Below are 56,487 nucleotides of genomic sequence, written 5' to 3'. Positions count from 1 at the left end.
CCCGGCTCACGCTCTCGATCGTCGCGAAGACGATGTTCGGCGTCGACGACGTCGAGGAGACGGGGGTGATCGCCGGCGCCGCGACGGCCATCGCGCGGCGGTTCGAGCCCTCGAGCGTGCCGATGGAGCTCCCGCTGTGGGTGCCGACGCCGGCAAACCGGCGGTACCGGCGCGCGATCGGCGAACTCGACGACGTCGTCGGGGCGATCCTCCGCCGGCGACGGTCCGGAGACGCGAGCGACGGCGATCGACCCGACCTGTGTTCGGCGCTGCTGTCGGCCGGGGAGGCCGGATCAATCACCGATCGCGAGGTCCGCGATCACCTCGTGACCATGCTGCTGGCCGGCCACGAGACGACCGCGATCGCCCTGACGTACACGCTTGGACTCCTCGCGACCCACCCCGACGAACTGGATCGGGTAGTGGCGGAGGTTCGCGAGCCGGCCGAGCTCACGCCGGGGACGGCCCTGCCACACACCGACCGCGCGATCAGCGAGGCGCTCCGGCTCTACCCGCCGGCGTACATGCTCCACCGGCGAACGGTCGAGCCCGATACGGTCGCCGGCTACGAGGTGCCCGCGGACACCCGCGTCGTCCTCCCCCAGTGGTCGATCCACCGCAGCGACCGCTACTACGACGACCCGCTCGCGTTCCGACCCGAGCGGTTCGAACCCGAGCGACGCGAGGACCGACCGGCGTTCGCCTACTTCCCGTTCGGCGGCGGGGAGCGCCAGTGTATCGGCCGCCGGTTCGCGCTGCTCGAGCTTCGACTCGCCGTCGCGACGATCCTTCGGTCGGTCCGACTCGAGGCGACGCCCGAGACGGAGTTGACGCCGACGCCCGCGCTCACGTGTCGTCCCGACGGCCCCGTGTGGCTACGCGTTGGTCGGTGATCGAGAGGCACGTTGATCCGAATCTTGATTATCCAGTCAGTAGAACCGACAGTCGCACACGACGAAGTGTGCACACGGAGGAACCGTCCCGTCCAAAGCACAGTTCCTCCGTGATAACTCCCCGAGTGGGGGCAGGGGAACGTTCGCCCAGGGTGTACGTGAAGTACCACGGGTCGGGTGACCCGTGGCGTCCGTGTCTACCCTGTAGTCGGGGCAACGGTCTTTAATTCCTCTCGCGCTTGACTCTGCGAGTCTCGCGCCGACTTTCCGTGTCGGTAAACACCCGAAGCGAAAACTGCTCCGTGAGAGTCGGCCTCTTCACACAGGCCCGATGCCGTCCGTCTCACCTTCCGAACACTTGGAAGGGTTTCGAGAGACGGCACATTCTCATTCTGCTCGTGGAACCATTCTTGCGCCACACAAACCGCTGCTTTCCGGTCAGCGTGGTCTTGGAAGTCGCACTCCATACATTTGAACCGCTTCCAACGCCGATTCGCTCGCTCGGTGTGCAAGCATTCCGTTCGCGGACAGCGTTGACTCGTGTACGCCGGGTCAACATCGTCTGAGGGGATTCCACCCCAAGCGGCTTTGTACGTCACCATATCTCGGAGTGCGGCGAACGGCAAGGAGTGCAAGCGCCGGTTCATTCGCGTGCCGTAATCGATTGAGTCTCGCATGTCTTTGAGGTCTTCAAAGACGATTACCGGTTCGTTGAATTGCGAAACCCATCGTGTTACGTCGCGCGATACTTTATGGAGTTGGTCGTGAACGAAGTCTTGTTCTTCGGTTTGGACCACGTTCTCGAACGCGGATTGTCCGACTTTCTGCATCCGCTTCCGTTTGGTGAAAAACTCGTGGCGAACTCGTTTGATGTCGGGGTACTCGATGACGACTGAATCGAGTACGTCACCAGTAGCTCTATTCAGCGCGGTGAGTGCCACGCAGTCCTCGTTAATGTCCACACCAACTACTGTCTCTGCGTAGTCTGGAGACGCTACGGTGCGTGTCTTGTGGGTGACTGTGACGTGTACTCGCCATTCGTCGTGTTTATACACGAGTTCAGCTACGCCCACTCTCCACGAGTCAGAGTTAAGAGCGTTCTTGACTCGTTCGAGGTGGTTGGGACTACCGCGAAGTACGCCTTTGACGTGGTTGTACGGTTTGTAACTGACTCTGAAGCGAACATCTCCCGAATCATCTACAGTGAGGGCGTATCCTTCGTTGTGATTCATCCGCATTGGATACGTCTCGTCAATGTAGGGAAACGGTCGGCCCCACTCGTTGTCTTTGTGGTCGTGGTACGTCTCTATCTCACCCAGTGCTTTCTGGACGAGGAGTTGAGTCGTGTTTTTCACGAGGTTGGCGTTATCCACTACGGTGTCGTGGATGTCGTCCCAGTCCCATCCCTCACGGTCGAGGCGGTTGACTTCGTTGCGAACTCGTCGGGCTTCGAGACACCCTTCGTACAAGTTGTCAGGACTACCCGTTTGGATGGTTAATCCAAAAGAAAGCGTCTGGGTCAGTCCTGCATCTTGCATCGTCAATAAATTGTCGTGAATCGTTGTAAGTGTAGTGATTTGTCGGCATTCACCCACGGGTCAGGTGACCCGTGGTACTCTGCCTTGACCGCTGATAGACTTTGAGTATCCCACGACGTTCCCTCGCCACGCCGGGGGGTGGCAAGTCAGAGAAACACATGTGTCTGGAAATCCGACTCGAGTGTGACTGTGGAGAACGACTATCGCACAGCGACGCCGAGAACGAGTCGAACGGCCACGTCGTCTGTCCGAGCTGTGAATCGGTGTACGCTGTGACCGTTACGCAACTGTTCTAACGGGGCCGAGACCGGTCCGCGGCGACGACGTTCGCGTCGGCCGCCGCCTCGAAGACGGCCTCGACGTCCACGATCCGCGGCCCTTCGTCGCGGACCTCGAACGTGACCGTCGCGTTCGAGACCTCCCGTTCGCGCTCGCCGTCGGCGGTGATGACGCCCCGCTCGACCTCGAACGGGAAGGAGTCGCCGGCCTCGAGCCGTCGCCCCTCGTCGACCCCGAGTTCGGAGACGACGCCAGGGACCGTTATCGCCCGGACCCGACGGTCGCACTCGCCCGGGGGCCGAACCGGAGGCCGACGCCGCCGGGGTCGTCCGGCCGGGTCGGGAGGAGGCCGCCGGCGACGCCCGAGAGACTGCTCTCTGCCGGGAACGCCCGCGAGACGGCGGCGCCGACGAACTCGCTCGCGTCGAGGATCGCCCGGGTGCCGATGAACGGCCGGTCGAGGATCCCCATCGTCGCCAGTCCGGTCATCGTCTCCGTTTATGCACCCGACCCGATCGTCGCCCGGACCGTCCCGTGGCGGACGGTCGTCTCGGTCGGATCGACCGCCCCCGTGGCGAGCAGCGCCGCCGCGGCCCCGGCGACCGTGTCGTCGGCCGTTCCCGTCACCGGCTGCTCAAGCACGCCCACAGGACGCTCGGGCTCGTCCTCGAGCGCCGACGCGAGCCGCTGGCCGATCGAGGCCCGGTCGGGCATCACGAGCGCCTCGACGGGATCGGCGGCGAGTTCGGGGCCCGCGAGGACGCACTCGCCGGTCCGGCGCTTCGCGTAGTTGTCGCTGACGCTCGCGCCGCCGTCCGGGTTGACGACGAGTCCGACGGTCGGGCCGTCGGTTCCCGTTCCCATCAACCGACGTCGCGTCGATGGGAACGGGAGTGCGGTGGCGGACCGACTCGAGTACGGACCGGTGTCCTTTTGCTCGCCCCGACTGGTCGTTCAGACATGACCGAGAACGCGGAGGAGGCGACCGACGAGTCGGAGGGACTCACCTACGCCGAGACGGGCGTGGACATCGAGGCCAGCGAGGACGCCACAGCAGCACTGCTCGAGGCGTTCGGCAGCGGCCTCACGACGGAGTACGCCGGGCTGCTCGACATCGGCGATCGCTACCTCGCATTGGCGACCGACGGCGTCGGGACCAAACTCCTCGTCGCCGAGGCGATTTCGGACTTCTCGACGATCGGCATCGACTGCATCGCGATGAACGTCAACGACCTCGTCGCCGCCGGCGTCACTCCGGTCGCGTTCGTCGACTACCTCGCGATCGACGAACCCGACGACGACCTCACTGCCGAGATCGGCGAGGGGCTGGCCGTGGGACTCGAGCAGGCCGACCTCACGCTCCTCGGCGGAGAGACGGCGGTCATGCCCGAGGTCATCAACGGCTTCGACCTGGCGGGGACCTGTGCGGGACTCGCCGAGAAAGACGAGTTGATCGACGGCGAGGCCGAAGTCGGCGACGCCCTCGTCGGCGTCCCCTCGAACGGCATCCACTCGAACGGACTGACGCTGGCCCGCGAGGCCGCGACGCAAAATCACGAGTACACCGATCCGTTCCCGCTCAACCCCGAGCGCACGATCGGCGAGGAACTGCTCGCGCCGACGCGGATCTACACGGCCCTGCTCGAGCCGATGCGCGACCACGGCGTTCACGCCGCGGCCCACGTCACGGGCGGCGGCTTCACGAACCTGCTCCGGATGGGCGAGCGCCACTACGTGATCGACGATCCGCTGCCAGCCCACCCGATCTTCGAGTTTATCCAGGAGGAGGGGAACGTCTCCGACGAGGAGATGCACCGGACGTTCAACATGGGCACCGGCTTCGTGGTCGCCCTCCCCGCCGACCGGGCCGAGGCGTTCGCCACCGACGTCGACGGGCAGGTGATCGGCCGCGTCGAGGAGGGTGACTCGGTCGAGATTCGCGGGCTCTCGCTGTCCTGACGGTGCCCGCCTACCGGTCCGGCATCGTCGAGTAGCCGGTCCGGCGTCGCATGTCCGCCCGCTCCGACGGCGGCGGCGCCATCGTCGAGTACATCGTCGGCGGCCCCGAGGCGGTGTCGCCGGAGTCGAACGCGTCCAACATCGATTCGTCGTCTTCGTCCGCCGATTCGTCGGTCTCGTCTCCCGCGTCCTCGTCTTCGCCGGCCGTCTCCTCTTCCTCCCCGACCGCCCCCTCGTCTTCACCTTCGCCCTCGTCGGCCGTCGCCGCCTCGAGCCGATCTCGGACGTCCCGGACGTCGTCCCCGAACCCCTCGAGCGCGTCACCGACCGTCGAGCGGAGCTCCGACTCGAGACCGTCGTCGTCGGATTCGTCCGCCGATTCGTCTTCCGACTCGACGTCCGTCTCGGCATCGGTCTCGTCTCCCGCCGCTTCGTCTTCCGCCCGCTCGTCGGCGTCCTCGGCCGTTTCCGCGTCGGCCCCGGTTCGGTCGCCGTCACCTCGATCCGCCGCCTCGTCGCGGGACTCGACGACGTCCCGGAGCGACTCGAGCGCCGCCTCGAGGTCCTGGCCGTCGTGGTCGGCCTCGGCCACACGGGCGAGTTTCAGGAGGACCCGGAGGTCGGCGACGTGCTCCGGATCGCCGCCCGCGATCGCTTCGGGGATCGTCCCCGACTCGCTCCCGTCCGGCAGCTCTGCGAGGCCGAGCGCCTCGAGCAGCTCACGAGAATCCGTCGTCGAGAGCAGTGCCCTGGCGTCTTCGGCCGCCTCCGGAATGCCGTCCGCCGCTTCCAGTGCGTCGTAGCCGTCTCCTTCGGACGTCTCCTCGAGCGGCGGCAGCGAGTCGACGCCACGGTCGGCTGCCTCGAGCAGTTCGGTCACGCGGTCGTGGAGTTTCTCGGTCATGGTCACCTCGAGCTCACGTCGCCTCGCCCGTCGACACCTGCTCGACGATTCGATCGGTCATCTCCTCGCGGCTGAGATTCGCCTTCACGCCCACGTCCTTGGCCACCGACTGCAGGTCGCGGTAGGACATCAGTTCGAGGAAGTCCTCGAGTGTCTCCCGGCGGAGTTCCTCGAGTTCTTCGACTTCCACGTCACCGGCTCCGTTCCCGGCGTCGACCGCCTCGACGTCCGGTTCTTCGTCGGCTTCGGCTTCCGGTTCCTCGTCCTCCTCGGGTGCAGCCTCGTCTTCCTCGGCTTCCACCGCATCCTCGTCCTCGTCCTCGCCTTCGGACACCTCCGCGCCCTCCTCGTCCTCGAGCGGTTCGGACGGAATCGCGTCGGCCAGCCGGTCGCCGACTCCGCCCTCGTCCCCGACCGACCGGAGCAGGGAGACGAGCGAATCGCGACCGTCGAGGTCGGCGAGTCCGGTCACCACCGCGCCGGCCGTCGCCGTCTTCACGTCGTCGCCGATCTCGCGAAGGTCCTTCCCCCGTTCGATCCCCTCTGAGACGGTCTCGTGGACTTCCCGACCGATCGTCTCTCCCAGCTGTCGGCCGACGGAGGCGCCGAACTCGCGACCGACGGCCGCCCCGATCGCCTGCGCGTCGAGCTGGTCCTCGAGACTGCCGTCTCCGAGCAACTCCTCGACGTCGAGCTGGTCGTTCACCGCCTCGACGACGGTCCCGGACAGACCGGCGTCGTCGCTCACGCGCCCCACCTCGAGCCGTCGAGCCGATCGGCGTTCGGGAGTCCGACCATCGTGTCACCCCGAACCGTCGGCTTCGTCGTCGGCCGTCTCTTCGCTCTCGCCGTTCCCCCCGTCGCTCGATTCAGTCTCCTCCTCCTCGCTCGAGTCGCCGTCGTCGGTTTCCTCGGCCGCCGCGTCCTCGGCTTCCTCCTCGTCGGCTTCGTCGCCTTCGTCCTCGTCCGTTTCGGCCTCCTCCGCGTCGGCCTCGTCTTCGGCGTCCTCCTCCGCTTCTTCCTCCGCTTCCTCCTCGTCGGCTTCGTCGCCGAAGAGCTCCTCGATCAGCAGATCGCCGACCGTCTGCCCGATTGCCTCGCCGATCGCCCGACCGACGACCTCGCCGACGATGCCGCCGATCGTCGCCCCGAGGTGGCCGTCGTCCTCGAACTTGCCTTCCCACTGGGTGCCCTCGAGTAGCTCGTCGACGTCGACGTTGTCGGCGATCTCCTCGTAGTCGATCCGCTGGACGAGCGACTCCTCGCTCATGACTGGGCCTCCGCTTGCGCGCCGGCTTCCTCGGGCAGGGCCTCGTCCACGCCCGGGACGTCCTCCGGCTCCTTCTCGGTTCGCTCGAGTAACACCTCGAGCGTCGTTCGCACGATCTGCGCGATCACCTGCTCGAGCGGGAGGGCCGCGAGCAGGCGCGTCACCCCGCTGCGGATCCAGCCGCCGATCGAGGGGAGGTACCCCCCACTGTCGTCGTCGGCGTCTGCGTCCGCGTCATCCTCGGCGTCTGCACCGCCGCCGACGAACGGCACGACGGTCGTCAGCGCCGTCTTGACGCTCCCCAGGACGCGATTGAGGGTGCCGCTGATGCCGCTCCCGAGACTACTCAGAAGCGACCCGGGCCCGCTGTCGAGCAGGCCGGACACCGCCGACAGCAGGTTGCCGAGGAGCCGATTCGATCCCGGACGCGCCGACACGTCTAGGACGACCTCGTTCAGGTCAACCTCAAGCCCCAGAACGTTGAGAAACAGCCCCTCGAGGTCGAGGTGGACAAGTTCGGATTCTTCGGCTTCCGCTTCTTCACCTTCAGCTTCGATCTCCTCCTCACTTTCGTCTGCTTCCTCGGCCTCTTCGCCTTCAGTTTCGACCGCTTCTTCTTCTTTTTCTGCTTCCTCGGCCTCAGCTTCATCTTCTTCTGCTTCCTCGGCCTCAGCTTCATCTTCTTCTGCTTCCTCGGCCTCAGCTTCATCTTCTTCTGCTTCCTCGGCCTCAGCTTCATCTTCTTCTGCTTCCGTTTCGTCACTCGCTGCTTCCTCCGATTCGTTCTCGTTGCCACCTTCGTCGTCCTCGCCGCCGTCGGTAACAAGTTGTTGCGAGGTTGTCGATCCCTCGCCGAACGGGTCGTCACGACGTTCCACTCGGCCGGAATCGACACGTTCGTCGTCGGTGCGATCGTTCGATCTCGATCCCATGTGCTAAAACCACTCGAGCATAGGACGTACGCCTGTGTGGCCGTTGGGCTTGCGTGTGCTACACTCACGGTCGTTCGACTGCCGACCCTCAAGAGCGGCTATTTGACGGGCACGTGCTCGAGTCGGTAGCCGTCCCCAGTTTCGAGGGGGGAGACGGCGTCGACGGCGTAGAGCCGAAGCTGGCGCTCCATCTTCGTCACGACGGGGACGTCGTAGTGTTCGGCCGTATAGCGGAGCTCCTTCCCGCGCTCTCGGCGTCGAGCCACGAATTCCCGATGATCCGTGAGTCTCGTGTCGGCGATCCGGTTCGAGAGCGCCTCGAGTTCCGCGACGCGGTCGTCGAACACCGAAACGAACTCCTCGGTGAGTTCACAGCCCACCGAGTTCCGGCCGGCGCACATCGCCGCGAGCGTGGTCGTCCCGGTCCCCCAGAACGGGTCGAGCACGGTGTCGCCGTACACTGAGTACATGCAGGTGAGCCGGTAGGGAATCTCGAGCGGGTACGCCGCCGAGCGTTCCCGGAGATCGTCTCCCTCGAGCGCCTGGAGTTCGCCCTGCACGTCGGTCCAGACGTCCGTGAACCAGCGGTTGCGCTCCTCCCAGAAGTACGCCGCCTCGTACCGGCAGTCCGCGCCGGCCTCGAACTGCCGAGACGTCCCGCCGTTGCGAAAGACGAGGATGTACTCGTGCTCTAAAGTGACGTAGGCGTTCGGCGGGATCATCCCGCTGCCCATGAACTTCGCGGCGCTGTTGGCGGGTTTGCGCCAGAGGACGTCCGGCAGCGGGTCGAAGCCCCGGCGCTCGAACGCGTCGACGATCCGGGCGTGGTTCGGGTAGACGCGGAAGCTCCCGCCGACGCTCCGTGTCGCGTCGCCCACGTTGATACAGGCGATGCCGCCATCGACGAGGACCCGGGCGACCTCGTCCCAGACGCGATCGAGCTGGGCGTGCATCGCCTCGAACGCCGTCCGTCCGTCGCCGGCCTCGAGCGCGTCGCCGACGGCGGGATCGAGCTCGACGAAGAGGTTGTCCCACAGGTCGATCATCGGGTACGGCGGCGACGTGACGACGAGTTCGACCGAGTCGTCGGCGACCGCCTCAAGCTCCCTCGAGTCGCCGACGATGACGCGGTGGGACGTCTCCATGGCTCCACAGTGTCGGCGTCGGCCCCTTAGCTCCTTCGTCACCGGCTCGCCGCGCTCGCGTCGATCCGGACCCGGACGTGATCACGGGTCGTCCAGGGGGGCCACCAGCCGGTGACGGGACGGCTCGAAGCCGAGTTTGTCGTAGAAGCCGAAGGCACGGTCGTTGTCGGCGTCGACCTCGAGGGTGAGCGCCGCACACCCCAGTTCGCGTGCCCGGTCCCCGGCCCGATCGATCAGCTCGCGGGCGAGACCGGTGGCGCGGTACGGCTCGCGAACGTAGACGTCACCGACGAGCAGTTCGTCGGGGCCGTCGAAGACGGGCGGCGATTCGTCGACCTCGATCGTGACGAAGCCGGCGAATTCGCCGTCGCCGTCGATCGCAATCCAGATCTCGTGACGCTCCGAGTCGAGCTGGTCGAGCCGGAACTCGACCTCCAGTGCGACGAGGTCGACGTCCTCGGCGAGCGAGTGGCGGTCGACGACCGCCTCGAGTTCGCGGTGGTAGGGGAGCCAGAGCGCTTCGACGTAGCGGCGAACGGCGCGCTCCTCGGCAGGGAGCGGACGGATGTCCATAGCTGTCCCCGCTGAGGAGCTACCGGATAATAGATGCCGGTGATCATGACGAAGGCGGATCGAACCGGGATCCGGATCGTCCGTCGCCACGCGGGGTGTGCGGACGACGCGTCACGTCCCGGACGCGATCACTCGCTCAGCCACCAGCCGTAGATCTTCGCGAGTTCCTCGCCGTCGGCCGTCTTCTTGCTCTGACCGTAGGTCTTGCCCTCGAGGACCTGGCGTTCGACCGCGTTCAGCGCGAGCGAGAACGCGTGGCGGTCGCCGTAGCCCTCGCCGGAGGCGACGAACAGCCCCTTGTCCGTGTAGAGCCGAATCCGGGCGAGCACCAGCGCCATCCCGCGCAGGGTCTCGTCGTGTTCGTGGAAGTGGACCTTCGCCTCGAGAACCCGCATGTCGCGGTACTTCCGGGCGGCGTTCTCGATGCGCTGGGCGATCTCCTCGCGGGTCAGCTCCTCCATCAGGTCGACGCCGAACACCTGGACGGGGAGGTGCCCTTCGTCGGTCCAGGTGAGCGACTCGAGCAGGTCGGTCTTGGTGACGATCCCTTCGAGCGCGCCGTCGTCGTCGACGACGACCGCCGAGGAGGCCCCGAACTCGAACATCCCCTCGAGCACGTCGTTGAGGTCGGCGTCGGCGGTCGTCGTCCCGACCGCGTCGACCATCACGTTTCGGACCGGGAGCTCGAGCATGGCCTCGCTCTCGCCCTCCCGGGCGCCGAGGCCGCCGTGGTGGCCGCCCGTGCTCGCGTCCATGTCCTCGCTGGGGTCGCCACCCTGGGAGCGCTGGAGCTCTCGGGTGACGAACTCGAGGACGTCGTAGAGGCTGACGATGCCGACGACGTTCTCGCCGTCCTCGGCGGCGACGACGGGAAGGTGCTCGATGCGTTCGGTGCGGAACGTCGCGAGCGCCTTCCCGAGGCTGGTCTCGGGGTCGACCGAGACGACGTCCGTGCTGGCGACGTCCGCCGCCGAGAGCACCGACAGGTACGACTGGACGTGCTCGAGGAGGTCGTCGGCCCTGACGACGCCGGTCAGGTCGTCGCCCTCGAGGACGGGGAGGATGCGGGTGTCACCGCCGACCATGAGCCGGGCGGCCTCGCGGAGGTCCTCGTGGCGGTCGATCGTCGGAACGGGACGGACGAGCGACTTCGCCTTCCGCTGAGACGGCTGGTGCGAGGAGAGGACGTCACGTCGGGTGACGATCCCGTCGAACTCGCCATCGCTCGTGATCAGCAGCGCTTTTCGGTCGGTGTCCTCGAACGCGCTGCGGAGCTTCGAGACCGGCGTGGCGTCGTCGACCGTCTCGAACCCCTCGTCGATGACCTCGGTGACTTTCATGTGAGATCGTTGGCGGTCGCAGGTTAATTCCCTTTGGGGTCGTTCCCACGTCGTGGGGGAATCGTCGTCGCTTCCCCGGAGACCGCTCGCGGCTTCGATCTCGAGTTCGTAGCCGACGATCGACAGCTGCCGGGCGCCGATCGGCGTCACGTCGGGGGACCACGCGTTCGCCTCGAGCAGTTCGCCGAGGTCCGTCCACCGGTCGGTGGGGAGTTCCTCGAGTTCGCCGAACGCGAGGACGCTTCGCCACCGCGACCGAGACTCGACGTCGTAGACGGCGAGACAGGCCGTCTCCGTCGCCTCGGCGAAGGCGAGCTTTCGACTGTCGGCGCCGAACTGCCAGAACGAGAAGACGGCACGGCCGGTCTCGTAGCCGAACGAAATCGGAACGGCGTAGGCGTGGCCACCGTCGGCGAGCGAGAGCACGCCCGTCCCCTGCTCGGTGAGGAAGGCGTCGATCTCGGCGTCGGTCATCTCGGCACCGCGGAGGTCCTCGAGGTCCGTCGATCCCGTCATGGCGGCCGCTTCGGGGGCCTGGACATAGGACTTTTCGGCTTTCGAACCGGTCGGGTTGGGAGACGACCCCGTTCGAGCCGATCGACGCCCGTCGCCGCGGACGGGAGGCTCGAGGCGTGTTCGGGAACCGTCGCGATCGTTGATAGTATGTGATAAATTCTCACCAGGAGTTTACAACCGAGGGGCGAGACGTAGCTCCTGTGTCGAGGACAGACGCGTCCGCGCGGCCCGACGCCGAGCCGTCGACGACCGATAACTGGCACGCCAGAGAGGTCGAGGACGTCTACGAGGAACTCGACGCCTCGGCGGACGGGCTCGAGACGGACGACGCACGCGCGCGCCTCGAGCGCGACGGCCCGAACGAGATCGAAGCCGAGGAGGGAATTTCGCCGCTTTCGATCTTCATCGACCAGTACAAGCCCGCGCTCATCTGGGTGCTGATCGTGGCCGCGGTGGTGATGGCCGCCGTCGGCCACACGATCGACGCCGGCGTCATCGCGGGCGTGGTCGTGTTCATCACCGTATTCGGCTTTCTCCAGGACTACCGCGCCGAGCAGAGCATTCAGGCGCTCAAAGAGATGTCGACGACCTACGCGCTCGTCAGGCGCGACGGCGAGAAGACGGAGATCGACGCCAGAACGGTCGTTCCCGGCGACGTCATTTTCGTCGAGTCGGGTGACATCGTTCCCGCCGACGCCCGGATCATCGAAGAGTCGAACCTGCGAACCGACGAGGCAGCCCTGACGGGCGAGAGTGTCGGCGTCTCGAAGGACGTCGGCGTCGTCGACGCGGAGACGTCGCTGGCCGAGCGGACGAACATGCTCTACAAGGACACGGTCGTCGAGCGCGGCTCCGGCACCGCGATCGTCGTTGAGACCGGCCCCGAAAGCGAGATCGGCCAGATCGCGACCGCGCTCGAGGAAGCCGAAGAGCGTGACACCCCGTTCCAGGCGGAGATGGACCGCCTCGGCAAGCTCATCGCGCTGGGTGTGATCGGCATCGTCTCGGTGATCGCGCTCACCGAGTACGTCGTCGGCGACACGCCGGCGCTGCAGGTCTTTCTGACGGCGGTCGGCATCGCCGTCTCCGCCGTTCCCGAGGGCCTGCCCGCGGTCGTCACGCTCTCGCTCGCGCTCGGCGCGCGGCGGATGGCCGAGAAGAACGCGCTGGTACGCCGGCTGCCGATCGTCGAGGCGCTGGGCTCGGTTGACGTCATCTGCACCGACAAGACCGGGACGCTCACCGAAGAGGAGATGACCGTCACGCGCGTGTTCGCCAACCGCGAGAGCTACGAGGTGACCGGCACCGGCTACGAAACCGACGGCGAGTTCCTCGCCGACGGCGAGCCGGTCGACGACGATCGCGTGGCCGAACTGCTGCGCTGTGGGATGCTGTGTAACAACGTCGACATCGGGACGCGTGAACGAGACGACGAGGATGAAAGCGGCGAGGCCGAGCGGACCTACCTCGGCGACCCCACCGAGATCGCGCTGTTCGTCGCCGCGCAGAAAGGTGGCTTCGACCACGAGGAACTCGACGAGGCGTACCCCCGGATCGGCGAGGTCGACTTTACCTCCGACCGAAAGCGGATGACGACGCTCCACGAGACGCCCGACGGCGACCGGGTCGCGTACATGAAAGGCGCGCCCGAGGTCGTCGTCGAGCGCTGTGACCGGGAGCTCGTCGACGGCGAGATCAGCGAGCTGACCGACGAACGCCGCGAGGAGATCTACGCCCAGAACGAGTCGTTCGCCGAGAACGCCCTCCGGGTGATGGGCTTCGCCTACCGGCCCGACGCGCCCGACGAAGCGACCGAGGAGCTCGAAGAAGAGATGGTGTTCATCGGCCTTCAGGGGATGCTCGACCCGCCCCGTCCCGAGGTTCCAGGGGCGATCGAGGCCTGCCACCGCGCCGGCATCGACGTCGTCATGATCACCGGCGACAACGCCGTCACCGCCCGGGCGATCGGCCGCGAGGTCGGCATCGACTCGCCGCGGGTGGTGACGGGACCCGAACTCGAGGAGATGAGCGACGAGGAGCTCGCCGACGTCGTCGAGGAGGTGGACGTCTTCGCCCGCACCTCGCCCGAACACAAGACGCGGATCCTCCAGATGCTCCAGGCGAAAGGACACACGGTGGCGATGACCGGCGACGGGGTGAACGACGCGCCCGCCGTAAAGAACGCCGACGTCGGCGTCGCGATGGGGATTCGCGGGACCGACGTCACCGAACAGGCCTCGGACATCGTCTTACTCGACGACAACTTCGCCACGATCCGCGACGCGGTTCACGGCGGCCGGCGGATCTTCGACAACGTCCGCAAGTTCGTCAACTACCTCCTGTCGGGGAACGGTGGCGAGGTGACGATGATCTTCACGGGGACGATGGCCGGCCTCGGGCTCGTCATCACGCCGATTCAGATCCTCTGGATCAACGTCGTCACCGACGGCATCCCCGCGCTCACGATGGGCGTCGATCCCGCAGCCGAGGACGTCATGGACCGCGATCCACGACCACCCGGGGAGGGCGTGATCACGAAACGGATCGTGGCCTCCATCGTCGGCATCGCGATCTTCATGACGATTTGCCTGCTCCCGCTGTTCACCCTCAACTTCTACGGCGAGGTGCTCCCGGGGTACGACGTCACGGGCGCGGTACTCGGCTGGGAACCCGCCTACGAGCCGAGCCGGGAGCTCGCCCAGACGATGGTGTTCACGGGATTCGTCGTCTTCGAGATCGTCCGTATTCAGGCGATCCGGTTCCGATACGGCCTCGGTCTCTTCTCGAATCCGTGGCTCGTGACCGCCGTCGCCGTCGCGGTCACGCTCCAGCTGCTCGTGCTCTACACGCCGACGGGCCAGCTGCTGTTCGACGTCGAACCGCTCGAGGTCGTCCACTGGGCCCAGATCGGCGTCGCCGCGGTCGCGTTCGCCCTGCTGATGGCGATCTTCGTGAAGGTGCAGGATCGGTACTTCGACCGGTACTGATCTATACCGAGAGAACCGGCTGGCTCGCGTACGCGAGGACGTACTCGGCGGCGTGCTCGAGCACGTCCGGCGAGGTGTCGTCCGGCTCTCGCGGGAGCACGATGAAGTCGGCGCCGATGGATTCGGCGGCGTCGAGGACGACGCTTCCGGGGTGGCGGGTCTTGCGCGTCTCCGAGAAGCCCTGGGTCATCGAGGTCGATAGCGGGACGTCCGCCTCGGTCGTGACGGCCTCGACGTCGCCGAGGAACTCCCGGGCGGTTTCGGCGACGTCGTTCTCGTCGACGGTCCCCGCGTTCATTCCTTTGACGACGCCGCGTCCGAGGACGTACAGCGCGTGGACCGACGCGTCGTAGCGCTCGGCGACGGCGACGGCGTACTCGACTGCGGTGGCGGACTCCTCGCTCCCGTCGACCGGCGCGAGAACCATGTCGACCGTAAACGGCTCGCTGACGTCCATGTTCGGTGGTGTGTGCGCAGTCGTCAAAAAAGCACCTCCCGAGACGCGACCGACGGGCCGAACTTTCGGGGGTGTTTATGCCGTCTCGCGCGCAACCTCCGGCCATGTTCGATACGGTCGTCGTCGCAACTGACGGTTCGAAGAGCGTTAGCCGGGCCGTCGACGTCGGCCTCGACCTCGCCTCCCGATTCGACGCCGACGTGCACGCGCTCTCGGTCGTCGACGCCGGCGAAGTCGACGCCTCACCCGAACAGCTCCGCGACGAACTCGAGGTCGCCCTCGAGACCAACGCCGAGAGCGCCCTGGCAACGGTCCGGGAGCGAACCGGCGCGGGGATCACGACCGCGGTGCGTGAGGGGCACCCTGCCCCCGAGATCTGTGCGTACGCCCGCGAGGTCGACGCCGACCTCGTCGTCACCGGCACCCGGGGTCGCCACGGCGAGAACCGGCTCTTACTGGGCAGCGTCGCCGAAAAAGTGGTCCGAACCGCTCCCGTCCCGGTGCTGACCGTCCGGCAACTCGAGATCGGCGAGCAGACGGCCGCCGGCGCGTAGTCACTCGTCGGTGAGTGAAACGGTTCGTTCCGCGTCGCTCGAGCGATAGATCGCGTCGATGATTCGCTGGACGGCCAGCGCGTGCTCGACGCTCTCGCCGACGTCGCGGCCGGCCACGATGGCGTCGAAGAAGGCCCGCTGTTCGTCCGAGTGGGTGTCGTTCTGGCGGGTCGTCACCGTCGTGTCCTCGAGGTGGTCGGATCCACCCGTCCCGGCGGCGTGGATCGTGAGGTCGTTCTCGAGCAGGTCGAAGCGGGCAGCGGCCTCGGTGCCGTGGACGACGAACTCGTGGTTCGATGGGCGGTTAGTCGCCCAGGCGACCTCGAGCGAGATCGACCGGTTGCCGGCACAGCGGACGAACGCGCTCGCGGAGTCGTCGACGTCGAACCCTTCCGGCCCGGCGTCCTCGCCCCACATCTCGAGGTAGGCGTAGTTCTCGCGAGGGCCGAACTCAGAGCGCGTGACGCCGGCGACCTCGAGGACGTCGGGATACTCGAGTAAGTAGAGCGCGAGGTCGATCGCGTGGACGCCCAGGTCGATGAGGGCGCCGCCGCCGGCGATCGCCCGGCGGGTGAACCACGAGCCGCGGCCGGGGACGCCTCGCCGGCGGACGTAGTTGGCCTCGAGGTGCGTTACGCGGCCGAGGTCACCACGCTGGATCCGGTTCCTGACGATTCGGACGGCGTTGGAAAAGCGGTTGTTGAAGCCGACCATGCAGGTGGCGTCCGACGCCGCCGCCGCGGCAGCGATCCGTTCGGCGCTCTCGAGGTCGTGGGCGAGCGGTTTCTCGAGCAGGACGTGGAGGTCGCGGTCGAAGGCGTCGACGGCGTACTCCTCGTGGAACCGGTTCGGCGTCGTGACGATGACGGCGTCGACGTCGTCGTACAGCTCGTCGTGGTCGTCGTAGACGTCGACGCCGTACCGTCTGGCGAAGGAGCGTCGGGCGTCGTCGGCGACGTCCATGCCACCGACCAGCTCCACGCCGAGGTCGAGGAGGCGTTCGGCGTGGTACTGGCCGATATTTCCGAGGCCAACGATGCCGGTTCTGACGTCGGTTCGATCTCTCGTCATCTGGCGTAGCGAGGTGTCGTGGCGGTGGTCTCGAGGCGGTTCGGCGGGGTGACGTGACGGTCGGAGTGAATACGTCGATCCTACGGGCTCGAGGGGCTTCGTTCCATCGGCGAACGCGGCTCGCTGGCGGGGCGAAAACGGGTTCGAACGGCTCGTCTAGCTATCCGCCTCGGTCTGGGTCCGCCCAGTGTCCGGTTCGGTTCGCTCGAGGTCGACGAGTCCGTGGACGAGGGCGTCGCCGGATTCGGTATCGAACAGGTGGACGTTCGACCGGTCGAGCACGACGTCGACGGACTGGTCGGCCTCGAGGTCGGTGTCGGAGGTGACGCTCATCAACAGCTGGTCGGGCGAGGTCGTCACGTCCTCGTCCATCGTCCGCGTCTCGTCCTCGGCGAGCATGAGGTAGACGAAGATCTCGTCGCCCATCGGCTCGATCACGTCGGTCCGGGCGTCGATCAGGTCGGTCGGATCGGCGAGCGTGTCGGCGAACTCCGCCAGGTGAACGTCCTCGGGGCGGACCCCGAGGGTGACCGCGTCACCCACGCTCGCGCCGGGAATCACGTCAGGCTCGAGCGCGACGTCGAAGTTCTTCGTCTCTAAGCCGTCCTCGACGACCTCGCCCTCGACGAAGTTCATCGACGGCGAACCGATGAAGCCCGCGACGAACAGGTTGGTCGGCTCGTTGTAGCACGTAAGCGGCGGGGCGATCTGCTGGAGCTTCCCCTTGTTCAACACCGCGATCCGGTTCGACATCGTCATCGCCTCGGCCTGGTCGTGCGTGACGTAGATGATCGTCGTCCCGAGCTCGCGGTGGAGCCGCTGGAGCTCGGTTCGCATGTGGACGCGCAGCTTCGCGTCCAGATTCGCCAGCGGCTCGTCCATCAGGAAGACGTCCGGGTCGCGGACGATCGCCCTGGCGATCGCCACCCGCTGGCGTTGGCCGCCCGAGAGCTCGTCCGGCATCCGCTCGAGCATTCCCTCGAGCTGGACGATCTCGGCCGCTCGCTCGACGCGACGCCTGACTTCCTCGTCGTCGTACTTGCGCAGCCGGAGGCCGAAGGAGATGTTCTCGTAGACGTCCATGTGCGGGAACAGCGCGATGTTCTGGAAGACCATCGCGACGCCTCTGTCCTTGGGGGCGAGGGTGGTGACGTCGTCGTCGCCGATGTACACCTGCCCATCGCTCGGCTTCGTCAGCCCCGCGACGGTCTCCATCGTGGTCGACTTGCCACACCCCGAGGGACCGACGAAGGTGACGAACTCGCCGTCCTCGACCTCGAGGCTCACGTCGTCGACCGCGGTAATGTCTTCGTAGCGTTTCGTGACGTTCTCGAGTCGTACTCGTGCCATTGGTGAATCACTCCTTGAGTGCGCCGGCAGTGAGGCCGCTGACGATCTTCTCCTGGGCCACGATCACGAGGATCGCGACCGGGATGACGCCGATGATGCTCGCGGCGGCCATGAGGTGGTACAGCACCTCGTACTGGCCCTGGTAGCCCAGGATGCCCTCGAGGATCGGCGCCCAGTTCTCGGGCTGGCCGTCGGTCATCAGGAACGAGAAGAAGAACTCGTTGTAGACGGCGATGAACGTCAACACGCCCGCAGTCGCCACGCCGGGGGCCGACAGCGGGATGATGACGCGAAACAGCGCACCGAGTCGGGTCGTCCCCTCGACGCGGGCGGCGTCCTCTAAGCCGTCGGGGATCTGTGAGTAGAAGGTCGTGAGGATGAAGATGGCCAGCGGCATGAACAGCGCCGACAGCGGCATCACCATCGCGCCGGGGGTGTTGTAGAGGCTGCCGTCGCCCGTGACCGGCTCGAGGACGGCGAACTGGAGGTTGAACAGGTCGTTCAGCGGGATGAAGAAGGCCGCCGGCGGGAAAAAGGACACGACGAGCACGAGCAACATCATCGGCACTTTGCCGGGGAACTCGAGCCGGCCGAACGCGTACCCCGCGAGGCTCGCGACGACGAGGACGATGATCGTCGACGCCGTCGCGATCACGAAGCTGTTGAACATGTACCAGTGGAAGGGGATGACCTCGAACACCTCGACGAACGCGCCGGGGTTGAACCCGTTCGGCGTGAGGATGATGTCCTGCTGTCTGCCTTCGGGAGTCAGCGCGACCATGAGCAGCCAGTAGAACGGAAAGAGCGTCGTGAACAGGAAGAAGATCGTCGCGACGTAGAACATCGACCGATAGGCACGTTCGGGATCTGAGATCGAGTCCGCGACCCACTGCTGGAACGGGCCGCGGTCGAGTTCGGCCTCCTCGCGCTCCCCGAAGATTGTGCCGCCGTCGGCGCGGTGGCGCTCCGACCGGTCGACGTCGGAACGGTCGTCCATCAGTAGATCCCTCCCTCGGTGTCGCGGAAGAACGCGACGTACACCGAGATGATGAGGCCGATGACGAGGGCGGTCGTGAAGGCCACGGCCGCGGCCGTCGCGAAGATGCGGGTGCCGCCGAACATGGCCTCGACGACGAGACACGTCAGCGAGGGGACGGTCGTACAGCCGGCGGTCGACTCGATCAGCCCGTAGACGCGCATGGCGTCCATCGTCCGGAACAACATGGCGACGAGCAACGCCGGCAACACGAGCGGCAGGGTGATGAACTTAAAGCGCTGCCACGGCGACGCGCCGGCGACGCGGGCGACCTCGTAGAGGCTCCGGTCGACGCTCTGGAGGCCGGCGAGGATCAACAGCGCCATGAACGCCGCGGACTTCCAGATGTCGGCGACGAGGATGATCACGAACGCATCCTGGCTGTCCGCCAGCGGATCGGGACCGAAGATCCCGAGCCACTGCATGAGGTCGCTGCCGAAGCCGACCTCCGGCTGAAAGAGCAGGAAGAAGATCATCCCCTGGATGACGATCGGGACGGCCCACGGCAGGATGATCGCGACGCGCACCCACCGCCGGCCGCGGAAGTCCTGATCTAAGACGTACGCCTGCCCGAAGCCGATCACCGTCTCGAAGAAGACGCTGATAATCGCGAACGCGAGCGTCACGAACAGCGCCTGCTGGAGGAACGGCGTCCCGAACTCGACGAACGGGAACGACGCAGACACCCCGACGTCGAGGAACTGCCGGGCGAGCCGGGCGTTCCCGGTGAGGATGTCGACGTAGTTCTCGGCCCCGACGAACCCGCCGAGGGGTTCCGCACCTCGCGTCTCGTCGGCGCGCAACGACATGATAAACGTCATGAGCAGCGGGTAGAACGCGATGAACGCCAGTAGCGCGAACGCCGGGATCAACAGCAGGTAGGCGTAGGCCGCCTCGCTCAGGTTCTCCATCCAGTTGACGACCACGTTGCCCGTCCGGTCGCGTTCGCCCGTCTCGCCGCGGGTCAGCCCGTCGGTGTCAGTCGCCATGCTGGTCCTCCACGTCCGCTTCGCTTCGCTCGAGTCGCGCCGATAAGTCGCCCATCGCGGCCTCCGGTGACTTCACGCCACGGTAGGCCGCGTGAACCTCCTGGAAGATGAGCGCCGACTGCTCCGGCCAGACGTCGGTCACCGGTCGCGGCACCGCGTTCTCGCCGGCGATCTGGATCTGTTCTGTGTACCTCGCAACCGGCCCGATCTCGTCGGGGTCCGCTTCCTCGACGAGCTCTAAGACCGGCGGGAGGAAGCCCTGGAGTTCGAAGATGGTGAGCATGACCTCGTCGTGGGTGAACGCCTCGATGACCTGCAACGCCTCCTCGGCGCGGTCGGTGTTGGGGTTGAGCGTGAGGTGCCAGCCGCCGAGTCCGGCGGCCGTGCCGCCGACGCCCTCGTGTTCGGCCTCCGCTTCTGAGACGGCGTACGGCATCGCCATGACGCCGAGACCCTCGCCAAAGACCTCCTCGTCGCCGGTCGCGGCGATCGCGAACGGCCAGTTTCGGTGGGCGACGGCGCTGCCACCCTCGAAGGGGCCGAGGGACTCCTCCTCTGACCACTGGACGATCGCCGACGGACAGATCTGCTGGTAGCCGTCCAGCGCGTGCTCGTCGCCGTCGCCGTGGATGAACGCCCGCATCATGCGGATCGCGTCGAGGACGGGCTCGTCGTCGACGGTGATGGGCCGGTCGCCGGCGGTGAACAGGTTCTCGGTGCCGCCAAAGTAGCCCCCGCCCCACGTCGACATCGCCTCGGTGAACGTACAGCAGGCAAGTCCCTCGTAGGCCGCCGCCTGCGTGGTGAAGCCGAAGTCGAGGCCGGCGTCGTCTCGAGTATCGGCGACGACCTCGGAGAACTCCTCCCACGAGGGCGGGTCTTCGTCCCAGCCGTCGGTGTCGTGTCCGGCCTCCTCGACGAGGTCTCGTCGGTACAGCATCGTGCCGAAGTCGGGAAACAGCGGCACTGCGTGCAGGTCGTCCGTCTCTGGGTGGTACGCAGTCTCGAGTGCTGCCTCGAGGTACTCCCCCTCGACGCGCGCTACGACGTCGTCCGGGAGTGCCTCCGTCAGGTTCGTCGTCTGTTCTCTGAGGATAAAGGGGATGGTCCACCCACTGTCCATCATGAAGATGTCCGGCGGGGAGCGTCCGGCCTGGAGCGCGGACTGGTACGCCTGCATCCGCTGGGCGGAGTCGTCGACGCTCGCTTGTACCTCGACCGTGATGTCCTCGTCGAGCCCTGCGTCCCACAGCGCTTCCTGGACCGACGGCTCGTCCCCGTCCGCGTGCATGATGTCCTCGAAGTCGGTGTCACCGGACATCACGACGGTCTGGTCATCGCGCGTCCGGCCGAGACAGCCGGTGATGGAAACCGCTCCCACCGACGCCGTCGACGATCCGACGACGAACGCCCGGCGAGAGAGGCCGTATCGACCCATTGCCCCTAAGGAAAGTCCGCGCGCACCCTTAATTCCTGACGTTGCAGCATATAGATTTTCGTGACCGTCGAATCGGCTGGTGCGTTCGTGACCGGCTACCTGGGCCGACAAACTGGTGGTGGCGCCGTCACCGGCTGCCCAGATCGGCGGCTTTCTCCACCTCGCTTCGCAGTTGCGTCGTGTCGAACTCGTGATCCGGACGGAGGCGCACGAAGTCGAGGAACTCCCGTGCCGCGAGGAGCTCAGCTGGTGTGTACACCGTCGCCGCCGCACGGACGGTCTCTCGACCACCGATCTGCGGCTCGAGGACGGCCATCGCACACGCGAGGTCGTACGCAGCCGTCTCCGCGGAGCGGTCCTCGCGCATCCGCGTTGCGTCGATGAAGTAGAGGTCGCCGTCGCTCAGCAGGATGTTCTCCGCGCGGAGGTCGCCGTGGGCCAGCCCGTGTTCGTGGAGCGTCGAGAGCATCGCGTAGAGTTCGGGCGCGAGGTCGGCCACCTCCTCCGGCGAAAGCTCCTCGAGCGTCTCGAATTCGGGCAGGTACTCGAGGACGAGGACGCCGAGCCCGTTGGCCTCGAACGCCTCGATGGGACGGGGTGCGTTGAGGCCGCTCTCGCGCATCCGCCTGGTGGCCTCGTACTCGTGTTCGACCATCTCGAGCGGAGTGTCGAACCGGTCGAAAAAGCCCTCGGTGCCCGAGGAGAACGCGCCGACGTTCCGGCCCGTGGTGAGCACCGCGTGGACGAGCGCGTTCTGCCGGGTGACGATCTTGACGAAGAACTCGTCGTCGACGACACACGGCGTCGAGAGCCAGTTGTCCGCCTCGAGAAACTGTACCCGAACGACCTCGCGATCGTATCGGTCCACCAGCGTGTGGAAGACGCGCTCGAGGCGGTCCCACTCGACGGTCCCCCGAGCGAGCTGGCGGATGTCCATACGTGTCGATGGAATGCGATCGTTAAATGCGTCCCGGTGATGGATTCGAATCCGCGTGCCGGAGGCGTCGTCGCCGACTGAACGTATCAGTAGAATTTTACTCCGCGAGGTCGAACGTGAGGGCGATCAGAATGTACGCCGTCGACGACCTGAGTGATGCGATCGACGTAACGAGGGAGTTTTTGACTCCGATACGGGCGGGGATGTGGCTCAGGCTCGTGCTCGTGGTCTTTTTCATCAGCGGGGCTGGGATTGGCGGCGGGACGCCACCGGTCGGCGATATCGGAATGGTCGCCGACGGGCCGACGGTCCCGGTCGAAGAACCGACCGACCCGACCGGCGAGCCGATCGATCCCGAAGCCGACTTCCCACTGGAGGAACTCCTGTTGGTTGGCGTCGTACTGCTACTCGTCGGCTTCGTCATCTGGCTGGTGTTCTCGATCCTCCGGGCGATCATGGACTTCGTCTTCGTCGAAAGTCTCCGTTCGAGTAACGTCCACGTCAGACGCTACGCACGCGAGAATCTCGGGCGAGCGGGGCGACTGTTTCTCTTCCGGGTGATCGTTGGCCTGCTCGCGTTCGGTCCCCTCGTACTCGGCTTCTTCGTCGTCGTCTTCACCGCGGACGCGCTCGAGGAAGTGGCGTTCGCTTCTCTCGCGTTGCTCGCGTTGCTGGCGATTCCGATCTATCTCCTCTACGCGATCGTGATGCGGTTTACCACCGTCTTCGTCGTCCCGATCATGCTGCTCGAGGAACGGACCGTCCTCGGCGGCTGGAAACGGTTCTGGCCGACGTTCACCGCGAACTGGACGGAGTACGTCGTCTACCTGGTCCTGGTGTGGATCATCTGGGTGCTCGTCGGCATCGCCATCGCGTTCCTCGCGTTCTTCGGCGTCCTCCTGATCGGGCTCCCCTTCGGTATCCTCGCCGTGATCTTCGCCGCACTGCTCGGTCCGATCGGTCTCGTCCTCGCGGCGGTAACCCTCCTCGCCGCGTTCGTCCTGTTTCTGGTCTACATCACCCTCATCGAGGTTCCCATCTACTCCTACCTTCGGTACTATGCCCTGTTACTGCTCGGCGACACGGACCGCGAACTCGACCTGATCCCCGAACAGCGCGCGGCCGTTCGTGGAGACGGTGGCCGGGACGAGGACGGTCGATGGCGGACCGACGAGGACGAGCGCCAGCTCGAGGAGGACGATGAACGGGCCGACGACGGAGACGACGATGACGGCTGGAATAACGACGATGACGGCTGGAATAACAACGACAACGACGACGATGGCTGGGACGACGAGTCAGACGAGTGGAACACCTCGAGCGACTGGGACGACAACGACGACGACCGACGGTGGTGAATGCATCCCGTTGGTGATGGTAGCCACACCTCATCGGGGAGAGTGACCGCGCCGTTGCGTCCGTCGCGAGCGTGATCAGGTGGCCACCGAACGACCTGTTCACGCGAATTTCGGGCGCTCGGTTCGACGGGTTTAAGTTGTCCATGGCACTCTCTTCGACAGAGACAGGCTTCGCCTGTTTCACTGACCCGTAGGAGCACACCCTGCGTACTACGGAGGTGAACGATGGCAGATTCGGAAATCGAACAAGCAGTGGCTCGCGCACTCGAGGAGTCGCCGGACCGGAACTTTACCGAGACGGTAGACCTCGCGATCAACTTGCGCGACCTTGACCTCAACGAACCGTCGAACCGTGTAGACGAGTCGATCGTCCTGCCGTCCGGAACCGGCCAGGAAACTCAGATCGTCGTCATCGCCGAAGGTGAGACCGCCGTCCGCGCCGAGGAGGTCGCGGACCAGGTCCTTTCGGAAGACGACGTGGCCGATCTGGACGACGACGAGGCCAAAGACCTCGCCGACGAGACCGACTTCTTCATCGCCGAGGAGGCGATGATGCAAGACATCGCCCGGTACCTTGGTACCATCCTGGGTCCCCGGGGGAAGATGCCCGACCCGCTCTCGCCCGACGAGGACGTGGTCGAGACGGTCAACCGACTCAAGAACACCGTGCAGCTTCGCTCGCGTGACCGACGCACGTTCCACACGCTCGTCGGCGCCGAGGACATGAGCGCAGCGGAGATCGCCGACAACATCGACGTGATCCTCCGTCGCCTGCACGCCGACCTCGAGAAAGGCCCCCAGAACATCGACTCCGTCTACGTGAAGACGACGATGGGCCCATCCGTGGAGGTGGCCTGAGATGAGCGCCGAAGCAGAACGCAAAACTGAGAACCTTCCCCAGTGGAAGAAAGAGGAGGTCGACGCCCTCTCCGAGCTCGTCGAGAGCTACGAGAGTATCGGCGTCGTCGGCATCGCCGGCATCCCCTCGAAGCAGCTCCAGGACATGCGACGGGGCCTCCACGGCACCGCCGTCCTGCGCGTGAGCCGAAACACGCTCACCGAGCGCGCGCTCGAGGCGGCCGACCTCGACGACCTGCTCGAGCACGTCGACGGTCAGGTCGGCCTCATCGCGACGAACGACAACCCGTTCGCGCTCTACAAGGAGCTCGAGGCGTCGAAGACGCCCGCGCCGATCAACGAGGGCGAGGTCGCCCCGAACGACATCGTCATCCCCGAGGGTGACACCGGGATCGATCCGGGGCCGTTCGTCGGCGAACTCCAGCAGGTCGGCGCGAACGCCCGGATCGACGAGGGTTCGATCAAGGTCATGGAGGACTCGCAGGTGCTCGACGCCGGCGAGGAGGTCTCCGCGGACCTCGCGAACGTCCTCAACGAACTCGGCATCGAGCCCAAGGAGGTCGGCCTCGACCTCCGCGCCGTCTATTCGGAGGGCGTACTCTTCGACCCCGAGGACCTCGACATCGACGTCGAGGCCTACGAGAGCGACGTGGCGACGGCCGCCGCGCGCGCCCGGAACCTCGCGGTCAACGCGAGCTTCCCGACCGCCGCGACGGTGCCGACGCTCATCGCCAAGGCGACGGGCGAGGCCAAGAGCCTCGGTCTGCACGCCGCGATCGAGGACGAAGAGCTCATGCCCGATCTCGTGCGCAAAGCAGACGCCCAGCTGCGGGCGATCGCTGCACAGATCGACGACGAGGAGGCACTGCCTGAGGAACTCCAGGACGTCGAGGCACCCGCCCCCGCGGCGACGCCCGACGAGGACGAATCGGCCGACGACCACGACGAGCCCGAGGAGGCCGCCGACGACGACGAAGACGACGAAGATGACGGCGACGGCGCAGCCGGCCTCGGCGCGATGTTCGGATAACCACTAACGGAGGAACACGACAATGGAATACGTATACGCTGCACTCATCCTGAACGAGACCGACGAAGAGATCAACGAAGAGAACCTGACCGGCGTCCTCGAGGCCGCCGGTGTCGACGTCGAGGAGTCCCGCGTGAAGGCGCTCGTCGCCGCGCTCGAGGACGTCGACATCGACGAGGCTGTCGCCGAGGCAGCCGCCGTCCCCGCCGCCGGCGCCGCTGCCGGTGGCGCGGCCGCCGACGAAGCCGCCGACGACGAAGAGACCAGCGACGTCCCCGACACCGTCGACGAAGACGAGGACGAAGACGACGAGGAGGACGACGCCAGCGGCGAGGGCCTCGGTCAGCTCTTCGGCTAAGTCGCCCAACGACGACCCGGAAACCACGATTTTCTTTCGACCGACGCGCCGAGGAGCGACGGCGCCGTCGAGTCAGTACACCAACAGTTATTAGCCAGCCGTTCGCGGGTTCGGTATGACAACCACACTCGGCCTCGACTGGGGCGGACGCGGCTGGATCGCCGTCGTCGCCACCGGCGGCCCCGACAGCCTCGAGTTCGACGCAGCGTTTTTCCCGTCGATGCTGACCGTCTGGCGGGCGTGGCGCGACGACGCGGAGACGATCCTCGTCGACATCCCGATCGGGCTGCCCGCCGGAACCGACGACCTCGAGGACGAGGGGCCGATCGTCCGCGAATGTGACGCGGCGGCACGGGAGCTTCTCGGACCCGACCGGCGCTCGAGCGTCTTCGACGTCCCCTGTCGGGAGGCCGCGAGACAGCCGACGTTCGGCGCGGCGAACGCGCGAAACCGCGAGCGCGCCGGTCGTGGACTGACGATCCAGGCGTGGGCCATCACGCCGCGGATCCTCGAGGTCGAGGCGCTTCTTCGGGAGTTCGACGACGCGAGGGAGGTCGTTCGCGAGGCCCATCCCGAGGTCTGTTTCGCGGCCCTCGGCGACGGCCCAATCGCGGCGTCGAAAACGACCGACGAGGGGCGACAGGCTCGACTCGAGGCACTCGCCACACTCGGCGACCACTACGACTGGGCAGTCGGGCTCGACGAGCGGTACGAGGCGCTCGAGGCCGAGCACGTGACCGACCTCGAGCCCCACGAGCGCCGGATCCACGGCTCGGATCGTGACGACTTACTCGATGCGTTCGCCCTCGCGGTGACGGCGTTCGCGGGCGACCTTCGACGGTTGCCGTCCGAATCGGCGGCTCCCGAAGTTCCGCGGGACCGGCACGGATTGCCGATGGAGATCGTCTATCACGAGCCGACGACGCGTTCGAGCTGATCGAGGAGACGCCCGACCACTCGAGTGTCAAACACACGCAAACGCTTTTTGCGGGGATCGATGTACGAGCGGTCGGAGGCACGACAGATGGTAGACGCAACGATCGACGTTCTGTACCGTGGAGCACTCGAGTGCGACCAGAATTACATGGTCGAGGGGAAGGTGTTCGGCACGCACGACGAGCCCAACCCCGACACCGACTACGGCGAGATACCCGTCTGGAGTCTCGTCATCGACCACCCCCAGGGGACGATCCTCTGGGACACTGGCTCACACCACGAGGCGCTCGAGGGCCACTGGCCCGAGGGGCTGTCCCAGGCGTTCTATCCGTACGACGCCCACGAGCATCGACTGGACGACGACCTGGAGGCGGCCGGCTACGGCATCGAGGACATCGACTACGTTTTCCAGACGCACTTACACCTCGATCACGCCGGCGGCCTCGAGTTCTTCGACGGCACCGACGTTCCCGTGTTCGTCCACGAAGAAGAGCTCAAATTCGCCTACTACAGCGCCAAGAGCGACGAAGGAAGTGCGGCGTACGTCCTCGAGGACTTCGACCACGACCTGAACTGGCACGTTCTCAAACGGGAGCGCGAACAGCACTTCGAGGACGTCGAGTTCATTCACTTCCCGGGGCACACACCTGGGCTGACGGGGACGATGATCCACCTCGACGACGAGGGCACGATCGTCTTCACCGGCGACCAGCTCTACCAGCTGCCCAACTACGAGGAGGGAATCCCCCTCGGCGGGCCGCTGGTGTGGGGCAAGACCCAGTGGCGCGAGAGCCTCGAGCTGATCCGCGCACTCGAGCGCCGCCACGACGCCGAGGTCGTGCTCGGTCACGACTACGACCAGTTCGAGGAGATCCGTGGGGGGTGGGGATAGTGAGCTACGAGCGATCCGTCTCGGCCGACGCCCACGCGCTGACACCCGAGACCGTCTGGAATATCCAGATGCCACAGCTGCGCTTTGGCCCCCACGCCGTCGAGGAGCTTGGCTACCAGCTCGCCGATCTCGGCGTCGAGGACGGGGCCCACGGCCTGCTCGTCACCGACGAGCGCCTCGTCGAGATCGGCCACGTGGGTCGCGTCGAAGACCACCTCGAGGAATCGGGGTACGACGTCACCGTCTGGGATAGCACGGAACGTGAGCCCTCGATCGAGGTCGTCGACGACTGTCTCTCGTTCGTTCGCGAGCACGAGGGCGAGGACGGCTACGACTTCTACGTCGGCTTCGGCGGCGGGAGCTGCCTCGACGTCGCGAAGGGGACCCGGGCGATTATCGCGAACGGTGGGGAGGTTCTCGATTACATCGCCGAACCCACCGGCGAAGGCGAGGCGCTGACCGAACCGGGCCCGCCGCTGATCCTCATGCCGACGACGGCCGGCACGGGTTCGGAGATCTCGCCGGTGGCCATCTTCGCGGTCGAGGAGAAAGAGACCAAAGAGGGCATCTCGAGTAACTACATCCGCGCCGACGCGGCGGTCCTCGATCCGACGTTCACGACGACGCTCCCCCCGAAACTGACCGCGGAGACGGCGATGGACGCTCTCGGGCACGCGATCGAGGGCTACACCACCCACCGGTTCGACGACCTCTTGCGGGCGACCGAGCCGCGCGAACGGCCGGTGTACGCCGGCCGAACGGACCTCACCGAGATGTTTTCGGAGCGAGCGATCGAACTCCTCTCCGGAAACGTCCGCCGGGTCGTCAACAACGGCGACGACCTCGAGGCGCGGTCGAACATGCTCAAGGGGGCGCTGTTCGGAGCCATCTCGGGGCTGACCGCGGGGGCGAGCCTCTGTCACGCGATGGCCTACCCCGTCGGAAACCGGTATCACACGTACCACGGTGAGACCATCGCGGTGCTCACCCCAGCGAGCACGCTCGGCTACAACGTCGCCAGCGATCCCGAGCGATTCGTCGAAGTGGCAGCACTGCTCGGCGCCGATACGGCGGGAAAGAGCGCTCGCGAGGCGGCCGACGAGGCCCGACAGGAGTTCGTCCGCCTGCAGCGGGATCTGAACGTCCTCCCGAGCGGGCTCGCCGATCTGGCCGACGTCACCGAGGAAGAGATCGACTGGCTCGCCACGCAGACGGTCGAGAACCAGCAGCGACTGTTGCGGTGCAATCCGCGCCCGGTCACGAAAGAGGACGTGGTCGCGATCTTCCGCGACTCACTGCACAACTGGGGCCCGGGGGAATGACTCGACCACCGATGACCGGAACGGGCTGTCGACCGGACGATCCGTCTAGAGACGGCTCCCCTTGCACCCTCCGAGTCAGTCAGAACCCTACGCCAGACCCCCTTACCAGTATGGCTACACTCGTATCTGACACAGATCCTACGTCTTCAATAGACAATGGTTTCAACTGACGGCGCGACGTGGTCCGCCTGGGATACTGTCTTACAGGCCCCCGAAACCCAGCGAGAGGTCTTCGAGTACGTGTTCGACGATCCCCTGCTCGCGTGGTCATTCGTGCTCAACATCGCGCTGGCCGGCTTGACCATCCTCGGCATCGTCTACCTCGGACGAAACCTCACCGATCCGCGATCGAAGCTCATCGCCGTCTCGGTGATGCTCATCTCCGTCGTCTCGATCTCGAGTTACACCGGCCTCACGACCGGGTTGACCATCAGCTTCTTGGAGATGCCGGCGGGGCACGCACGGGCGGGTGAGGAGGTCCTCACGATGTGGGGTCGATACCTCACCTGGGCGTTCTCGACGCCGTTCATCCTGATCGCTCTCGGGATGATCGCCGGCTCGAACCTGACGAAGATTCTGACCGCCTCGGCGTTCACCATCGCCATGTGCGTCACCGGCCTCGCCGCCGCCCTGACCACCTCGAGTCACCTCCTGCGCTGGTGGTGGTTCGTGATCAGTTCGGCGTTTTTCCTGGTGATCGTCTACATCATCCTCGTCGAGTGGGACGCCGACGCAAAGGAGACGGGAACCTCGGGACTGTTCAACACGCTGAAGATCCTGACGGTCGTCAGCTGGTTCGGCTACCCGATCCTGTGGTTCCTCGGCGTCGAGGGAATCGCGCTGCTCGAGGTCGCCTACACCTCCTGGGGCTACAGCATCCTCGACATCGTGAGCAAGTACGTCGTGACGGTGTTGATCATGCTCTACGTCGCCAGGGAACCCGAGGAGATCGTCGCCGGCGCGGAGTACGGCTCGAGCCTCCCCGAGTTCACGCCGGCCGACGACTGAGCCACGGCGGCGACCGACGCGGTTCCCGAACGCCATGACGCCACCACTCACGTACCTCGAGTTCCACGCCGTGTTCGTCGTTCCGCCGATCCTCCTACTGGCCTGGCTGGCCGTTCACCGGTCGGAAGCCTGGTGGGACCGTCGCGTGGGCTCTGGGCTGGCGATCGTGATCGCGCTCGCGCTGGTCTACACCACGCCGTGGGACAACCTGCTGATCGCCGAGGGCGTCTGGTGGTACGGGGAAAGAGCGACCGTCGCGACGATCTGGCACGCCCCCATCGAGGAGTACCTCTTTTTCGTCCTCCAGCCGATCCTGACGGCGCTGTGGCTCGCCCAGTTTCTCGAGGTCGCGGACGTCTCGCTGCACATTCCGACGCGCCACCGCGTGATCGGCGCGCTCGCCGGGATAACGGTGAGCCTCGTCGGGTTCGGCCTCCTCCAGACGACCACGACGTTCTACCTCGGCGCGATCTTGTTCTGGGCGGGCCCGATCCTGGCGATTCAGTGGGCGTTCGGGCTCACCTACCTCTGGCGCGTCCGCCGACTCACGGTCCTGGCGATCGCCGTCCCGACGTGTTACCTCTGGATCGCCGACTGGATCGCCATCCGGCTCGGGATCTGGATCATCTCGCCGGCGCACACGACCGGCTACACCCTCGTCGGATTGCCGATCGAGGAGGCGCTGTTTTTCCTCGTGACGAACGTCTTCGTCGTCCAGGCGCTCGTCCTCTACGTGTGGGTCCTCGAGCGACGCCACGAACTGCCGACGCTCGAGCAGGCGGCCGGCTGGTTCGGGAGGGACGTCGATGTCGGGTGAACACCACGCCGTGGACCGCCCGGTGAACCACTGGCCGTCAGCAGCCGACGCCGCGCGCAGACGAGCAGCTCGGATGAGCCTCGGTTTGGGCGCGTTCGCCATCGTCCTCGGGCTGGCGACGGTCGCGGTGTTCGGCTCGCCGACGATGGCCGTCCAGTACGTTCCGCTCGCGTTCAGCGTCCTCGTCTTCGGGGTGCCCCACGGTGCCGTCGACCACCTCGTGTTGCCACGCGCCCGGGGCGAACCGGTCACCCGACGGGCGCTCGCGGCCGTCGGCCTGCTCTATCTCGTCGTCGGTGGTGCCTACGCCGTCGTCTGGGTCGTCTCGCCTGCACTCGCGTTCGCCCTGTTCATCCTCCTCACCCTGGTCCACTGGGGGCAGGGCGACGTGTACGCGATCGTCGAATTCGCCGGTGCCGACCACCTCGAGACCCGAACGAGCCGCGTCCTCACCCTCGTTGTCCGCGGCGGGGTACCGATGCTCGTGCCGCTCGTAGCCTTCCCCGACCAGTACGCCTTCGTCGCGGGCACACTCGTTTCACTGTTCGATCCCGCCGCCGCAGCCACGCTCGAGCCCGTCTTCGAGCCGTCGGTCCGGACTGCCGTCGCCGTCGGCTTCGGTACACTGGTGGCCGTAACGCTCGGACTCGGGTACCTCCGGGCGACGTCGCGCGGCCCGTGGCTGGTCGACGCCGGCGAGACGCTCGGTCTCCTCGCGTTTTTCGCGCTCGTCCCGCCGATCCTCGCCATCGGACTCTACTTCACCTTCTGGCACTCCGTCCGGCACATCCTGCGAACGATGCTGGTCGACGATGTCGCACGCCAGGCGCTCGAGCGTGGTGCGCCGGGAGCCGCGTGGCTGCGCTTCGCTCGAGACGCGGCCCCGCTGACGGCGGGTGCGCTCGTCGTCGTCGGCGTGGTCGCGCTCGCTGTACCGCGGACGCCGGCGACGCTTCCCGACGTGGTCGGGCTCTACCTCGTCGGTATCGCGCTGTTGACCCTGCCACACGTCGTCGTGGTCTCGATGCTCGATCGTGAACAGGGGATCTGGTCGGTAGACGGTGTGGAAGGGGAGTAGGGCGAAGGGACGAACGCTATAGTAACAACTGAAACGATTTACACACTGCTCGCAGCAGAGCGGCCAGTACTGACGGAATCTCGCCAGTACTGGCCGCTGAGTCGCGAGCAGGTGTGCACTGACTTTCAGTGGCTACTATACACCGCGTCACCTGCTTCGTCTCTCGGTAGCTCGATGCACACACTGTCAGGCAGTTCTGTGCCGATCAGACAACCGTCGACGAAACGACCCCATCGAATCACTGTGTTCTTCCGACTCTCTCATAGAGCAGCGGAGGCGCGTGTCATAATACAACACACTGACCGAAGCCTAACAAACGAGCGTTGAGGAATCACCGTATGGAACTCGTGGAAGCCACCGCAGACGACCTCGATGCGCTCGTCGAACGCTGGTACGACCTCGCAAAGAGGATGGAGGAGTACTCCGAGTTGAACGAACTCGTCTACGCGGACGTTCACGAGGTCTCCGACGACGGCTTCCGCGCTCACCTCGACGACGAGGACGTCACGGACTACCTCATCGTTCACGAGGGCGAGACGATCGGCTTCCTCACGCTTTGCGAGGGTCGCCACCCCTCCCGGCAGTACTCGAAGTACCTTCGCATCGTGAACATCGCTATCGACGAAGACGACCGGAGTCGAGGCCACGGCACGGCGGTTATCGAGCGTGTGAAAGAACTCGCTCGCGAGCGGGGATGTGATCATCTCAAAGTCTCCTGCGAGTGGCAAAACGAGGGCGCACGCCGTTTCTACCGCGATACGGACTTCCAGCCGAAGCAAGTCGATTACGCACAGCCACTAGAATGAGTCGAAGTACGCTCGTCTATCAGGGTGCTCCAAACAGTATGAGGTCTTCTGTGACAGTGTTTTTCAATTAGTACTCACGATCTTGATCACGTCGCCCTCCTCGAGTTCGTAGCTGTCCGAAATCTCTCGAGACGAACGCGCGTCGACGGCGTGGAGGTAGCCGTCACCGATGTCGGAGTGGACGGCGTAAGCGAGGTCTCGCGGGGTCGATCCCTCGGGTAAGAGGAAGGCGTCGGGGAGGACGTTCCCGCTGCCGTCGGACCACTTCGAGGCGTCCTCGACGGGGTAGACGGTGACGTACTCGAGCAACTCGTAGACGGCGTGGTCGAAGGCGGCCTGGACGCCGGTGCCGTCCCACTGGCCGATCGCCTCGCCGAGCCCCTCGAGCGCCTCGCGCTGGGCGTCGCTGACGTCGCCCGTGATCTCGAAGGCGGCGTCGCCGGGGTCGTAGTCCACGAGGTCGGCCTCCGCGGCCCGTCGGAGCGCGAGCTCGCCCTCGGCGGTGGTCGGGATCACGGGTTTGTCGAGCTCGAGCAGGCGCTCGACGTTTTCGGCGGGGGCGACGTCGATCTTGTTCGCGGCGACGACGATCGGCTTCGTCCGCCGGCGGACGTCCCGGGCGAGCGCCTCGCGGTGCTCGTCCTCCCACTGGATCGGATCGTCGGGGTACTCGAGGTCGCGGAGGATCGTCGCGACGTCGACCGGCGTCGCGCCGAAGCCGGTGAGCATGTCCGCGAGCACGTCGTCGAGATCGAAGTCGGGCGAACGGGACTTACGCTCCACGGACTCCCAGTTTCGCTCGACGATGCCTGCGAGCCAGAGGTCCATCTCTTCTTCGACGAAGTCGACGTCCTCGAGGGGGTCGTGCTCGCCGAGCTCGACGGGTTCGCCCTTCGCGTTCGTCCCACCGGAGGCGTCGATCACGTTGACGATGACGTCGGCGTTGGTGAGTTCGTCGAGGAACTGGTTGCCCAGCCCCTTCCCCTCGTGGGCACCGGGGACGAGGCCGGCGACGTCGAGCAGTTCGATGGGGACGTACCGCTTGCCGTCCCGGCAGTTCTCGCTGGTACAGCGTTCGTCGCGCTCGAGGCAGGGGCAGTCGGTGCGGACGTAGCTCACGCCGCGGTTTGCGTCGATGGTCGTAAAGGGGTAGTTCGCGACGTCGACCTCGGCCATCGTCGCCGCCGTGTAAAGAGTAGACTTGCCGGCGTTCGGCTTCCCGGCAAGTGCAATCGAGAGCATGCCACGGGGTAACCCGCGTTGGGAAAACTGTCTTTCGATTCGCGGGGTATGGGGATCCAACACCGCACAGCGTTCGACCGCCAAGACGAGTCACGTGGCGGTGGCGGTCGTCACGCGACGGCGAGGCAACTCCGGTCAGAGCTCGAGTGCCATCATCACTTCGTCGACGTAGTCGCCGTTGAGCTTGTAGTGGTCCTCGCGGACGGCCTCGATCTCCCAGCCGTGTTTTTCGAGGAAGGTGATCGCGTCCTCGTTCGTCGATGGGACGCTGTTGTACACCTTCTCGTAGCCGTTCGAGCCGGCCCACTCGAGGCCCCGCGAGAGGAGGTGCGAGCCGATGTCGTGGCCGCGGTACTCCTCGATGACGCCGACGGTGAGTTCGGCGGTGTGGCTCAGTTTGTCGAGTTCCGGCGAGTGGAGATGGACCCAGCCGACGACCTCGTCACCGACCGTGGCGACGAAGAACATCCGTGACTCGAGTTCGTTGTTGCGCAACAGGGCGTCCTGGTGATCGATCTCGTCGGCGACGCTCTCGGCGACGATGTAGGTTTTCTCTTCGGCAACCTGACGAATCGCGCCGACGATCCCCCCGAGATCCTCCTGCCTGGCCGGGCGAATGTGGAACTCGAGGTCCTCGGTGACGTACTCCTCCTTGGCTCCGGCGTCGATCGTCACCCGAAGTGAACCATCTTCGTCCTCAAGTCGCCCGTCGCGTTTGAGAATCGCGACGTGGTGACGAAATCCACCTGGATCGATCCGCAGTCGGTCTCTCACCTCGTCCGCGTCGGCCGCCCCGTGGCGCTCGACGTACTCGTAGATCCGCCTGCGGTCCTCGTGGCCGAACGAGAGCTCCTCACTCGTGGACATGGTCCATGATAGCACCTCACAGTATTTAACTGTTGTAGACACCCTTCTCGAGAATTCGTGCGGTCCACAGCCGATCACGAACGGCCGCGGTCAGCCACGGCACCGGCACCGAGACTGGTCGCTCGGCTGTGATCGAGTACAACTCGTTTCGACGACCACCATAATAGCGCAACGGGTGAAGGACGAGCCGTTAGTGAGCCGCGTTCGACACCTCGAGTAGTGAGAGATGACCGAGCTCGAAGTGGTCCTCGCCGGATTCGCTGTCGTTTTCGCCGTGGGGGTCGGGCTAGTCGCACACGAGTGGTCTCACGCGCTGGTTCTCACGGTCGCCGACGTCGACCACGCTCTCGAGTACCTCCCCGACCGAACTGACGGCGTCGTCGGCGCCCTCGCGAGCACGCGATGGGCGCGAGTTCGTCCACAGCCGACGGGCCGGGAGCCGCCCTGGGTTCTTCGGCTCGCTGCGCTGATGCCACTAACGCTCGCGCTCCCGGTCCTTGGACTCGGCGTCAGTGGCTATCTCTCGAGCGACGACCTCGTCGTGACGCTGGCGGTCGCCGGCTGGCTCGCCTGTGCGATCCCCAGCCCGCAGGATTTTTCGGTCGCGTTCTACGCACACCGAATCCTGGCTGAGGCTCGGGATGACGAGACGAACACACGAGCGTGACGCCCGTCGAGTCAGTTTGGCTCACTCACCGTGAGACTCGACGGCCACTCGCGGATTAACGTAGGCTGCTCGGTCACACCCGGATGAGCACGAAAGTCGAATTGTGGCAGCCGTGACCACCTGACCCCGCGTTTCCGTCGTACGGCTGCAGTTTCAGCTGTACGTCTCCAGTTCCCGGCGCGTACACCCCTGGTTTCCGTCGTTTCGTCCGTCGTCTGTGGAGGGCCTCGTTGGGCTATGGTACTCGTTGAAACGATTTATACCCGGTCACAGCCGAGCGGTCAGCCTTGGCCTCGTTGCCGAGGCTGACCACCGACGGTCGTGACCGGGTGTGTGATGACTTTCAACGGTTACTATAGAGCGGACGTGGGCTGTACGGACGTTCGTGATCGACTGTGCACTGCCGTTCAACGACTGCTATAGCGGCGGGATGGGCCCACCCCGGGTTTCCGACGTTCTGGGAGGTCGATTGCCCACCCGCGTTCGGCCGAGTGTGGGCTTCCCAACGGGACAGTCCCACCCCGGGTTTCCGTCGTTTTCGCCGCCGCTATCGTCCCAGTCGCTATCGTCTCTGCTTGAGTCGCTATCGGCCTGAATTCACCGAGAACGGTCGACCCAGTTTTCCATCCGGTTATCCTCGAGGATCGTCTCGCGAACGACGTCCGGGTCCTCGATCAGTCGGTTCTGGAGGTGGATGCCGCCGGCGCTGCCTTTGTTGATCTTCTCGATTTCGACGACGCCGAGAAAGGCCTGCTCTTTCAGGATATCCCGGAACCGTCGGACGGAGAGGACGTCGATGTCGACGTGCTCGCAGATGCGCTCGTACTGGTCGTAGACTTTGCTCGTGAGGAAGGCGTCGTCCTGTGAGGTGATCGTGAGTTCGGTGAGCGCGAGCAGTGCGGCTTTCGCCTGCGTGGGCGCCCCGTGAACGAGTTCGCGAAACCGATCTTTCTCGGCGTGTTGTTGGGCCTGACGGACGTGTTCCTCTCGGACCGTCTCCGCCCCGTCCTCGGAGGCGACTTCGCCCGCGTGGCGGAGAATGTCGATCGCCTTCCGGGCGTCGCCGTGTTCCTGGGCCGCGAAGGCAGCCGACAGCGGGATCACGTCGTCCGAAAGCACACCCTCCTGGAAGGCGTCCTCGCGGTTGTACATGATCTCGCGAAGCTGGTTCGCGTCGTACGGTTTGAACAGCAGCTCCTGATGTTGAAAACTGCTCTTGATCCGTTCGTTCAGGTTGTCGACGTACTGAATCTTGTTGCTGATCGCGATGATCCCAATGCTACACTCGATCTTGCCGGCTTCCTCCGCCCGCGAGAGTTTCATCAGCAGGTTGTTGTCGGTCATCAGGTCGATCTCGTCGAGGATGATGATGACGGAGTCGAACTGTGCGTCGAGGACGTCCCAGAGGAGTTTGTAGTACTTCGACGTGCTCAATCCCGTGTACGGGACGGAGACGTCGGTGGCGACCTCGTCGTTCAATTTCGCCGCGAGCGAGGAGATCGCCTGCGTCTCGGTGTTGTCCTCGGCACAGTCGATGTAGGCTGTCCCGATCTCGACGTCGTCTCGAGCGGCATTTTTCGCACGCTGGCAGACGTGCCGGGAGACGAGTGACTTCCCGGCGCCGGTCTTGCCGTAGATCATGACGTTCTCGGGGGAGTAGCCATGAACGGCACCGTTCAGCCGCTTGGCGAGCTTGGCGATCTCGTCGTCCCGGCCGACGATGCGATCTGCCTCCGGGACGTGACCGATTTTGAGCAGATCCTTGTTCGCAAAAATCCGGTGACCTGACTCGAAGAGCGGGTCGGTAACTGAGTCGGACGACGAATCGGGAGACATCTAGCGTGCAGGGTCTCTCGCCTCCGATGATATAAATCTGGTGACCTCGACCGCCCCATGTTTCCGACGTAATTCGCTTGTTTCTCCGGACCTAGAGGGCTGTATCCCAGATATCAAACCAGTTTGAGGTTAACCTGATTTCCGACGTATGTGCCCGAGACACATGGGGCCGAACAGCCTCTGACGTGGGGTCGAACAGTCCCAGACATATGGCGGCAGACAGGTACAGACACCTCCGAATGACGCGTTAGTGGCAGCGAGTTCGGTGGCCCAACCGCTGGTTCGTCACTTCCCCCTCACCGCACCGCTCGTTACCCACTCCGAAATTCATTGCGCCCCACTCCGCATCATCGCGCACCCACCCCGGATTTCCGACGTATTGCCGATGGATCTCTGGTGGATCGCCGGGCAGTTGCTGACAGTGATTCGATCGGATCGGCCAGATACTCGAGAACCGGACGGAAACGGCAGTCGACACCCCATACTTCCGTCGTATCAACTCCCTCGTATCAACCTGATTTCCACTGTCCGCTCTGATTTTGGTTCATATTCTTGAACCAGTTAGGTTAAGTACTTGATCTGAGTATCGCCCATTAAGCTCACTTCGTTTTGTGAATAAAGCGAAGTGTTTCTTCGTTTTGGACTGACGGTCCAGTCGAAAGGAGCGGTCGAGCGAACCCGTTCTGGAGTCGGTCGGTTGATCGTCCTCGACGGACGGTTCGATCACTCATCAGCAGGTGGCTGGTCGATGATACGACCGCCCTCATTCAATAAATCCACCGTCGAGATCTCCTTCCACTCCACCCACCCTCCCGCTCACCACTACGTCGGAAACGTGGGGTGGGGGACTACTGATATGCGTTCCCCAACATCGTCGTCCACTCGAGAACGTTGGAAACGTCGGAAACGTAGGGGGTGTGACGACACGGCCGCGTCGACGGCCGCCACCAGATTTCGAACGGGTTACCGGCCAGGAATACCGGTGAGCAGCTGCGCCGTATCGTGGACGTTCCGCGTCTCGAGCAACAGCTCTGCCGCCTCCCGAAGCGTGAAGTCGGCCTCGAGGTCGACGCCGTAACTCCGCGCGTACAGCTCGAGCCAGGTGTTCATGGCGCCCTCGAGCGCCTCGAATTCGGCGTCCGAGAACGGAACCAGTCGGCCGCCGGTCCGGGCCTCGACGTAGAGCCAGATCGCCTGGCCGGCCCCGTCCCGGAGGTACCGTTCGGCTGCTTCCCCATCGTCGTAGCGTTCGGCCGCTTTCCCATTGTCGAGATCGGCATCGAACGACGCACGATCGCGTTCGGCGCGACGCTCGAGGGCGGCGATGCGCGGGCCGTATCGGCTCATACACTCGATTGTTGTGGCTTCACGTGCGCCACGTCGGCTAGCCACATCAGCCGCTTCGGTACTCGACACCTTTGCCGCCGCGGGGGTGTTCCCACTCGGTATCGGCGACGATGGCGCAGGTGCCACACTCGACGCAGGGTTGGGTGTCGAGGCTGACGAGCGTCTCCTCGCTGCCGTTGGTTTTGACCGTTTCAGCGCGGTAGCAGCCGCCGCCGAAGTCCTCGGCACTGACGGGGCAGGCGTAGACCGCCGCCCCGCTGGCCTCGAACGACTCGTCGCGCAGCCGGATGTGCGGGTTGCCGACGTCGGTGTCGTAGGTGAGGTCGCCGATCCGATCGACGAGCTCCGGCGGCTCTACCGGGCTCTCCCAGTGGATCGTCCGGCCGTGTTTCTCGCCGACGATCGACGGAACCGTCACGTAGCCCGTGCGCGTATCGGGGAGCATCGAGACGAGCAAGGGGGAGTTGTACGCCCGCTTCAGTGCCCAGTCGGCGACGGGATTGCCGATCGCGACGCTCCCGATCGGAGAGTTCAACACGCCCTCGACGACCTTCGTGACGGTATCGCGTTCGCCCACCGTCCGGGCGAGTTCGTACCGTCGTGGCCGGAGTTTGCCCATCGTCCCAGACTCCTCGAGCATCGACGCGTACCGGCGGCCGACGGCTTCGGGGTCGGCATTCCCGCGCGTGACGGCGAAGGCGTCCGCGGCGAGGGCACCCGCCGTCACCGCGTGATTCATCCCCTTGATGATCGGTCCCTGCGCCTGCATCTGGCCGCCGGCGTCGCCGACGAGGACGAGCCGATCGCGGTAGGGTTCGCGGTGGGCGATCTTCTTCGAGTCCGGCACCAGCTTCGCGGCGTACTCGCGTTCGTCGTACTCCTCGCCGAGCCAGCCCGCGAGCAGCGGGTGGGTGAGCAGCGCGTTAAGCAGTTCGTGGGGCTCGGCCCGCTGTTCGACGAGGCTGTCGAGGTGAAACACCGTCCCAATCGACAGTGACTCCTCGTTGGTGTAGAGAAAGCCCCCGCCGCGGACGTCCTGGAAGAGGTCACCCGAGAACAGGTGGGCGACGCCCTCGTCGTCGCCGATCGAGAAGCGGTCGTTGACCGTCTCGGGGTCCATCTCGACGACCGCCTTCACGCCCTGGAACCACTCCTCGGGCTCTTCCCAGTCCATCAGGCCGGCGTCGCGGGCGAGTTCGGAGTTGACGCCGTCGGCGGCGACGATGAGGTCCGCTGTGATCGGATCCAGTTCGTCACAGGTCACCCCGACGATCTCGCCGTTCTCCCGGAGAAGCCCGTTCACCCGAACGTTCGTGAGGACGCCGCCGCCGGTCTCGCTCGTCTTCTCGTGGACGCGCTCCTCGAGCCAGGCGTCCATTTCCCGCCGAAGCACGGCGTCACACCAGTCGGTGTCGTGCTCGTGGAGGTCGGTGAGGTCGTACGTTTTGACCTTGTTCCCGGCGACGTTGTGGATGTAGTAGTCAGTCACCGGGCGTTCGGCCGCCGCCTCGCGGAAGCCGGGAAACAGGTCGTCGATCGTGTATGGGGCCGAGTTCTCGGCGTAGATCAACCCGCCGGAGACGTTCTTCGAGCCGGCCTCGACGCCTCGCTCGAGCACGAGCGTCTCGATGCCGTGGTCGGCCAGCCGCGCGGCAGCGGCCGCACCGCCGGGGCCACAGCCGACGACGATCGCCTCGTAGTGTTCGTACTCACCGTCACCTTCCGCCTGAGTCGCCGCCATCAGTCGTCACCTCCGTCGGCGACGGCCTCGAGTTCGATCTCCCCTGATTCGACCGCCTCGGTCAGCTGCGGGAGCACCTCGAAGAGGTCGCCCTCGAGGAAGTAGTCGCTGAAGTCCCGGATCCGGGCCTCGGGGTCGGTGTTGATCGCGACGATCGTCTCCGACTCGTCCATCCCGACCTTGTGCTGGACCGCACCGGAGACGCCAGCGGCGATGTAGAGGTCCGGGGCGACCACCTGTCCCGTCTCGCCGATCTGGCGCTCCTCCTTCGAGTACCGCTCGACGTGGCCGTCGAACTGGTACGAGGAGGTGACGATCCCTCGAGTGATGCCGAGTTCGGCGTCCTCGAAGGCGTCGACGAGATCCAGGCCAAGCTCCATCCCGAGGGTCGGGTCGTCGCCGATCCCCCGGCCGAGGCAGACGATCACCTCGTGTCCGGTGAGGTCGACGCCCGCCTCGAGTTGATCCCACTCGGTGACCTCGACGCGGAACCACTCCTCGTCGAGGTCCATGTCGTGTTCGACGACGAGCCCCTCGCGCTCGGGGTCGGGATCGATCGGCTCGAAACTGCCCGGGATAACCGAACAGCCCTGCGGGTGGAAGTCCCGGTCGGGGTTGTCCAGACAGAGGATCGTCGAGTACTCGAACCCGGAGAAGTCGGGTCGTTTCATGTGCAGGACGCGCTCGAACGTCTTCTTGACGCCCGGCTCACCCGTCTTCACGGGGTTCGAGACCCGCTCTTCTTGGATGAACAGGCCCGAACAGTCCGAGGCGAGCCCGGAGTCGAGTTCGGCCTGTACCTGTGCGGAGAGGTCCCGGCCGTTGTTCGTCGCGGGGTAGAGGAAGTAGCGGGGCTCGTCGTACTCGCGCCAGTCGGTGCTCTCGGCCGAGCCCTGCCCGCGGGCCATCGCCGCGACGATCTCGGTGTAGGGCTCGTGCAGGAATCGCTCGAGTCGGGGGTCGTCGTGGTAGACGGCCACGTCGGCCCCGTACGCAATGCACTCCTCGGCGAGTTCCGCCATGTCGTCGCCGACGAGGACAGCCACGACGTTCTCCTCCTCGAACTCCGTGGCGTACTCGTCCATCAACTCGCGGGCCTTCCCAAGCATCTCCTTCGAGACATCGAGCAGCTCGCCCTGCTGAGTCTCACAGTAGACCCACATGTCCTCGTAGTGGCCGCCCTGGAGCGCACGGACGTGCTTCTTGTCGCGGGTGGGATGTGAGAGGCCGTCGTCTTCTTCCTCCGCTTCTTCGTCTTCTTCCTCCGCTTCTTCTGCCTCCTCGTCTTCATCTTCCTCGGGCTCTTCGTCTTCGGCTTCCACTCCTTCCGCTTCGTCGACCTCGTCACCCTCCGCCTCCTCCCCGACGTCCTCACGCGTCTCCTCGTACTCACCTTCTGTCTCGGTCCCCTCCTCGACGCCGTCTCCCTCGCGGACCGTCTCGAGTCGCGTCTCGATCGCCTCGCGGGCCGTCTTGCGGTCCTGACCGGCCCGCTCGGCCTCGAGGACCGAGTTCAGTTCGTCCACGTCGTCGATCGTGTCGAGCGCTTCGATCAGTTCGTCGACCGTGTGTGCTTCGGGATCTACCATGGTTCAATCACCCCCCGCGAACGGCTGCAGTTCCTCGAGTACCTCGGCCATCCCCTCCTCGTCGGTCGGATCGACCATCGTCGCCTCCCGTTCGGAGGGCGCTTTCGGGATCGGATCGACCGACGAGACGATCGTCGGCGAGCCGGAGAGCCCGATGTAGTCGGGGTCGAGGTTCATATCGACGTGGTCCCACGACGTCAGGTACTCCTCGTACTCCTCGGCACGTTCCTGGGTCTCCGCGCGCAGGCGCTTGTGCTCGAGGCGGTGGGAGGCCTTCCGGTAGGTGGGCGAGAACTCCGGATCGGGAACGACGGCGCAGGGCAACGGCGCCTCGACCGTCTCGATCTCGTCGACGTCGCCCTCCACCAGCCGTTTGGCACGCAGCGTACGTGCTTCGGGATCGACGTCGAGGGCGATGACGTGCGTGACGATCGGCCACTCGAGCCCCCAGGCCGTCTGCGGCCCAGTCTGGCCGGTCTCGCCGTCGGCCGTCTTGAAGCCGGCGAACAGCAGGTCGACGTCGGCGATCTCATCTCCGTACTTTTCGAGGGCCGAACTGAGCGTGATCGCGGTCGCCCAGGTGTCGGCGGCCGCACACTCGCGATCGGAGAGCAAGTAGAGGTCGTCGGCGTACACGGCCTCCATCGCCTCGCCGAGCACCGACTTGTAGCCCGGCGGCCCCATGCTCATCACGCTCACGTGGCCGCCGTGGCGGACCCTCGTCTGGAGGGCCGCCTCGAGCGCGAACGCGTCGTTCGGATTCATCACCGTCGGCGTCTTACCCCGCTCTAAGTGGCCGTCCTCGTCGAACGAGACGGCCCCCTCTGAGAAGTCGGGGACGCCTTTCGTCAGGACGACGGAGCGCATACCCTCCACCGGCTTTGCAGTGTGCTCTCTTTCACCATGATCGTGTCACTCTATCGCAACTGTGACTATTAAGTATGTGGGTGAAAATCGCCGGTGGAAACTGCCGGAGGCCCGTGTGGCTCGTCGGAGGAAACTGCTTGAGGTCCGTGTGGCTCGTCGGCGACTCCCGAACTCTCACTCGAGGTCGCGTTCGCCCGTCTGCATCGTCACCGTGCCGTCGGCCCTGATCGTCCCGTCCACCTCGGCGTCGGGGCCCAGTTCGAGGTCGTCACAGGAGACGTCCCCGAGGACGCGGGCACTCTCGCCGAGGACGACCGAGCCGTCTCGCGTCGTCACGTCGCCGTGGATTCGCGTTCCGTCGCCGATCGTCACGTCGCCACGGGCGCGCAAGCTACCGAAGACGTTGCACGCTGAACCGACGTCGATCGTCTCGGCGCGGACGTTCCCGTAGAGGCGACAGACGTCGCCGATCCGGGCGGGGGTCGAGACGCGCCAGGCGTCGTCGGTGACCGTCGCGTTCGCCGGGATCACGAGCGGCTCGGGCCCATCTTCCTCCTCGTTCTCGTCCTCGAGGACTTCCGAGAGCAGTTCCCGGGCGGTGTCGTCCTCCCCAACGAGCAGTAAGTGTTTGAGGTAGACGAACAGGAAGATCACCGTCGGCATCGGATTTCGGATGACGATCCAGCCGTTGGCCTCGAATCCCTCCTCGACCTCGACGTCGTCGCCGATGTCGAGGTCGCCGGCCACGCGCAACTCGCCGGAGACGTGCACTCGCTCGCCGATGTAAGCGTCCTCGCCGACCAGGACGTTCCCGTCGACGTCACACAGGACGTCGAGTCGACAGTCGCCCGCCGCTTCGATGTCACCCGCAAAGCGTGCTCCCTCGCCCGCGAAGACGTTTCGGCCACGCACGCCGAACTCGACGCTCGAGCGACCGCCGACGAAGACGTCGCCGTCGGTCACGAGGTCGCGTTCCTGCGCTTCGGTGCCGGCCGGAACGACGAGTTCACCGAGTGGATCCCTGCTGATCGCCACACTCGAATCGATACGACGCCCGCGTAATAAACCCCGCGCGACCGTCTGACGGGTGGCAGACGGACGAATGACGACGATCCACCGTGTCTTCGACCAACGCCGATTCGTCGCGCCCTCGACCAACGCCGATTTACCGCATCCTCGACCGACGACGATCCGACCCGTCGCCAGCGATCGAAGCCGTCCCGTTTTTCACCGGCCGATGCGTACGCCCAGTCATGACGACCCTCGCGTTCGACGACGACGGCGTCGACGTCGTGTACGAAGGAACCGAGTTTCGCCTCGAGCGGGAACTTATCGAGGAGGCGACTGGCAAGCGCTACCACGACGTGACCGACCACGAGGTGCTGAAGATCGTCGAGAAGGGGCCGGACCTGCGCGGCGAACCCCGGCGCGTCGGCGACATCCTCGAGTGAGCCGGTCTCTCGAACGTCCTCGATCGGGCCGACCTCCGAAACGGATCGAATCGCTCGAGTAGCGGCCCGTCCCGATGCCGAGTGAGTTGGAACCCCCGCATCCTTTATCAACTGTCACGATATAGGGTCGCACATGGTTCAGTGTGAGATGTGTGGTGCGGAGACGTCGTCCCCGACGACCATCAAGGTCGAAGGTGCGAAGCTGCAGGTCTGTTCCAACTGTACCGGATTCGGCACCGAGGTGAAGACCCCGGGTTCGACCTCGAGTACGTCCACGAAGTACTCGACGTCCTCGAGTTCCGGCGGCTCGGCCGCCAGTGGATCCTCGTCTTCGAGTGGGGGAGCGACCGGTTCCTCGCGTTCCGGCGGCTCGCGCCGGCGGGACATGTTCGACGAGATGGACGAGATCGCGCCGGACTACGACGATCGTATCCGTCGCGCCCGCGAGAAGAAAGGGCTCAGCCAGTCCGACCTCGCCAACGAACTCAACGAGAAAGCGAGTCTCATCCGCAAACTCGAGCGCGGCGAGACGCTCCCGAGCGACAGTGTCCAGTCGAAACTCGAGCGACACCTCGACGTGAGTCTCACCGGCGGGGCTGGCGCCGACGACGACGCCGAGTGGAGTGGGGGCTCCTCGACCGGGAGCTACACGCTCGGCGACGTGGTGAAACGAAAGGACTGACTCACCTCCTCCGGCCGCCGACCGGCCGGTTCTCGAGTGTCCGCCGTCGAGCGTTCGCCCGCTCGAGTGTGCCGTCTCGTCCGTTCCGTCGATCGTCTAGATGGAATCAATAACTTACTTCTCACGGGCTGTTAAACGGTGTGGTATACCATGGAGCACGATCTGATTGATCGGGTAGTGCACGAACCGTCGCGCGAGTTCGTGGAATCGACGAACGTCTACGCGTTCATGGAAGCACACGGCATCGACGACTACGACGAGTTGATCGAACGGACGACGACGGAGCTGGGGGACGGCGAGAGCGGCGTCGACTGGTTCTGGGACGAACTAGTCGACTACCTCGAGATCGAGTTCTACGAAGCCTACGACGAGGTACGCGACGACAGCGAGGGACCGCAGTTCACCGACTGGTACCCCGGCGGCGAGCTCAACATCGCGCACAACGTTCTCGATCGCCACGCCGCCCTCGAGTCCCCGACGCGGAACACGGTCGCCACCATCTGGGAGGGCGAAGACGGCGAGGTTCGAGAGGTTACCTACCACGAACTGCACCGCCAGGCGAACAAGGTGGCCAACGCGCTGGAAGAGCGCGGCGTCGGGACCGGCGACACCGTCGGGCTCTACATGCCGATGGTGCCCGAGGTCGTCTCGATCCTCTACGGCTGTTTCAAAGTCGGCGCGATCGCCGTTCCCATCTTCTCCGGCTTCGGCGTCGAGGCGACGGCGACCCGGATCGAGGACAGCGAGTGTTCGGTCCTCTTTACCGGCGACGGTTTCTACCGCCGGGCCAGCCCCATCACCCTCAAAGACGCCGCCGACGAGGCGATCGAGGAGGCGGGTCACGTCGAGCACACGATCGTCTTCGACCGCCTCGGCGCAAGCGACGAGCACTCGGATCTGGCGGTGCCCTGGAACGACGAGCGCGACGAGTGGTGGGACGACGCCGTCGAGTCCGCCGACGACGCCTACGAGACGAAATCTCTGCCGTCGGACCAGGAGTCGATGCTGCTCTACTCCTCGGGGACGACGGGCAAGCCGAAGGGAATCGTGCACACTCACGCGGGCGTCCAGTTGCAGTGTGCCAAGGAACTGCACTTCGGCTTCGACGTCAAACCCGCCGACCGCTTCTTCTGGGTGTCAGACATCGGCTGGATGATGGGGCCGTGGACGCTCATCGGGAACCACACCTTCGGCGGAACGATCTTCATGTACGAGGGCGCGCCGGACTACCCCCAGCCCGACCGGTTCTGGGAAATGATCGACCGTCACTCGATCACGCAGTTCGGCATCTCCCCCACCGCTATCCGGGCCCTGCGAAAGCACGGCGACGAGTGGGTCGAGGGCCACGACCTCTCCTCACTGCGGATCCTCGGCTCGACGGGCGAACCGTGGGATCCCGAGTCCTGGGAGTGGTTCTACGAGCACGTCGGCGGCGGCGAGGCTCCGATCGTCAACATCTCCGGTGGGACCGAGATCTGTGGCTGCTTCCTGATGCCGATGCCGACCCAGCCACTCAAACCCTGCACGCTCGGCGGCCCCGGCCTCGGGATGGACATCGACGTCGTCGACCACGCCGGTGAGTCGGTCAAAGACGACCACGAGCGAGGCTTCCTCGTCGCCAAGGACTCCTGTCCGTCGATGACCAAGTCGCTCTGGTCGGGCGACGAACGCTACCTCGAGGAGTACTGGTCGACGTTCGAGGACATGTGGGACCACGGCGACTGGGCTCAGAAAGACGAGGACGGCTTCTGGTTCCTTCACGGTCGCGCCGACGACGCGCTGAACGTCGCCGGCCGGAAGGTCGGCCCCGCCGAGATCGAAGGCGTGCTGATCGACCACGAGGCGGTCAACCAGGCCGCCGCCGTCGGCGTCCCCGACGATACCACCGGCACCGCAGTCGTCGCCTACGTCATCCTCGAGGACGGCGAGGACGCGTCGGACGACCTCCGCGAGGAACTGCGCGAACAGATCGGCGAAGAACACGGCAAACCGTTCCGCCCGCGCGAGATCCTCTTCGTCGACGCCTTCCCGAAGACCCAGTCGGGCAAGATCATCCGCCGGGCCATCGAGGCCGCCTACACCGGCGAGGACCTCGGTGACCTCTCGAGTCTCGAGAACCCCGACGCGCTCGAGGCGCTCGAGGACGCGCGCTGATCTGAGCCCGTTCGTATCCTTTCAATTCGGCAGTTCGATTGACCGCCGACGTCGCCCGTCGATCAGAGCTAAGTCAGTTCGTGGGTAACTCCCGGGTATGCTCCACGCGAAGGGCCCACTGCTCACCGTCGACGTCGGTGAGCGAACGGCGACCAGGACCGAGATCGACGACCTGCTCGAGGAGACCGTCGGCGGCCGAGCGCTCGCGACGGCGCTCGCCCACGATCGAATCCCGTTCGACGCCGACCCGTTCGGTCCGGCAAACCGAGCGTACCTCTCGACGGGGCCGCTCCAGCAGAGTCAGATGTCCTTTACCGGGCGGATGAACATGACCGGCCTCTCGCCGCTGACCGACGGGCTGGTCTCGACGAACGCCGGCGGCTACCTCTCGCGGAACTTCGTTGAGACCGGCATCTCCGTCCTCGAGCTCGTCGGCGAGAGCGACGTTCCCCTGGCGATCCACGTCACTGACGACGATGTCGAGTTCGAGGAGGTACCCGACCTCGAGGGCGCGCTCGTCTCCGACGTTTCTGAGCACGTAGCCGAGACTCGGGGCCTCGGCCCCGAACACTGCATCGCCATCGGCCCGGCGGGGGAGAACCTCGTCCGATTCGCCTCGGTGATGACGTTCGACTCGAGGGCGTTCGGTCGCGGCGGGCTCGGGGCCGTGCTGGGCTCGAAGAACGTCAAGTGCGTTACCTTCTCCGGGGACGCCGAGCCGCCCGTCGAGATCCCGAACCCGCCGGAGATGGACATTCACCGCGAGGCCGCCGAGTCGGACGATCTGATGCGCCGGCAGGGGACCACCGGCGGCACGGAGTTCATCAACGACAACTTCGCGCTCCCGACGCGCTACTTCGAGGAGTACGAGTTCGAACACGCCGATGCGATCGGCGGGAACGCCGTCGAGGAGAAAAAGTACAAGAAAGGGGCCTGTTCGGCCTGCGCCTACGCCTGTAAACTCCCCACCCGCGACGAGGCGGAAGGCATCGAGACCGAGGGGCCGGAGTTCGAGACCGTCTACGCCTTCGGATCGGTCCAGGGCGTCGGCGACGTCGTCGACGTGATGAAAGCCAACGAACTCTGTGACCAGCTCGGTATGGACACCATCTCGGCCGGGGTGACGGTCGCGGCCTACCTCGCGAGCGAGGACGCGTTCGGGGACGCGGAACTCGCCCAGGAGGTGACCGAGCAGATCGCCTACCGCGAGGAGATCGGCGACACGCTCGCCGAGGGCGTCGACCGCTGTCACGAGGAACTCGGGGTAGACAACTACACCGTCAAGGGCATGGAGTTCGCCGCTCACGACGGCCGCGTTCTCCACGGCCAGGGCCTGTCCTACGCCGTCGCCAATCGCGGTGCGGACCACATGTACGCGAGCATGCTCAGCCTCGAGTACGCTGGCCAGCTCGACCCGGAGGGCACCCTGGGGAAAGCCGAGACGCTCGTCGAGCAGGAAGAGCGCAACGCCTTCCGCGACACCGGCATCGTCTGTGCGTTCGGCAGCGACTACGTCACCGACGACCGGCTCGAGACGCTGTTCGACGCCTCACTCGAGGAGCTGCTCGCCGTGGGCGAACGGACGGTGCTCTTAGAACGTCACTTCAACAACCAGCGCGGCTTCGATCGGGAGGCAGACGACCTGCCGTACGAGATTCCGGACCTCGAGGACGCCGTCGCGGAGTACTACGACGCCCGTGGACTCACGGACGACGGAACTGTCCCCGAAGCCACGCTCGAGTCGGTCGCGCCGTCGGCGGACTGACCCCGGTGTAAGACCACTCCTTTCGAGCCCATCCTTTCGAGCCCATCCTTCCGAGCCCATCCTTCCGAGCCCATCCTTCCGAGCCCGTCCTCCCGAGCCCGTCCTCCCGAGCCGTCAACAGAAGTTCTGCGTCGCGTACACCTCGTCGTCGTCGGTCACGGAGATTCCGATCCCCTCGTTGGTCCAGTGGTCGGCGAGGAGATTCTCGCGGTGGCCGTCTGAGTTCATCCACCCCTCGACGATGCCGTCGGCCAGCTCGCGCTCGTCCGTGTATCGGACGATCTCGCCCGAATCGGTCCGGACCGGCTTGTCGAAGTGCGTGTGCGCGATGTTCTCGCCGCCGATGTAGTAGTAGCCGCCGCCGGCGTCCGCACGGCAGTCGTAACCGTGTTCATCGTAGCGGTCGGCGAATGAATTTCCGTCCGGATCGGTGTGAGCGAAGTAGCCGCGCTCGGCCATGTCCTCGCTGTGCGTCCGCGCGATCGTCTGGAGTTCCTCGTCGAACTCGAGTTCCTCGAGCCCGCGCGCGGCGCGTTCCTCGTTCACCGCCTCGTGGACGTACTGCTCGACGAGCGTGCGGTCGAGTGCGCCGCCGTCACCCGTTTCGTCGCTGGTCCGCCAGGCGTCGATGACGTCGCGGAGCAGGTCGGTGTCTGTCGTTCCGCTTCGCCAGTCGTCGATCGCGTCCCGGAGGCCGTCCGTGTCGACGACGCCGTCGTCGCCAGCGTACTCGTCGACCGTCCGATCCTCGTTGATCCGATCGGTCCCGGCGCCCGAGTCGCCCGTCTCGAGATTCGGTTCGACCGCATCGTCGTCGTCACTGCTGGCCAGTCCCTCGACGTTCGGCTGGGCACCAGCCGGACCGGACGCGACGGCTCCGACGCCGACCGCGGTCGTGAGGAGCAGTCCGATCACCGCTATCACTACTGTCGACCGTGAACGTCCGGTCATCGATACAGTCTCCGCTGGGTGAACGATCGAGAAAAGCGGCTCCGTTCACATGTGTCGAGTGTATACGGCGGTGGACCTCGCGTATCGTCAACGGACGAACCCTGATCGGTACGCTCCGAGCGCGTGTCTCGCTGTCCGGCGACGGACGGCCGACGTTCGGTCGCGAACCTACTCGAGGTCGGCCACCAGCCGCGAGAGCGTCTCGAGATCGTACTGCCCCGGCGCGGTCGCCTTCGCGGGATCGACGGGCGCGTAGCCGACCGTCGAGCCGTAGACGGGGGCCACTGCGCGGGTGTGTCGGCCGACTTCGCCCATGGCCATCGTCGCCACCGTATCGCCGTGGGATGTCAGCTGTTCGGTCGCCGAGAGCAACGCGAGCGCGTCCGCCTTCGACGCCGCCGTCACCGCGAGCTTCGCCACGTCGGCGTACTTGCTCGCCTCGGTCAGCGTTCGCACCAATTCGTGTCTGGGCGGCGTCCCCTCGAAGTCGTGGGCCGACGCCACCACGGCCACGTCGCGGTCGCGAGCCGTCTCGAGCACCGCGTCCGCCTCCCCACCGAGGATCGACTCGAGTTCGACGTCGATCGCTTCCACGGCCTCGAATTCGGTCGCCTCGGCGAGTGCCTCGAGTCGGCCCTCGTCTCCGGCCTCGCCGCCTTCCCACTCGGCACGGTTCGTCGCCAGGATTGGAAGCTCGCCGTCGTAGTCCTCGAGCGTTGCCAGTGGTTCGTCGGCGAGGTCCATGCGGAACTCGATCGCGTCGGCGTGATCGCGGGCGTCGGGTTCTTCGGCGAGCACTGCGGTAGACGCCGCGAGGACGAACGAGTCGAAGTTCATGTTCGAGCACTCGCGTCGGTGGTCAAAAAGTCTCCCTCCCGGTCCGACGGGTCCCGCCTGACCGCGACCCACGGTATAATACGCCTCCGGGTACAGGTGATCAGCCATGACGCTCATCGACGCCCCGCTCGCCGACCTCGCCCGGTCCCTGCGGGCCGACGACACAGAACCGAGTGCGCACCTCGAGTACGTCCGTGACCGCTTCGACGACCACGAACCGTCCGTCCGGGCGTTTCTCCCGGAAACCCAGCGGTGGGGCCGGCTCGAGCGCGCGGCCTCGAGTCTCGAGACGCGATATTCGGAGCCCGGCAGTCGCCCGCCGCTTTTCGGGGTTCCGGTCGGCGTCAAGGACATCTTCCACGTCGACGGTTTCCCGACGGAAGCGGGCGCCGACGTCCCGCCCGAGGCGATTACGGGTCCCCAGGCCGCCACGGTTTCGGCACTCGAGGAGGCGGGCGCGCTCGTCCTGGGAAAGACGGTTACCACCGAGTTCGCCTACTTCGCACCCGGCCCGACGCGCAACCCACACGACCACGGTCGGACGCCCGGGGGCTCGAGCAGCGGGTCGGCGGCGGCGGTCGCCGCCGGCCTCTGTCCGCTGGCGCTTGGCTCTCAGACGATCGGGTCGGTGATCCGCCCGGCGGCCTTCTGCGGGGTCGTCGGTATGAAGCCGAGCTACGGCCGCGTCTCGACGGCGGGGGTCGTCCCGGTCGCGCCGTCGGTCGACCACGTGGGCTGGTTCACCCAGGACCTCGCCGGGGCCCGCCTCGCCGCGGGGGTGCTCTGTGCGGACTGGCGCGCCGAGGACGGCTCCGGGGAGCCCACGGTCGGTGCCCTCGAGGGACCGTACCTCGAGCAGGCGTCGGCGACGGGACAGGCGCAGTTCGAGGCCCACCTCGAGCGACTGTCGGCGGCGGGACTCGAGGTTCGGCGGATCGACCCGTTCACCGATCTCGAGTCCGTAAATCGCCGCCACGAGCGGTTGGTCGCCGCCGAAACCGCGCTCTCACACAGCGAGTGGTATCCGGCCTACGGCGACCGGTACGCACCGGAAACTGCCGAGCTGATCGAGGAGGGCCAGGCCGTCACGGTCGAGGAGCTGGTGGCCGCCCGCGCCGGACGCCGGGCCCTGCGCGAGCGGGTCCACGACGCGATGGCCGACCACGGGATCGACGTGCTCGTCAGTCCGGCCGCCCCCGGCCCGGCCCCCGAGGGGATCGACTCGACCGGCGACCCGATCATGAACCTCCCGTGGACCCACGCTGGACTCCCGACGGTGGCACTACCGGCGTCGACGACCGACGACGGCCTCCCGCTCGGGCTGCAGTGTACGGCACGCTTCGGCGCCGATGAGCAGCTGCTGGCGTGGTGTCGGGACCTCGAGGCAGCGCTCGCATGAGGATGGCTGGTATCGACTGCGCGTCTCTCGTGTGGTGAGCCGGCCAGCGAGTCGGGGGAGCTCGCGGTCGGCTGGCCCGCGAGAGGAAAGGTCCAATTAGCTGGACCACACACCTTCTGTGTATGGGACTCGGTTCAACCGCGAAGAAACTCCAGATGATCTCTGACAGCGCAGAGCAGATGTACAAACAGGTCCAGGAGCTTCAGGGGCGGATCATCAGCCTCGAAGAGGAGGTCGACGAGACTCACGAGACGGTGACGACGCTCGACCACCGGGTGGAAGAGCAGCGGGCGCTGCTGGTCGCCATCGCCGAGGAACAGGGGCTCGACGCCGAGGAGATTCTCGCGGAGGCGGCGATCGAGGAAGCCGAGGACGACGAAAGTGGGGACGACGGCGACGAGACGACGACGGAGGGCGACGGTACGCCGGAGGAATCCGCGGCGGCCGACGCGGAGTAGTCGCCACAGGCCGGGTCGAAGCGACGTTCTCCGCTTCGACCGGCGAGTAATTCCACGGGCCGTCCTCGAGCGCAGAGCAGGAGACGGGAGCGACGACCGATCGCTCGATCTTATCCTCGTCGCCCGTCGACAACCTCGAGTTCATCGTCGAGTTCGACGGCGAGTTCCGCGTCATCGAGCGGCACACGGACCGAGAACCGCCACGGGTCGGTCTCGAGGATCGTCGTCGTCTCGTCGGTCACGGCCCACCCGAGTTCCCACGCCGGGATCGCGGTGAGGTCTCTCCCGTGGCTATGGTAGAAGGCGATGGCGGTGGGGTGGTAGAGGAGCACCTGGGCGATCGGCACGTACTGGAAGCCGGTGCAGTCGGTACAGTGGTAGACGACGTAGGCGTCGAGCTCGCGGGTGTCGTGGAGTGAGGGCAGCGACCCGTCGCCCTCGTGGATCTCGGGGCGCACGTCGCTCGCACACCACGGGCACTGGCCGGCGACCATCGAATCGAGAACGGTCCGGCTGCGCCGGTGGACCGCCCGGAGCAGCGCCGCTTCGTTCCGGCCGACTAACCCGTGGGGCGGAACGTAGACGTCCGTATAGGTTGCGTCGCAGGCGTCACAGCGGACGCGAAAGAGCGTCTCGTAGAGGTGGGCCTCGATCGGTTCGCCACAGCGGTGACACGCTGTCCCCACCGGGAACCGACCGATAGCGGGGGTCGCCTCGGTGAGCAGGCCGGCGACGAGCGTCCGATAGAGGGCCATTCCGGGCCACCGGAGCCGGTAGCCGTCTGCCTCCTTGGCCACGTAGTTCCCGACCAGCTTCGTCAGGTGGTAGTTGAACCGCCCGGAGTCCCGGACGCCGACGCGCGACTGCAACTCGGCGTACGAGAGTCGGGGGATACCCGTCTCCGGTGAGGCGGTCGCGGCTCCGAGTTCGCGGAGGATCCGCACGCGGGTCTCGTCCGCCAGCAGGGAGAACGCGGTCCCCCGGTCGAGTTCGTCTCCCGTCATCGGTCAGGCGTCGGCGATCGATCCGAGCGATCGACACACATCCGTCGATCACCCTGCTGGCTCAAAGGGATTCCGGCGGACGACTGTCTCGTCCCGGTCCGGTCCGACGCCGACAGCGTAGAGGGGTGTGTCGAGGGCGTCGCTCACATATTCGACGTACGCACGGGCGTTCTCGGGGAGCGCGTCGTACCCCTCCACCACCACCTTCGTCCAGTCCCGGTCGTCCCACGGGTCGAACGTCTGGTACTCGGGCGCACACTGTTCCCACGCGGCCGTCGTCGACGGAGGTTCGATCAGGCGCTCCCCGTCGAGTTCGTAGGCCTCGCAGATCCGGAGCTCGTCGAGCCCGGCGAGCGCGTCGACGTGATTGATCGCGATGCCGGTGACGCCGTTGACCCGGACCGCGTACCGCAGCGTCGGGAGGTCGAGCCAGCCGATCCGGCGCGCCCGCCCCGTGACGGTCCCAAACCCGCCTACCTTCTCCCGGAGTTCGGACGCGGTCTCGTCGACCATCTCCGTCGGCATCGGGCCGCTCCCGACCCGGGAGTGATAGGCCTTCACCACGCCGACGATCTCGCCGTCGCTCACCATTCTCGGACTCACGCCAGTCCCGACGATTGCCCCGCCGGCGGTCGGGTTCGACGAGGTGACGAACGGGTAGTTGCCGTGGTCGACGTCGATGTGGGCGCCCTGGGCGCCCTCGAACAGGATTGCGTCGCTCTCGCGTTCTCGCTCCGCGAGGAACGACCCTGCGTTGACGACCATTCCCTCGTCCGCGAGCCGGTCGCCGAAGGCTCGAAGCGTCTCGAAGAGCGCGTCGACGTCGAACGCGTCGCCCGTATCGACGCCGTAGATCTCCTCGGCGAGCCGCCGTTTCTTCGGGACGACGTACTCGAGACGGCTCCGGAGGAGTTCGGGCCGGGACAACTCCGCGACGCGGATTCCACGCCGACCTGCCTTGTCCTCGTAGGCGGGGCCGATCCCGTTGCCCGTCGTTCCGACCCGCAAGTCCTCGTCGTTCTTCGCGGCTTCTTCCGCACGATCCAGCACCCGGTGGTACGGGAGCACGACGTGGGCGCGACCTGAGACGCGAACGTCGGGGCGCAATCCGCGTTCGCACAGCCGGTCGATCTCCTCGAACAGCGTCTCGAGGTTCACGACGCAGCCGTTGCCCAGGACGCCGGTCGTTCCTCGAACCACGCCGCTCGGGACGAGGCGGAGTTTGTACTCCTCGTCGCCGTGCACGACGGTGTGGCCGGCGTTGTCACCTCCCTGGTATCGGACGACTACGTCTGCGTCCTCGCCAAACAAGTCGACGATACCGCCTTTCCCCTCGTCTCCGAGCTGGGAGCCGACGATGGTTACGTTCACGCAACATGCTCTCTCGGAGACGTCAATAACCGTTCTGTGAAGCGCGATTCACACGCCACTCGTGCCAGGTCGAACGAGGTTCACGACGCAGCCGCCTCGTCGCCAGGCTCACGCGCACTCCCGGTCGATTTTCGCGAAGGCTCATGATGGCAAGAGCTAACAGCCGGAGCAACATTTGCCCACACGATGACCACCCACGAGCGACCGTTGGACTCGGTACTCGAGGCCGTCGGCCGGACGCCGCTCGTCCGCGTTCACGACGCCCCGGAGGGCATCCCCGTCTACGCCAAACTCGAGTCGTTCAACCCCGGTGCGAGCGTCAAAGACCGGATCGGGAAGTACATGCTCGAGCGGATGCTCGAACGCGGCGACCTTGCTCCGGGGGGAACGGTGATCGAACCGACGGCGGGGAACACGGGGATCGGACTGGCGATCGCCGCTGGACAGCTCGGGCTGAACGCGATCTTCGTCGTTCCCGAGAAGTTCAGTGTCGAGAAACAGCAGCTGATGGCAGCCCTCGGCGCGAAGGTGATCAACACGCCGACCAGCGACGGGATGGGCGGAGCGATCGCCCGTGCTCACGAACTCGCCGAGGAACTCGACGACGCGGTCGTTCCCCAGCAGTTCGCCAACCCGCTCAACACCGAGGCCCACTACGAGACGACGGGACCGGAGCTCTACGAGGCCCTCGACGGCGAGGTCGGCGCGGTGGTCGCCGGCTGTGGCACCGCCGGCACGCTCATGGGGATCGCCCGCTACGCCCGCGAGCAACACCCGGACACGTACGTCGTCGCCGTCGAGCCAGACGGGTCGCTCTTTGGCGAATTCCTCGAGAAAGACCGACACGAAGACGAGTACAAGATCGAGGGAATCGGCACCCACGACACCGACACGAACGAACTGTTCGAGGCCGACCTCGTCGACGACGTGTACGCCGTTTCGGACGAGGCAACGCACGAAGAGCTCAAACGCCTCGCCCGCGAAGAAGGTCACCTCGTCGCCTCGAGCGCCGCCGCCGCGAGCGTCGCCGCCAAGCGGGTCGCCCGACGGATCGACTCGGGCGAGATCGACGCCCCGTACGACTCGGTCGTGACGGTGTTTCCCGACTCGAGCGAGCGCTACCTCTCGAAGGGCATCTACCGGTCGTTCGAGGAGTGGGCGAACTGAGTCGCCAGGGACGACTCACACAGCGTGTCACGACTGTTTGACTCGGAGCCGTCATAGCCGAACGGAGAGTGCAGAACCGGTTCGCGCTCGATCGGGACGGCTTTCGGAACGTTTAGCAACCTCAAGGCCCGATTCACCCACATGGGGCTGCTCGACGCGCTGTTTCGCTCGAACGAGATCCTCGGCATCGCCGAGGAGACGCTCGAGTTCACCATCGAGTCCGCGGAGGCGACCCACCCGAACGAGTACATGGGGATGCTCCGCGGAACGGAAGCGTCACGGCTGGGGCTCGACCGGGACGGGCTGGTCATCACCGACGTGCTCGTGATTCCCGGAACCGAGTCCAACAGCGTGAGTGCAACGGTGCGCACGAGTCAGGTACCGAACGACGTGAAGTCACTCGGCAGCGTCCACTCACATCCCAACGGCGTGTTACGCCCGAGCAGCGCGGACTTGGAGAC

The 56,487-nt window shown here is 65.8% G+C and carries 53 protein-coding genes (2 of these 53 only partly in view); 24 read left to right on the top strand and 29 right to left on the bottom strand.

Annotated features, from left to right (window positions below):
• Positions 1–893: the 3' portion of a cytochrome P450 gene (locus NMQ09_RS14470; protein WP_255191288.1), read on the top strand. The gene continues 421 nt to the left of window position 1, outside the view; the window shows 893 of its 1,314 coding nt (coding positions 422–1,314); the start codon falls outside the window, past its left edge; its stop codon occupies positions 891–893.
• Positions 894–1,090: 197 nt separating this feature from the next.
• On the opposite strand, the gene NMQ09_RS14465 is transcribed toward NMQ09_RS14470, so the two are convergent.
• From NMQ09_RS14465 to NMQ09_RS14455, 3 genes are all read right to left on the bottom strand, one after another.
• Positions 1,091–2,431: a transposase gene (locus tag NMQ09_RS14465; RefSeq protein ID WP_255191287.1), complete on the bottom strand. Its 1,341-nt coding sequence runs from the start codon at positions 2,429–2,431 to the stop codon at positions 1,091–1,093.
• Between the two features lie 540 nt (positions 2,432–2,971).
• Complete coding sequence (locus NMQ09_RS14460; protein ID WP_255191286.1) at positions 2,972–3,199, bottom strand: hypothetical protein; 228 nt, start codon at positions 3,197–3,199, stop codon at positions 2,972–2,974.
• Between the two features lie 9 nt (positions 3,200–3,208).
• Positions 3,209–3,574 carry a hypothetical protein gene (locus NMQ09_RS14455; RefSeq protein WP_255191285.1) on the bottom strand — a complete coding sequence of 122 codons (366 nt, stop codon included), beginning with the start codon at positions 3,572–3,574 and terminating at the stop codon, positions 3,209–3,211.
• 96 nt (positions 3,575–3,670) lie between these two features.
• Between NMQ09_RS14455 and purM the strand changes: the two genes are divergently transcribed.
• Positions 3,671–4,669: a phosphoribosylformylglycinamidine cyclo-ligase gene (purM, locus tag NMQ09_RS14450; RefSeq protein ID WP_255191284.1), complete on the top strand. Its 999-nt coding sequence runs from the start codon at positions 3,671–3,673 to the stop codon at positions 4,667–4,669.
• Between the two features lie 10 nt (positions 4,670–4,679).
• On the opposite strand, the gene NMQ09_RS14445 is transcribed toward purM, so the two are convergent.
• The 7 genes from NMQ09_RS14445 to NMQ09_RS14415 form a co-directional block, all read right to left on the bottom strand.
• Entirely contained in the window at positions 4,680–5,573 is an 894-nt protein-coding gene (locus NMQ09_RS14445) for a hypothetical protein (protein WP_255191283.1), read from the bottom strand.
• Between the two features lie 13 nt (positions 5,574–5,586).
• Positions 5,587–6,321: a hypothetical protein gene (locus tag NMQ09_RS14440; protein ID WP_255191282.1), complete on the bottom strand. Its 735-nt coding sequence runs from the start codon at positions 6,319–6,321 to the stop codon at positions 5,587–5,589.
• A gap of 54 nt (positions 6,322–6,375) precedes the next feature.
• Positions 6,376–6,843, bottom strand: coding sequence for a hypothetical protein (locus NMQ09_RS14435; protein WP_255191281.1), 468 nt, complete (start codon positions 6,841–6,843; stop codon positions 6,376–6,378).
• Positions 6,840–7,721 (bottom strand): hypothetical protein, encoded by an 882-nt coding sequence (locus NMQ09_RS14430; RefSeq protein ID WP_255191280.1) that lies wholly within the window; start codon positions 7,719–7,721, stop codon positions 6,840–6,842. The genes NMQ09_RS14435 and NMQ09_RS14430 overlap by 4 nt, the downstream gene beginning before the upstream one ends.
• Before the next feature lie 152 nt (positions 7,722–7,873).
• Positions 7,874–8,920, bottom strand: a complete 1,047-nt coding sequence (locus NMQ09_RS14425; RefSeq protein ID WP_255191279.1) for a DNA-methyltransferase — start codon at positions 8,918–8,920, stop codon at positions 7,874–7,876.
• Between the two features lie 81 nt (positions 8,921–9,001).
• Positions 9,002–9,493: a GNAT family N-acetyltransferase gene (locus NMQ09_RS14420; RefSeq protein ID WP_255191278.1), complete on the bottom strand. Its 492-nt coding sequence runs from the start codon at positions 9,491–9,493 to the stop codon at positions 9,002–9,004.
• 128 nt (positions 9,494–9,621) lie between these two features.
• Positions 9,622–11,349 (bottom strand): CBS domain-containing protein, encoded by a 1,728-nt coding sequence (locus NMQ09_RS14415; protein ID WP_255191277.1) that lies wholly within the window; start codon positions 11,347–11,349, stop codon positions 9,622–9,624.
• A 200-nt stretch (positions 11,350–11,549) separates the two neighbouring features.
• On the opposite strand from NMQ09_RS14415, the gene NMQ09_RS14410 reads away from it, so the two are divergent.
• Complete coding sequence (locus NMQ09_RS14410) at positions 11,550–14,336, top strand: cation-translocating P-type ATPase (RefSeq protein WP_255191276.1); 2,787 nt, start codon at positions 11,550–11,552, stop codon at positions 14,334–14,336.
• Position 14,337: 1 nt separating this feature from the next.
• On the opposite strand, the gene NMQ09_RS14405 is transcribed toward NMQ09_RS14410, so the two are convergent.
• Positions 14,338–14,793 carry a universal stress protein gene (locus tag NMQ09_RS14405; RefSeq protein ID WP_255191275.1) on the bottom strand — a complete coding sequence of 152 codons (456 nt, stop codon included), beginning with the start codon at positions 14,791–14,793 and terminating at the stop codon, positions 14,338–14,340.
• 104 nt (positions 14,794–14,897) lie between these two features.
• Between NMQ09_RS14405 and NMQ09_RS14400 the strand changes: the two genes are divergently transcribed.
• Complete coding sequence (locus tag NMQ09_RS14400; protein ID WP_255191274.1) at positions 14,898–15,347, top strand: universal stress protein; 450 nt, start codon at positions 14,898–14,900, stop codon at positions 15,345–15,347.
• On the opposite strand, the gene NMQ09_RS14395 is transcribed toward NMQ09_RS14400, so the two are convergent.
• The 6 genes from NMQ09_RS14395 to NMQ09_RS14370 form a co-directional block, all read right to left on the bottom strand.
• Complete coding sequence (locus NMQ09_RS14395; RefSeq protein ID WP_255191273.1) at positions 15,348–16,418, bottom strand: Gfo/Idh/MocA family protein; 1,071 nt, start codon at positions 16,416–16,418, stop codon at positions 15,348–15,350.
• Positions 16,419–16,574: 156 nt separating this feature from the next.
• Positions 16,575–17,768 (bottom strand): ABC transporter ATP-binding protein, encoded by a 1,194-nt coding sequence (locus NMQ09_RS14390; protein WP_255191272.1) that lies wholly within the window; start codon positions 17,766–17,768, stop codon positions 16,575–16,577.
• 7 nt (positions 17,769–17,775) lie between these two features.
• Positions 17,776–18,765: a carbohydrate ABC transporter permease gene (locus tag NMQ09_RS14385; RefSeq protein ID WP_255191271.1), complete on the bottom strand. Its 990-nt coding sequence runs from the start codon at positions 18,763–18,765 to the stop codon at positions 17,776–17,778.
• Positions 18,765–19,793, bottom strand: coding sequence for a carbohydrate ABC transporter permease (locus NMQ09_RS14380; protein ID WP_255191270.1), 1,029 nt, complete (start codon positions 19,791–19,793; stop codon positions 18,765–18,767). Before NMQ09_RS14380 ends, NMQ09_RS14385 begins: the two co-directional genes overlap by 1 nt.
• Positions 19,783–21,231 (bottom strand): extracellular solute-binding protein, encoded by a 1,449-nt coding sequence (locus NMQ09_RS14375; protein ID WP_255191269.1) that lies wholly within the window; start codon positions 21,229–21,231, stop codon positions 19,783–19,785. The genes NMQ09_RS14380 and NMQ09_RS14375 overlap by 11 nt, the downstream gene beginning before the upstream one ends.
• A gap of 127 nt (positions 21,232–21,358) precedes the next feature.
• Positions 21,359–22,168, bottom strand: a complete 810-nt coding sequence (locus NMQ09_RS14370) for an RIO1 family regulatory kinase/ATPase domain-containing protein (RefSeq protein WP_255191268.1) — start codon at positions 22,166–22,168, stop codon at positions 21,359–21,361.
• Between the two features lie 131 nt (positions 22,169–22,299).
• On the opposite strand from NMQ09_RS14370, the gene NMQ09_RS14365 reads away from it, so the two are divergent.
• The 11 genes from NMQ09_RS14365 to NMQ09_RS14315 all read left to right on the top strand — a co-directional run bounded on the left by NMQ09_RS14365 (position 22,300) and on the right by NMQ09_RS14315 (position 32,631).
• Positions 22,300–23,526: a DUF975 family protein gene (locus NMQ09_RS14365; RefSeq protein WP_255191267.1), complete on the top strand. Its 1,227-nt coding sequence runs from the start codon at positions 22,300–22,302 to the stop codon at positions 23,524–23,526.
• 225 nt (positions 23,527–23,751) lie between these two features.
• Complete coding sequence (locus NMQ09_RS14360) at positions 23,752–24,384, top strand: 50S ribosomal protein L1 (RefSeq protein WP_255191266.1); 633 nt, start codon at positions 23,752–23,754, stop codon at positions 24,382–24,384.
• Position 24,385: 1 nt separating this feature from the next.
• Positions 24,386–25,414 (top strand): 50S ribosomal protein L10, encoded by a 1,029-nt coding sequence (locus NMQ09_RS14355; protein ID WP_255191265.1) that lies wholly within the window; start codon positions 24,386–24,388, stop codon positions 25,412–25,414.
• A gap of 22 nt (positions 25,415–25,436) precedes the next feature.
• Positions 25,437–25,772, top strand: coding sequence for a 50S ribosomal protein P1 (gene rpl12p, locus NMQ09_RS14350; protein WP_255191264.1), 336 nt, complete (start codon positions 25,437–25,439; stop codon positions 25,770–25,772).
• A 115-nt stretch (positions 25,773–25,887) separates the two neighbouring features.
• On the top strand, positions 25,888–26,709 hold the full coding sequence (locus NMQ09_RS14345) for a DUF429 domain-containing protein (protein ID WP_255191263.1): 822 nt from the start codon (positions 25,888–25,890) through the stop codon (positions 26,707–26,709).
• A gap of 87 nt (positions 26,710–26,796) precedes the next feature.
• A complete protein-coding gene (locus tag NMQ09_RS14340; protein ID WP_255191262.1) occupies positions 26,797–27,600 on the top strand; it encodes an N-acyl homoserine lactonase family protein in 804 nt (267 codons plus the stop codon).
• Positions 27,600–28,922, top strand: coding sequence for a hydroxyacid-oxoacid transhydrogenase (locus tag NMQ09_RS14335; RefSeq protein ID WP_255191261.1), 1,323 nt, complete (start codon positions 27,600–27,602; stop codon positions 28,920–28,922). Before NMQ09_RS14340 ends, NMQ09_RS14335 begins: the two co-directional genes overlap by 1 nt.
• A 156-nt stretch (positions 28,923–29,078) precedes the next feature.
• A complete protein-coding gene (locus NMQ09_RS14330; RefSeq protein WP_255191260.1) occupies positions 29,079–29,930 on the top strand; it encodes a bacteriorhodopsin in 852 nt (283 codons plus the stop codon).
• A gap of 34 nt (positions 29,931–29,964) precedes the next feature.
• Positions 29,965–30,747 (top strand): lycopene cyclase domain-containing protein, encoded by a 783-nt coding sequence (locus NMQ09_RS14325; protein WP_255191259.1) that lies wholly within the window; start codon positions 29,965–29,967, stop codon positions 30,745–30,747.
• Between the two features lie 73 nt (positions 30,748–30,820).
• Positions 30,821–31,825 carry a Brp/Blh family beta-carotene 15,15'-dioxygenase gene (locus NMQ09_RS14320; RefSeq protein ID WP_425607242.1) on the top strand — a complete coding sequence of 335 codons (1,005 nt, stop codon included), beginning with the start codon at positions 30,821–30,823 and terminating at the stop codon, positions 31,823–31,825.
• A 338-nt stretch (positions 31,826–32,163) separates the two neighbouring features.
• On the top strand, positions 32,164–32,631 hold the full coding sequence (locus NMQ09_RS14315; RefSeq protein ID WP_255191257.1) for a GNAT family N-acetyltransferase: 468 nt from the start codon (positions 32,164–32,166) through the stop codon (positions 32,629–32,631).
• 63 nt (positions 32,632–32,694) lie between these two features.
• On the opposite strand, the gene NMQ09_RS14310 is transcribed toward NMQ09_RS14315, so the two are convergent.
• Positions 32,695–33,873: a redox-regulated ATPase YchF gene (locus NMQ09_RS14310; protein ID WP_255191256.1), complete on the bottom strand. Its 1,179-nt coding sequence runs from the start codon at positions 33,871–33,873 to the stop codon at positions 32,695–32,697.
• 135 nt (positions 33,874–34,008) lie between these two features.
• Positions 34,009–34,740, bottom strand: coding sequence for a bifunctional helix-turn-helix transcriptional regulator/GNAT family N-acetyltransferase (locus tag NMQ09_RS14305; protein ID WP_255191255.1), 732 nt, complete (start codon positions 34,738–34,740; stop codon positions 34,009–34,011).
• A 226-nt stretch (positions 34,741–34,966) separates the two neighbouring features.
• Here NMQ09_RS14305 and NMQ09_RS14300 point away from each other — a divergent pair, with 226 nt between their 5' ends.
• Positions 34,967–35,407 carry a hypothetical protein gene (locus tag NMQ09_RS14300; RefSeq protein ID WP_255191254.1) on the top strand — a complete coding sequence of 147 codons (441 nt, stop codon included), beginning with the start codon at positions 34,967–34,969 and terminating at the stop codon, positions 35,405–35,407.
• Between the two features lie 597 nt (positions 35,408–36,004).
• Here the strand turns inward: NMQ09_RS14300 and NMQ09_RS14295 are convergent.
• From NMQ09_RS14295 to NMQ09_RS14270, 6 genes are all read right to left on the bottom strand, one after another.
• Positions 36,005–37,243, bottom strand: coding sequence for an orc1/cdc6 family replication initiation protein (locus NMQ09_RS14295; RefSeq protein WP_255191253.1), 1,239 nt, complete (start codon positions 37,241–37,243; stop codon positions 36,005–36,007).
• 963 nt (positions 37,244–38,206) lie between these two features.
• On the bottom strand, positions 38,207–38,590 hold the full coding sequence (locus tag NMQ09_RS14290; RefSeq protein WP_255191252.1) for a DUF8055 family protein: 384 nt from the start codon (positions 38,588–38,590) through the stop codon (positions 38,207–38,209).
• Between the two features lie 46 nt (positions 38,591–38,636).
• Complete coding sequence (locus tag NMQ09_RS14285; protein ID WP_255191251.1) at positions 38,637–40,331, bottom strand: FAD-dependent monooxygenase; 1,695 nt, start codon at positions 40,329–40,331, stop codon at positions 38,637–38,639.
• Positions 40,331–41,920, bottom strand: a complete 1,590-nt coding sequence (locus NMQ09_RS14280) for an electron transfer flavoprotein subunit alpha/FixB family protein (protein WP_255191250.1) — start codon at positions 41,918–41,920, stop codon at positions 40,331–40,333. Before NMQ09_RS14280 ends, NMQ09_RS14285 begins: the two co-directional genes overlap by 1 nt.
• Before the next feature lie 3 nt (positions 41,921–41,923).
• Positions 41,924–42,787 carry an electron transfer flavoprotein subunit beta/FixA family protein gene (locus NMQ09_RS14275; RefSeq protein WP_255191249.1) on the bottom strand — a complete coding sequence of 288 codons (864 nt, stop codon included), beginning with the start codon at positions 42,785–42,787 and terminating at the stop codon, positions 41,924–41,926.
• A 174-nt stretch (positions 42,788–42,961) separates the two neighbouring features.
• Complete coding sequence (locus NMQ09_RS14270) at positions 42,962–43,822, bottom strand: polymer-forming cytoskeletal protein (protein WP_255191248.1); 861 nt, start codon at positions 43,820–43,822, stop codon at positions 42,962–42,964.
• A 218-nt stretch (positions 43,823–44,040) separates the two neighbouring features.
• Here NMQ09_RS14270 and NMQ09_RS14265 point away from each other — a divergent pair, with 218 nt between their 5' ends.
• From NMQ09_RS14265 to NMQ09_RS14250, 4 genes are all read left to right on the top strand, one after another.
• On the top strand, positions 44,041–44,238 hold the full coding sequence (locus NMQ09_RS14265; RefSeq protein ID WP_255191247.1) for a DUF5800 family protein: 198 nt from the start codon (positions 44,041–44,043) through the stop codon (positions 44,236–44,238).
• A gap of 133 nt (positions 44,239–44,371) precedes the next feature.
• On the top strand, positions 44,372–44,920 hold the full coding sequence (locus tag NMQ09_RS14260; protein ID WP_345781267.1) for a multiprotein bridging factor aMBF1: 549 nt from the start codon (positions 44,372–44,374) through the stop codon (positions 44,918–44,920).
• A gap of 150 nt (positions 44,921–45,070) precedes the next feature.
• On the top strand, positions 45,071–47,074 hold the full coding sequence (locus NMQ09_RS14255) for an AMP-binding protein (RefSeq protein WP_255191246.1): 2,004 nt from the start codon (positions 45,071–45,073) through the stop codon (positions 47,072–47,074).
• A 97-nt stretch (positions 47,075–47,171) separates the two neighbouring features.
• The gene (locus tag NMQ09_RS14250) at positions 47,172–48,839 is read left to right on the top strand and encodes an aldehyde ferredoxin oxidoreductase C-terminal domain-containing protein (RefSeq protein ID WP_255191245.1); all 1,668 of its coding nucleotides are present in this window, start codon (positions 47,172–47,174) and stop codon (positions 48,837–48,839) included.
• Between the two features lie 114 nt (positions 48,840–48,953).
• Here NMQ09_RS14250 and NMQ09_RS14245 read toward each other — a convergent pair whose 3' ends face one another.
• Complete coding sequence (locus NMQ09_RS14245; RefSeq protein ID WP_255191244.1) at positions 48,954–49,790, bottom strand: CAP domain-containing protein; 837 nt, start codon at positions 49,788–49,790, stop codon at positions 48,954–48,956.
• A 168-nt stretch (positions 49,791–49,958) separates the two neighbouring features.
• The gene (locus NMQ09_RS14240) at positions 49,959–50,627 is read right to left on the bottom strand and encodes a type I 3-dehydroquinate dehydratase (protein WP_255191243.1); all 669 of its coding nucleotides are present in this window, start codon (positions 50,625–50,627) and stop codon (positions 49,959–49,961) included.
• Between the two features lie 106 nt (positions 50,628–50,733).
• On the opposite strand from NMQ09_RS14240, the gene NMQ09_RS14235 reads away from it, so the two are divergent.
• Positions 50,734–52,026, top strand: coding sequence for an amidase (locus NMQ09_RS14235; RefSeq protein ID WP_255191242.1), 1,293 nt, complete (start codon positions 50,734–50,736; stop codon positions 52,024–52,026).
• 122 nt (positions 52,027–52,148) lie between these two features.
• A complete protein-coding gene (locus tag NMQ09_RS14230; RefSeq protein ID WP_255191241.1) occupies positions 52,149–52,484 on the top strand; it encodes a DUF5798 family protein in 336 nt (111 codons plus the stop codon).
• 110 nt (positions 52,485–52,594) lie between these two features.
• Here the strand turns inward: NMQ09_RS14230 and NMQ09_RS14225 are convergent, their stop codons facing one another.
• Together NMQ09_RS14225 and NMQ09_RS14220 are read right to left on the bottom strand one after the other, a co-directional pair.
• Positions 52,595–53,488: a winged helix-turn-helix domain-containing protein gene (locus tag NMQ09_RS14225; protein ID WP_255191240.1), complete on the bottom strand. Its 894-nt coding sequence runs from the start codon at positions 53,486–53,488 to the stop codon at positions 52,595–52,597.
• A 48-nt stretch (positions 53,489–53,536) separates the two neighbouring features.
• Positions 53,537–54,859 (bottom strand): adenylosuccinate synthase, encoded by a 1,323-nt coding sequence (locus tag NMQ09_RS14220; protein WP_255191239.1) that lies wholly within the window; start codon positions 54,857–54,859, stop codon positions 53,537–53,539.
• A gap of 186 nt (positions 54,860–55,045) precedes the next feature.
• Between NMQ09_RS14220 and NMQ09_RS14215 the strand changes: the two genes are divergently transcribed.
• Both NMQ09_RS14215 and NMQ09_RS14210 read left to right on the top strand, forming a co-directional pair.
• Positions 55,046–56,026, top strand: a complete 981-nt coding sequence (locus NMQ09_RS14215) for a PLP-dependent cysteine synthase family protein (protein ID WP_255191238.1) — start codon at positions 55,046–55,048, stop codon at positions 56,024–56,026.
• Positions 56,027–56,167: 141 nt separating this feature from the next.
• A protein-coding gene (locus tag NMQ09_RS14210) for a Mov34/MPN/PAD-1 family protein (protein ID WP_255191237.1) crosses the window boundary here: on the top strand, positions 56,168–56,487 show its 5' portion. It continues 187 nt past the right edge of the window; only the first 320 of its 507 coding nucleotides appear in the window; it begins with the start codon at positions 56,168–56,170; its stop codon lies beyond the right edge, outside the window.

Source organism: Natronobeatus ordinarius, assembly GCF_024362485.1.
Taxonomy (GTDB): Archaea; Halobacteriota; Halobacteria; order Halobacteriales; family Natrialbaceae; genus Natronobeatus; species Natronobeatus ordinarius.
The sequence above is the reverse complement of the archived record's forward strand: the minus strand, read 5'-3'. Positions and strand labels throughout refer to the sequence as shown.

Bases quoted from the DNA above. Each gene is read 5' to 3' on its own strand.
- NMQ09_RS14465 (WP_255191287.1), bottom strand. From the start codon at position 2,431: ATGCAAGATGCAGGACTGACCCAGACGCTTTCTTTTGGATTAACCATC.
- NMQ09_RS14235 (WP_255191242.1), top strand. From the start codon at position 50,734: ATGACGCTCATCGACGCCCCGCTCGCCGACCTCGCCCGGTCCCTGCGG.
- NMQ09_RS14415 (WP_255191277.1), bottom strand. From the start codon at position 11,349: ATGACGGGATCGACGGACCTCGAGGACCTCCGCGGTGCCGAGATGACC.
- NMQ09_RS14240 (WP_255191243.1), bottom strand. From the start codon at position 50,627: ATGAACTTCGACTCGTTCGTCCTCGCGGCGTCTACCGCAGTGCTCGCC.
- NMQ09_RS14365 (WP_255191267.1), top strand. From the start codon at position 22,300: ATGTACGCCGTCGACGACCTGAGTGATGCGATCGACGTAACGAGGGAG.
- NMQ09_RS14215 (WP_255191238.1), top strand. From the start codon at position 55,046: ATGACCACCCACGAGCGACCGTTGGACTCGGTACTCGAGGCCGTCGGC.
- NMQ09_RS14325 (WP_255191259.1), top strand. From the start codon at position 29,965: ATGACGCCACCACTCACGTACCTCGAGTTCCACGCCGTGTTCGTCGTT.
- NMQ09_RS14275 (WP_255191249.1), bottom strand. From the start codon at position 42,787: ATGCGCTCCGTCGTCCTGACGAAAGGCGTCCCCGACTTCTCAGAGGGG.
- NMQ09_RS14290 (WP_255191252.1), bottom strand. From the start codon at position 38,590: ATGAGCCGATACGGCCCGCGCATCGCCGCCCTCGAGCGTCGCGCCGAA.
- NMQ09_RS14400 (WP_255191274.1), top strand. From the start codon at position 14,898: ATGTTCGATACGGTCGTCGTCGCAACTGACGGTTCGAAGAGCGTTAGC.
- NMQ09_RS14280 (WP_255191250.1), bottom strand. From the start codon at position 41,920: ATGGTAGATCCCGAAGCACACACGGTCGACGAACTGATCGAAGCGCTC.
- NMQ09_RS14395 (WP_255191273.1), bottom strand. From the start codon at position 16,418: ATGACGAGAGATCGAACCGACGTCAGAACCGGCATCGTTGGCCTCGGA.
- NMQ09_RS14255 (WP_255191246.1), top strand. From the start codon at position 45,071: ATGGAGCACGATCTGATTGATCGGGTAGTGCACGAACCGTCGCGCGAG.
- NMQ09_RS14345 (WP_255191263.1), top strand. From the start codon at position 25,888: ATGACAACCACACTCGGCCTCGACTGGGGCGGACGCGGCTGGATCGCC.
- purM (WP_255191284.1), top strand. From the start codon at position 3,671: ATGACCGAGAACGCGGAGGAGGCGACCGACGAGTCGGAGGGACTCACC.
- NMQ09_RS14460 (WP_255191286.1), bottom strand. From the start codon at position 3,199: ATGACCGGACTGGCGACGATGGGGATCCTCGACCGGCCGTTCATCGGC.
- NMQ09_RS14330 (WP_255191260.1), top strand. From the start codon at position 29,079: ATGGTTTCAACTGACGGCGCGACGTGGTCCGCCTGGGATACTGTCTTA.
- NMQ09_RS14310 (WP_255191256.1), bottom strand. From the start codon at position 33,873: ATGCTCTCGATTGCACTTGCCGGGAAGCCGAACGCCGGCAAGTCTACT.
- NMQ09_RS14260 (WP_345781267.1), top strand. From the start codon at position 44,372: ATGGTTCAGTGTGAGATGTGTGGTGCGGAGACGTCGTCCCCGACGACC.
- NMQ09_RS14375 (WP_255191269.1), bottom strand. From the start codon at position 21,231: ATGGGTCGATACGGCCTCTCTCGCCGGGCGTTCGTCGTCGGATCGTCG.
- NMQ09_RS14265 (WP_255191247.1), top strand. From the start codon at position 44,041: ATGACGACCCTCGCGTTCGACGACGACGGCGTCGACGTCGTGTACGAA.
- NMQ09_RS14230 (WP_255191241.1), top strand. From the start codon at position 52,149: ATGGGACTCGGTTCAACCGCGAAGAAACTCCAGATGATCTCTGACAGC.
- NMQ09_RS14285 (WP_255191251.1), bottom strand. From the start codon at position 40,331: ATGGCGGCGACTCAGGCGGAAGGTGACGGTGAGTACGAACACTACGAG.
- NMQ09_RS14380 (WP_255191270.1), bottom strand. From the start codon at position 19,793: ATGGCGACTGACACCGACGGGCTGACCCGCGGCGAGACGGGCGAACGC.
- NMQ09_RS14405 (WP_255191275.1), bottom strand. From the start codon at position 14,793: ATGGACGTCAGCGAGCCGTTTACGGTCGACATGGTTCTCGCGCCGGTC.
- NMQ09_RS14420 (WP_255191278.1), bottom strand. From the start codon at position 9,493: ATGGACATCCGTCCGCTCCCTGCCGAGGAGCGCGCCGTTCGCCGCTAC.
- NMQ09_RS14355 (WP_255191265.1), top strand. From the start codon at position 24,386: ATGAGCGCCGAAGCAGAACGCAAAACTGAGAACCTTCCCCAGTGGAAG.
- NMQ09_RS14455 (WP_255191285.1), bottom strand. From the start codon at position 3,574: ATGGGAACGGGAACCGACGGCCCGACCGTCGGACTCGTCGTCAACCCG.
- rpl12p (WP_255191264.1), top strand. From the start codon at position 25,437: ATGGAATACGTATACGCTGCACTCATCCTGAACGAGACCGACGAAGAG.
- NMQ09_RS14300 (WP_255191254.1), top strand. From the start codon at position 34,967: ATGACCGAGCTCGAAGTGGTCCTCGCCGGATTCGCTGTCGTTTTCGCC.
- NMQ09_RS14320 (WP_425607242.1), top strand. From the start codon at position 30,821: ATGAGCCTCGGTTTGGGCGCGTTCGCCATCGTCCTCGGGCTGGCGACG.
- NMQ09_RS14390 (WP_255191272.1), bottom strand. From the start codon at position 17,768: ATGGCACGAGTACGACTCGAGAACGTCACGAAACGCTACGAAGACATT.
- NMQ09_RS14445 (WP_255191283.1), bottom strand. From the start codon at position 5,573: ATGACCGAGAAACTCCACGACCGCGTGACCGAACTGCTCGAGGCAGCC.
- NMQ09_RS14305 (WP_255191255.1), bottom strand. From the start codon at position 34,740: ATGTCCACGAGTGAGGAGCTCTCGTTCGGCCACGAGGACCGCAGGCGG.
- NMQ09_RS14385 (WP_255191271.1), bottom strand. From the start codon at position 18,765: ATGGACGACCGTTCCGACGTCGACCGGTCGGAGCGCCACCGCGCCGAC.
- NMQ09_RS14250 (WP_255191245.1), top strand. From the start codon at position 47,172: ATGCTCCACGCGAAGGGCCCACTGCTCACCGTCGACGTCGGTGAGCGA.
- NMQ09_RS14425 (WP_255191279.1), bottom strand. From the start codon at position 8,920: ATGGAGACGTCCCACCGCGTCATCGTCGGCGACTCGAGGGAGCTTGAG.
- NMQ09_RS14225 (WP_255191240.1), bottom strand. From the start codon at position 53,488: ATGACGGGAGACGAACTCGACCGGGGGACCGCGTTCTCCCTGCTGGCG.
- NMQ09_RS14360 (WP_255191266.1), top strand. From the start codon at position 23,752: ATGGCAGATTCGGAAATCGAACAAGCAGTGGCTCGCGCACTCGAGGAG.
- NMQ09_RS14340 (WP_255191262.1), top strand. From the start codon at position 26,797: ATGGTAGACGCAACGATCGACGTTCTGTACCGTGGAGCACTCGAGTGC.
- NMQ09_RS14245 (WP_255191244.1), bottom strand. From the start codon at position 49,790: ATGACCGGACGTTCACGGTCGACAGTAGTGATAGCGGTGATCGGACTG.
- NMQ09_RS14295 (WP_255191253.1), bottom strand. From the start codon at position 37,243: ATGTCTCCCGATTCGTCGTCCGACTCAGTTACCGACCCGCTCTTCGAG.
- NMQ09_RS14370 (WP_255191268.1), bottom strand. From the start codon at position 22,168: ATGGACATCCGCCAGCTCGCTCGGGGGACCGTCGAGTGGGACCGCCTC.
- NMQ09_RS14435 (WP_255191281.1), bottom strand. From the start codon at position 6,843: ATGAGCGAGGAGTCGCTCGTCCAGCGGATCGACTACGAGGAGATCGCC.
- NMQ09_RS14315 (WP_255191257.1), top strand. From the start codon at position 32,164: ATGGAACTCGTGGAAGCCACCGCAGACGACCTCGATGCGCTCGTCGAA.